At 67.3% G+C, this 56412-nt stretch carries 47 protein-coding genes and 1 pseudogene; 19 read left to right on the top strand and 29 right to left on the bottom strand.

Translation table 11 applies throughout. From position 1 onward, the window contains the following. Nucleotides 1–2119, bottom strand: a 2119-nt coding sequence (locus tag B5F85_RS09635; RefSeq protein WP_087316711.1) for a PBP1A family penicillin-binding protein, incomplete at its 3' end; no start/stop codon positions are given. 204 nt (nt 2120–2323) lie between these two features. On the opposite strand from B5F85_RS09635, the gene tyrS reads away from it, so the two are divergent. The 6 genes from tyrS (at nt 2324) to B5F85_RS09605 (ending at nt 12811) form a co-directional block, all read left to right on the top strand. After that, nucleotides 2324–3541: a tyrosine--tRNA ligase gene (gene tyrS, locus B5F85_RS09630; protein ID WP_087316709.1), complete on the top strand. Its 1218-nt coding sequence runs from the start codon at nt 2324–2326 to the stop codon at nt 3539–3541. A gap of 198 nt (nt 3542–3739) precedes the next feature. Continuing rightward, complete coding sequence (locus tag B5F85_RS09625; RefSeq protein ID WP_087316707.1) at nt 3740–6271, top strand: DUF3656 domain-containing protein; 2532 nt, start codon at nt 3740–3742, stop codon at nt 6269–6271. A 98-nt stretch (nt 6272–6369) separates the two neighbouring features. After that, a complete protein-coding gene (locus tag B5F85_RS09620) occupies nt 6370–6606 on the top strand; it encodes a NifU family protein (RefSeq protein ID WP_072372575.1) in 237 nt (78 codons plus the stop codon). A gap of 28 nt (nt 6607–6634) precedes the next feature. Further along, nucleotides 6635–7453, top strand: a complete 819-nt coding sequence (gene lgt / locus B5F85_RS09615; protein WP_204204748.1) for a prolipoprotein diacylglyceryl transferase — start codon at nt 6635–6637, stop codon at nt 7451–7453. Nucleotides 7454–7766: 313 nt separating this feature from the next. Next, nucleotides 7767–12185 (top strand): acyl-CoA dehydratase activase, encoded by a 4419-nt coding sequence (locus B5F85_RS09610; RefSeq protein WP_204204747.1) that lies wholly within the window; start codon nt 7767–7769, stop codon nt 12183–12185. Beyond that, nucleotides 12182–12811, top strand: coding sequence for a TetR/AcrR family transcriptional regulator (locus B5F85_RS09605; protein ID WP_087316705.1), 630 nt, complete (start codon nt 12182–12184; stop codon nt 12809–12811). The genes B5F85_RS09610 and B5F85_RS09605 overlap by 4 nt, the downstream gene beginning before the upstream one ends. Before the next feature lie 175 nt (nt 12812–12986). On the opposite strand, the gene B5F85_RS09600 is transcribed toward B5F85_RS09605, so the two are convergent. Beyond that, a complete protein-coding gene (locus B5F85_RS09600; RefSeq protein ID WP_087316703.1) occupies nt 12987–14204 on the bottom strand; it encodes a putative ABC transporter permease in 1218 nt (405 codons plus the stop codon). A 302-nt stretch (nt 14205–14506) separates the two neighbouring features. On the opposite strand from B5F85_RS09600, the gene B5F85_RS09595 reads away from it, so the two are divergent. The 8 genes from B5F85_RS09595 (at nt 14507) to B5F85_RS09560 (ending at nt 23227) form a co-directional block, all read left to right on the top strand. Next, nucleotides 14507–16246, top strand: a complete 1740-nt coding sequence (locus B5F85_RS09595; RefSeq protein ID WP_204204744.1) for an ABC transporter ATP-binding protein/permease — start codon at nt 14507–14509, stop codon at nt 16244–16246. Beyond that, entirely contained in the window at nt 16243–17883 is a 1641-nt protein-coding gene (gene cydC, locus B5F85_RS09590; protein WP_343203479.1) for a thiol reductant ABC exporter subunit CydC, read from the top strand. Before B5F85_RS09595 ends, cydC begins: the two co-directional genes overlap by 4 nt. Next, nucleotides 17883–18251: a nitrous oxide-stimulated promoter family protein gene (locus tag B5F85_RS09585; protein ID WP_087316699.1), complete on the top strand. Its 369-nt coding sequence runs from the start codon at nt 17883–17885 to the stop codon at nt 18249–18251. Before cydC ends, B5F85_RS09585 begins: the two co-directional genes overlap by 1 nt. After that, nucleotides 18248–18634 (top strand): YbaN family protein, encoded by a 387-nt coding sequence (locus B5F85_RS09580; RefSeq protein ID WP_087316697.1) that lies wholly within the window; start codon nt 18248–18250, stop codon nt 18632–18634. The genes B5F85_RS09585 and B5F85_RS09580 overlap by 4 nt, the downstream gene beginning before the upstream one ends. Before the next feature lie 40 nt (nt 18635–18674). Continuing rightward, nucleotides 18675–19043: a heavy-metal-associated domain-containing protein gene (locus B5F85_RS09575; protein WP_087316695.1), complete on the top strand. Its 369-nt coding sequence runs from the start codon at nt 18675–18677 to the stop codon at nt 19041–19043. A 145-nt stretch (nt 19044–19188) separates the two neighbouring features. Further along, entirely contained in the window at nt 19189–19752 is a 564-nt protein-coding gene (gene ahpC / locus B5F85_RS09570; protein ID WP_087216914.1) for an alkyl hydroperoxide reductase subunit C, read from the top strand. A gap of 78 nt (nt 19753–19830) precedes the next feature. After that, nucleotides 19831–21555, top strand: coding sequence for an FAD-dependent oxidoreductase (locus B5F85_RS09565; RefSeq protein WP_087316693.1), 1725 nt, complete (start codon nt 19831–19833; stop codon nt 21553–21555). Between the two features lie 223 nt (nt 21556–21778). Further along, complete coding sequence (locus tag B5F85_RS09560) at nt 21779–23227, top strand: ATP-binding protein (RefSeq protein WP_158094600.1); 1449 nt, start codon at nt 21779–21781, stop codon at nt 23225–23227. Nucleotides 23228–23405: 178 nt separating this feature from the next. Here the strand turns inward: B5F85_RS09560 and B5F85_RS09555 are convergent, their stop codons facing one another. Further along, on the bottom strand, nt 23406–24389 hold the full coding sequence (locus B5F85_RS09555) for a helix-turn-helix transcriptional regulator (protein ID WP_087316689.1): 984 nt from the start codon (nt 24387–24389) through the stop codon (nt 23406–23408). A 106-nt stretch (nt 24390–24495) separates the two neighbouring features. Here B5F85_RS09555 and B5F85_RS09550 point away from each other — a divergent pair, with 106 nt between their 5' ends. The 3 genes from B5F85_RS09550 to B5F85_RS09540 all read left to right on the top strand — a co-directional run bounded on the left by B5F85_RS09550 (nt 24496) and on the right by B5F85_RS09540 (nt 29041). Next, the gene (locus tag B5F85_RS09550; protein ID WP_087316687.1) at nt 24496–26349 is read left to right on the top strand and encodes an ABC transporter ATP-binding protein; all 1854 of its coding nucleotides are present in this window, start codon (nt 24496–24498) and stop codon (nt 26347–26349) included. Nucleotide 26350: 1 nt separating this feature from the next. Beyond that, complete coding sequence (locus B5F85_RS09545) at nt 26351–28132, top strand: ABC transporter ATP-binding protein (RefSeq protein WP_204204743.1); 1782 nt, start codon at nt 26351–26353, stop codon at nt 28130–28132. Between the two features lie 606 nt (nt 28133–28738). Beyond that, nucleotides 28739–29041 carry a hypothetical protein gene (locus B5F85_RS09540; RefSeq protein WP_072374343.1) on the top strand — a complete coding sequence of 101 codons (303 nt, stop codon included), beginning with the start codon at nt 28739–28741 and terminating at the stop codon, nt 29039–29041. Nucleotides 29042–29225: 184 nt separating this feature from the next. Here the strand turns inward: B5F85_RS09540 and B5F85_RS09535 are convergent, their stop codons facing one another. The 5 genes from B5F85_RS09535 to B5F85_RS09520 all read right to left on the bottom strand — a co-directional run bounded on the left by B5F85_RS09535 (nt 29226) and on the right by B5F85_RS09520 (nt 31564). Beyond that, nucleotides 29226–30170, bottom strand: coding sequence for an N-acetylmuramoyl-L-alanine amidase (locus tag B5F85_RS09535; RefSeq protein WP_204204740.1), 945 nt, complete (start codon nt 30168–30170; stop codon nt 29226–29228). Next, a complete protein-coding gene (locus B5F85_RS10725) occupies nt 30160–30300 on the bottom strand; it encodes a hypothetical protein (RefSeq protein ID WP_158094599.1) in 141 nt (46 codons plus the stop codon). Before B5F85_RS10725 ends, B5F85_RS09535 begins: the two co-directional genes overlap by 11 nt. Beyond that, a complete protein-coding gene (locus tag B5F85_RS09530) occupies nt 30293–30517 on the bottom strand; it encodes an alanine racemase (RefSeq protein WP_087316685.1) in 225 nt (74 codons plus the stop codon). The genes B5F85_RS10725 and B5F85_RS09530 overlap by 8 nt, the downstream gene beginning before the upstream one ends. Then, entirely contained in the window at nt 30517–30732 is a 216-nt protein-coding gene (locus B5F85_RS09525; RefSeq protein ID WP_087316683.1) for a hypothetical protein, read from the bottom strand. Before B5F85_RS09525 ends, B5F85_RS09530 begins: the two co-directional genes overlap by 1 nt. 208 nt (nt 30733–30940) lie before the next feature. Continuing rightward, nucleotides 30941–31564 carry a hypothetical protein gene (locus tag B5F85_RS09520; protein ID WP_087316681.1) on the bottom strand — a complete coding sequence of 208 codons (624 nt, stop codon included), beginning with the start codon at nt 31562–31564 and terminating at the stop codon, nt 30941–30943. Between the two features lie 149 nt (nt 31565–31713). Between B5F85_RS09520 and B5F85_RS09515 the strand changes: the two genes are divergently transcribed. After that, nucleotides 31714–32052: a hypothetical protein gene (locus B5F85_RS09515; RefSeq protein ID WP_087316679.1), complete on the top strand. Its 339-nt coding sequence runs from the start codon at nt 31714–31716 to the stop codon at nt 32050–32052. Between the two features lie 125 nt (nt 32053–32177). Here the strand turns inward: B5F85_RS09515 and B5F85_RS09510 are convergent, their stop codons facing one another. The 20 genes and pseudogenes from B5F85_RS09510 to B5F85_RS10720 all read right to left on the bottom strand — a co-directional run bounded on the left by B5F85_RS09510 (nt 32178) and on the right by B5F85_RS10720 (nt 55294). Then, nucleotides 32178–33563 (bottom strand): hypothetical protein, encoded by a 1386-nt coding sequence (locus tag B5F85_RS09510; protein WP_087316677.1) that lies wholly within the window; start codon nt 33561–33563, stop codon nt 32178–32180. After that, nucleotides 33563–35290, bottom strand: a complete 1728-nt coding sequence (locus B5F85_RS09505) for a collagen-like protein (protein ID WP_087316675.1) — start codon at nt 35288–35290, stop codon at nt 33563–33565. Before B5F85_RS09505 ends, B5F85_RS09510 begins: the two co-directional genes overlap by 1 nt. A gap of 1 nt (nt 35291) precedes the next feature. Beyond that, on the bottom strand, nt 35292–36464 hold the full coding sequence (locus B5F85_RS09500) for a phage tail spike protein (protein WP_239386856.1): 1173 nt from the start codon (nt 36462–36464) through the stop codon (nt 35292–35294). Further along, nucleotides 36464–37180, bottom strand: a complete 717-nt coding sequence (locus B5F85_RS09495) for a phage tail domain-containing protein (RefSeq protein ID WP_239386854.1) — start codon at nt 37178–37180, stop codon at nt 36464–36466. Before B5F85_RS09495 ends, B5F85_RS09500 begins: the two co-directional genes overlap by 1 nt. Next, a complete protein-coding gene (locus tag B5F85_RS10605) occupies nt 37177–37362 on the bottom strand; it encodes a hypothetical protein (protein WP_143786174.1) in 186 nt (61 codons plus the stop codon). Before B5F85_RS10605 ends, B5F85_RS09495 begins: the two co-directional genes overlap by 4 nt. Beyond that, nucleotides 37346–37804 carry a hypothetical protein gene (locus B5F85_RS09490; protein ID WP_087316671.1) on the bottom strand — a complete coding sequence of 153 codons (459 nt, stop codon included), beginning with the start codon at nt 37802–37804 and terminating at the stop codon, nt 37346–37348. The genes B5F85_RS10605 and B5F85_RS09490 overlap by 17 nt, the downstream gene beginning before the upstream one ends. Next, nucleotides 37804–38133 (bottom strand): putative minor capsid protein, encoded by a 330-nt coding sequence (locus B5F85_RS09485; protein ID WP_087316670.1) that lies wholly within the window; start codon nt 38131–38133, stop codon nt 37804–37806. Before B5F85_RS09485 ends, B5F85_RS09490 begins: the two co-directional genes overlap by 1 nt. After that, entirely contained in the window at nt 38130–38519 is a 390-nt protein-coding gene (locus B5F85_RS09480) for a hypothetical protein (RefSeq protein WP_239386852.1), read from the bottom strand. The genes B5F85_RS09485 and B5F85_RS09480 overlap by 4 nt, the downstream gene beginning before the upstream one ends. Beyond that, nucleotides 38516–39532 (bottom strand): hypothetical protein, encoded by a 1017-nt coding sequence (locus B5F85_RS09475; protein ID WP_087316668.1) that lies wholly within the window; start codon nt 39530–39532, stop codon nt 38516–38518. The genes B5F85_RS09480 and B5F85_RS09475 overlap by 4 nt, the downstream gene beginning before the upstream one ends. Before the next feature lie 3 nt (nt 39533–39535). After that, a complete protein-coding gene (locus tag B5F85_RS09470) occupies nt 39536–40063 on the bottom strand; it encodes a hypothetical protein (protein WP_087316666.1) in 528 nt (175 codons plus the stop codon). Between the two features lie 96 nt (nt 40064–40159). Further along, nucleotides 40160–40486: a hypothetical protein gene (locus B5F85_RS10600; protein ID WP_143786173.1), complete on the bottom strand. Its 327-nt coding sequence runs from the start codon at nt 40484–40486 to the stop codon at nt 40160–40162. Then, entirely contained in the window at nt 40470–42758 is a 2289-nt protein-coding gene (locus B5F85_RS09465) for an AAA family ATPase (RefSeq protein WP_087316664.1), read from the bottom strand. Before B5F85_RS09465 ends, B5F85_RS10600 begins: the two co-directional genes overlap by 17 nt. A gap of 130 nt (nt 42759–42888) precedes the next feature. Beyond that, complete coding sequence (locus B5F85_RS09460; protein ID WP_087316663.1) at nt 42889–45501, bottom strand: DEAD/DEAH box helicase family protein; 2613 nt, start codon at nt 45499–45501, stop codon at nt 42889–42891. Nucleotides 45502–45503: 2 nt separating this feature from the next. After that, nucleotides 45504–47261, bottom strand: a complete 1758-nt coding sequence (locus tag B5F85_RS09455; RefSeq protein WP_087316661.1) for a site-specific DNA-methyltransferase — start codon at nt 47259–47261, stop codon at nt 45504–45506. A 103-nt stretch (nt 47262–47364) separates the two neighbouring features. Beyond that, entirely contained in the window at nt 47365–49188 is a 1824-nt protein-coding gene (locus B5F85_RS09450) for a DUF262 domain-containing protein (RefSeq protein WP_087316659.1), read from the bottom strand. Between the two features lie 870 nt (nt 49189–50058). Beyond that, nucleotides 50059–51618 (bottom strand): hypothetical protein, encoded by a 1560-nt coding sequence (locus B5F85_RS09445; protein WP_087316657.1) that lies wholly within the window; start codon nt 51616–51618, stop codon nt 50059–50061. A 209-nt stretch (nt 51619–51827) separates the two neighbouring features. Next, entirely contained in the window at nt 51828–52697 is an 870-nt protein-coding gene (locus tag B5F85_RS09440; protein WP_087316655.1) for a GIY-YIG nuclease family protein, read from the bottom strand. 134 nt (nt 52698–52831) lie between these two features. Then, nucleotides 52832–54052, bottom strand: a pseudogene (locus B5F85_RS09435) (phage terminase large subunit). Nucleotides 54053–54101: 49 nt separating this feature from the next. Next, nucleotides 54102–54530 (bottom strand): hypothetical protein, encoded by a 429-nt coding sequence (locus tag B5F85_RS09430; RefSeq protein ID WP_087316653.1) that lies wholly within the window; start codon nt 54528–54530, stop codon nt 54102–54104. A 68-nt stretch (nt 54531–54598) separates the two neighbouring features. Then, nucleotides 54599–55294, bottom strand: coding sequence for a metalloregulator ArsR/SmtB family transcription factor (locus B5F85_RS10720; protein ID WP_158094598.1), 696 nt, complete (start codon nt 55292–55294; stop codon nt 54599–54601). 115 nt (nt 55295–55409) lie between these two features. On the opposite strand from B5F85_RS10720, the gene B5F85_RS09420 reads away from it, so the two are divergent. Beyond that, nucleotides 55410–55970 (top strand): DUF5714 domain-containing protein, encoded by a 561-nt coding sequence (locus B5F85_RS09420; RefSeq protein ID WP_143786172.1) that lies wholly within the window; start codon nt 55410–55412, stop codon nt 55968–55970. On the opposite strand, the gene B5F85_RS09415 is transcribed toward B5F85_RS09420, so the two are convergent. Continuing rightward, nucleotides 55967–56412, bottom strand: a 446-nt coding sequence (locus B5F85_RS09415; RefSeq protein ID WP_343203478.1) for a hypothetical protein, incomplete at its 5' end; no start/stop codon positions are given. The genes B5F85_RS09420 and B5F85_RS09415 overlap by 4 nt on opposite strands.

The following is a 56412-nucleotide window of genomic DNA, read 5'->3' as shown; positions in this document are numbered from 1 at the left end:
GGTCGGGGGTCGGGGTGGGCTCCGGATCGGGCGTGGGAGTGGGCTCGACGGGCGTCTCGGGCTCGACGGGCACCGTGGGCTCGTCGACCGTCGAGTCGTCAGTCTCGTCGGTCGTGCCGTAGTCGTAGTCGACGTCAGAGTCGTCGGTGTAGTTCTGCGAGGAGGTGCCCACGAAGGTCCAGGAGCTGTTGGGCTTGTAGGTGGCGGTGTGGTCCGAGGAGGGGAAGTCCTTCCACTCGACGCCCTCGAGGACGGTGTTCATGTACTCGGTCCAGATGGGCTGGGAGGTCTCGTAGGTCTCCGCGTAGCGGCCGTAGATGAGGACGGGGTCGCTGCCCTGGCGGTATCCCATCCAGACGACGGTCGTGAGCTGCGGGGTGAAGCCGCAGAACCAGAGGTCGGAGGCATCGTCGGCGGTGCCGGTCTTGCCGGCGGCGGGCTGGTTGGCGTTGAAGTAGGCGTTCACGTAGCTCGTGGTGTAGCCGGCGTCGAAGACGCCCTCGAGCACCTCGGTGATGTCCTCGGCGACGGCCGAGTCGATGACCTGCTCGCCGCTGTCCTGGTGCTCATAGACGACGTTGCCGTTGCGGTCCTCGATCTTGGTGATGGCGACGGGGTTTCTGTGGATGCCGCCGGAGGCGATCGTGGAGTAGCCCTCGCACATCTCGAGCGGCGTGACCTCGGTGGCGCCGAGCGAGGAGGCGAGGACCGGCTTGACGGGGGTGTCGATGCCCACGAGCTTGGCGGTCTCCTGGAGCTTCTCGATGCCGATGGCCTCGATGACCTGGCCGTAGGCGGTGTTGGAGGAAAGCTCGGTCGCGCGGGCGAGCGTGATGTAGCCGTAGTTGTTGTTGCCGTAGTTCTTGAGGTCAGGCCAGGCGGCGGTGATCCTCATCGGCGAGCTGCAGTTAAGCATGACGGTGGGGCTCATGCCGTCGAGCATGGCCGCGAGCAGGGTGAAGGTCTTGAAGCTCGAGCCCGCCTGGCGCTGGGCGAGCGCGAGGTTGTAGGAGGACTGCCCGGCCTCGGCGTCGTTGCCGTAGTTCTGGCCGCCGACCATGGCGACGATGTAGCCGTTGGAGTTGTCGATGGAGACGAGCGCGGCGCCGATGCCCTGGGAGTCGAGCTTGTCGACCTGGCTGGCGCAGGCCTGCTCGGCGACCTTCTGCTTCTCGGGGTCGAGGGTGGTGTAGACCTTGAGGCCGCCCTGCAGGATGGTCTCGGACGAGAAGTCCTGGAGCAGGAGCTGGCGCACGTAGTCGGTGAAGTAGGGGTAGTCGCCCACGGAGTCGCTCAGCTCGCCGGGGTTGAGGACGATCTCCTCGGCGCAGGTGGCGTCGTACTCCTCCTGCGAGATGTGGCCGGCCTCGAGCATGCGCAGCAGCACGAGGTTGCGGCGCTCCTTGCAGGCCTCCGGGTTGACGAAGGGGTCGTACATCGAGGGCGCGTTGGGAAGTCCCACCAGGACCGCGGCCTCGTTCAGCGTGAGCTCGCTCGCGTGCTTGTTGAAGTAGGTGATGCTCGCGGCCTCGATGCCGTAGGCGCCGTTGCCGTAGTAGATGGTGTTGAGGTACATGTTGAGGATCTGGTCCTTCGTGTACTCCTTCTCCATCTGGATCGAGATGTAGGCCTCGCGGACCTTGCGCTTGAGGGACTGCTCGAACTGCTCGTCGGAGAGGACGGTGTTGCGCACGAGCTGCTGGGTGATCGTGGAGCCGCCGCCGGCGTCGCCGCTGCCCGTGAGCTGGCCCACGACGGCGCGCATGATGCCCTGCGGGTCGACGCCGTTGTGGTCGTAGAAGCGCTTGTCCTCGGTGTCCACCACGCCCTTCTTGACGTAGTCGGAGACCTCGTCGAGCGTGACCGATCGACGGTTCTGCAGGTAGTAGGATGCGATCTCGTTGCCGTCCGCGTCATAGACGCGCGTGGGCTCCGCGACGAGATAGGCGTCGGCGGAGGTGTAGTCGGGAAGGTCCTGTAGCCACGACCCCACGAGCGCTCCCAGTGAGAGCGCGAGCGTGACGCAGAGAAGAGCTATGAAACCGAACACGCCCGCGATGCCAAAGCCGACGAAGTGCGTCTTCGAGTGCGTGCGTGCCCTGCGGGTTCTGATCCCCATCGGGGTCCTCCTGTTCGTGGGGCGTCCGTCCACAGACGGATTCATTATAGAGGTGACGCGGGAGGGCTGCCCCGCCGGCGGTCGCAACGTGTTGAGTCCGTGGACGCGGCGCGTGACGGACGCCCCGGAGAAACTTGCCAAGTTGCGGTATGCTAAACAGTTACGTGGCGGCACGGGCCGCCTGGATTCGAACGGAGGAGAGACGTGCTGCCGGTTGACGAGCAACTCAAGGTGATCACTTCCGGCACGATGCAGATCGTGCCGCTGGACGAGCTCAAGAAGAAGCTCGAGAAGGGCGTGCCCCTCAACATCAAGCTGGGTGTGGACCCCACCTCGCCGGACCTGCACCTCGGCCACGCCGTCCCGCTGCGCAAGATGCGCCAGTTCCAGGACCTCGGCCACAACGTGACGCTGATCATCGGCAACGGCACCGCCCTGATCGGCGACCCGTCCGGCCGTGACTCCACCCGCCCGCCCCTCACCGAGGAGCAGGTCGAGGCCAACGCCAAGACCTACGTCGAGCAGGCCATGAAGGTCCTCGACCCCGAGAAGACCACCATCGTCCACAACGGCGACTGGCTGAAGGGCCTCAACCTCGCGGAGATGCTCAAGCTGATGAGCCAGTTCAACGTGGCCCGCATCCTCGAGCGCGAGGACTTCCACAACCGCTACACCGAGGGCAAGTCCATCGCCCTGCACGAGTTCATCTACCCGGTGCTTCAGGCCTACGACTCCGTCGTGATCAAGGCCGACCTCGAGATGGGCGGCAACGACCAGATCTTCAACCTGCTCGCGGGCCGCGACCTCATGCGCGCCATGGGCATGGAGCCGCAGGTGGCCCTCACGATGCCGCTTCTGGTGGGCACCGACGGCCACAAGAAGATGTCCAAGAGCTACGGCAACTACGTGGGCCTGACCGACGAGCCGGCGGACATGTACGGCAAGGTCATGTCCATCACCGACGAGCTCGTCCCGCTCTACTGGCGCCTGTGCTCCACGGCCGACATGGACAAGCTCGACGCGATCGACGCCGCCTTCGCGGACGGCTCGGCCGACCCGTACGCGCTCAAGCGCGAGCTCGCCGCCAACATCGTTGACCTCTACCACGGCGCGGGCGCGGGTGCCGCGGCGAGCGACGCCTTCGACGCGCAGTTCAAGCGCGCCGAGGCCCCCGAGGACATGCCCGAGTTCCCGCTCTCCGTGGCCGAGCCCAACGACGAGGGCAAGGTCTACCTGGGCAAGCTGCTCGTGGAGGTGGGCATCGCCAAGTCCGCCGGCGAGGCGCGCCGCCTCGTGGACGGCGGCGGCGTCAAGATCAACGGCGAGGCCGTGGCGCCCAAGTGCTACAACGTTGACCCCGCGCTCTTCTCGGCGGGGACCACGGTCCAGTCCGGCAAGAAGCGCTGGGCGCGCCTGGTGTAGCGACAGGAGTCATCTAGGACGCGGGCGGTGCGCCTTCTTTGGCACCGCCCGCGAAGTGTGTAGAGGGGATGCGCAACAATAACGGGCACGAAGCACCTCAGATGATCGCGTTTTCCCAGTTGATCGGTCGTCGCCAATGCGATCAGGCGGTCTTCGTGCCCATTATTTTTGGAGCTTGCCGAGAGAGGCGTCAGAACTATGTCAGGAAGAGCCACGTTTCTTGAGACTCACGGCGTGCCGGAGCTGCTGGCGCCGGCTGGCGGCCCCGAGCCCTTCAACGCGGCGCTCGCGGCGGGAGCTGACGCCATCTACTGCGGCCTGGGCAATGACTTCAACGCTCGTCGCGGGGCAAAGAACTTCGACGACGAGTCCTTCTCGGCCGCGTGTCGTCGGGCGCACCTTGCCGGCGCCCGCGTGTACGTGACCGTGAACGTGGCGATCTCGACCGAGGAGATGCCGCGCGTTCTGGAGCTCGTGCGGCGCGCGTGGCTTCTGGGCGCGGACGCCTTCATCATCCAGGACTGGGGCCTCATGGCCCAGATCCGCCGCACCTGGCCCCAGATCGAGACGCACGTCTCCACGCAGGCCAACGTCCAGGACGCCCGCGGCGTGGCGTGGTGCCGCGACGTCTGGGGCGTCGACCGCGTGACCCTCTCGCGCGAGCTCTCGCTGGCGGAGATCTCGCGCATCGCGGAGGAGGGCGTGGAGCTGGAGTGCTTTGGCCATGGCGCCCTCTGCTTCTGCTATTCGGGCGTGTGCCTGATGAGCTCGCTTGCGGGCGGTCGCTCGGCCAACCGCGGGCTCTGCGCCCAGCCGTGTCGGCTGCCGTATGACCTCGTGGACGAGAAGGGGCGCGTGCTCGAGATTCCCGGCGTTCCCACGCAGGGGCTTCCCGAGAAGAACCGCGGGGTGGGCGGCACGCGCCTGCTCTGCCCCAAGGACTACTGCACCGTCGACCACCTCGCCGAGATGCGCGACGCGGGCGTGGGCTCGCTCAAGGTCGAGGGCCGCATGAAGGCCCCGGACTACGTGTTCTCCGTGGTGGGTGCGTACCGCGACGCGCTCGACGCGCTGGCGGCGGGCGAGCAGGACGAGGTGGCAGCGACGGCGCGCCATCGCCGGCTCAGGCGCGCCTTCAACCGGGACTTCACGGAGAGCTACCTCTGGGGCCACTCCGACAACGACATGATGAGCTACGAGCGCTCCAACAACCGCGGCGAGGTCGTGGGCGAGGTCGTTGGCTCGCGCCAGCTCGAGGACGCCGTCGTGCGCCGCGGCGGCGGCAACGGCGGACGCGAGCGCATGCGCCGCCACACGCGCGCCGACGTCGACGTGCGGCTCACGGCGCCGGTAGGCGCGGGAGACCTGCTGGAGATTCGCCCGGTCGACGACCCCACGCAGTTCCTCACCGCCAACGCCGTCGCCGACGCCCCGGCGGGCGCCGTCATCACGTGCCGCGCCGCCCGGCCGATGCCCGACGGCTCGGTCGTGCGCGTGATTCGCTCCCAGCGCGCTCTCGACGACGCGGCCCGCGTGGCCGACAAGGACGTGGTGCGCCGCCGCCCGGTGCGCGTCCGCGTGGTCGCGCGCCTGGGGGTCCCGTTCAAGGTGGAGCTCGAGTGCGTCGATGGGGCCGCTGCGGCGCGCGCCGAGGGCTTTGTCGTGGAGCCGGCGCAGACCCGCGCCGTGTGCGTCGAGGACCTCGTGGAGCACGTGGGTCGCATGGGCCAGAGCCCCTTTGAGCCCGTGGGCTGGGAAGTCGAGCTCGACCCGGGCTGCGGCATGGGCTTCTCGGCCGTGCACAAGGTCCGCGCGGAGGCCTGCCGCCTGCTGGAAGAGGCCCTGCTCGCCCCCTATGCCGAGCGCGCTCTGTTAATTGGGGACAGTCCCCAATTTACAGATGCGCCCGCCGTCGGCGGTACGTCGGCGGAGCCCGAGGTCTGCGCGCTCGTGACGTGCCCGGAGTGTGCGGAGGCCGCACTCGCGGCCGGCGCGACGCGCGTCTACGCGCCGGCCGACGAGCTTGCCGAGCGTCCCGATGCGTGGCCCGAGGGCACCGTCCCCTGGCTCGACGAGATCTGCCGTGAGGGCGACCACGCTCGTCTGGACCCGTGGGTCCGTGCTGAGGAGCCCGTCGCCGTGGGCAACGTCTCCGAGCTCGCGCTCGCCGCCGCGTGCGGGGCGCTCCCCGAGGTGCGCTCCTGCATCCCGGTCCACAACGTCAGCGCGCTCGCCGCACTCGAGGACGCGGGCGCCGCTGGCGTCTGGCTCTCGCCCGAGCTCACGCTCGACGAGGTCTGCGCGCTCGCACGCGCGGCCCGCGTGCCCGTGGGTCTCTCGGTCTTTGGACGTGAGCGCGTGATGACGAGCGAGCACTGCGTCCTGCAGGCGCTCGACCAGTGCGTCCACGATTGCCGCCGCTGCGCGCTGCGTCGCCGCCGGCTCTCGCTGCGCAACATCGACGGCAGGGAGCTCCCCGTCCGCACCGACGTCAACGGGCGCTCGAGGATCTTCTCGGCAAGCCCGCTCGATGCGACTCCGCAGGCGACGGAGCTCATCGCGGCCGGCGTGTCGCGCCTTCTGGTGGACGGCCAGCTCATGGACTCCGCCGAGGTGAGCGCCGTCGTCGCGCGCGTGGCCCGCGCGGTCGAGGCCGTCCGCGACGGTCGTCGTCCCGCATCCCGAGCGAGCGGCGCCACTTCCGGGCATCTTTTTGCCGGCATTGGGTAACATGTTCCACGGACCACAAGTTGACAATGTCGTCAGGTTATTTTGTCAACCTGCCAACCCTACGCCCCGCAGCCGCGGGGCCTGCGAAAGGACTCATCATGGCCGTTGATCGCGCACTTCTCGACGCCACCCTCGACGTCATCCGTCAGAGCCTCCAGGCGGACGGCGGTGACGTCGCCCTCATCGACTGCACCGACGACGGCGTGGTCACCCTCGAGATGCAGGGCGCCTGCGCCGGCTGCCCGCTCTCGAGTCTCGACATGTCCGAGGGCATCGAGCGCATCCTCATGGAGCACGTCCCCGGCGTGACGCGCGTCCAGCCCGCCGCCTTCTAGCGGGCGAGAAGAACGGGCGGAGAAGAACGTGTTTCTCGATGACCTTTACCACATGCTCGACCCGGTGGCATTCACGCTGGGTCCGCTCACCGTGCGCTGGTACGCCCTCGCCTACCTCGCCGGCTTCATCTGCGCGGGCGTGGTGATGTGGCGCACGCAGAGGCGCTGGAAGCTCGGCCTCACGGCCGATGACATCTTCTCGATCGTGATCGGCGTGGTCTTTGGCATCATCATCGGCGCGCGCCTGTTCTACGTGCTCTTCTACGGGGCGGGCTACTACCTCGAGAACCCGCTCGAGATCTTCATGCTCAGCCACGGCGGCATGAGCTTCCACGGCGGCCTCGTGGGCGCCGTTATCGGCGGCAGCCTGGTGTGCCGGCACTACGGCATCTCCATTCCCACGATCTGCGACCTCGGCGTCATCGGCGCGCCGCTCGGCCTCTTCTTTGGCCGCTGCGCCAACTTCGTGAACGGCGAGCTTTGGGGCAAGGAGACCACGCTTCCCTGGGGTGTCATGTTTGAGACCGGCGGAGGCGTGTACCGTCACCCCTCCCAGCTCTACGAGGCCGTCCTCGAGGGACTCGTGATCTTCGCGGTGCTGTACGTGATGTCGCGCCGTGTGCCGCCGCGCCCGCAGGGCACCTTCATGGGCATGTTCCTCGCGCTCTACGGCGTGTTCCGCTTCCTCGTTGAGTTTGTCCGCGTGCCGGACGCGCAGCTCGGCTACCTCTTTGGCCCCATCACGATGGGCCAGCTGCTGAGCCTTCCGCTCGTTCTTCTCGGTGTCGCGATCTTGGTCGTGGCGCACCGTCTGGTGCGCCCGCAGGTGGGCTACGTCGAGCGGTAGCCGCAGAAGAGAGGTCTCCCGTCGCGGGGCGTGCCTGTGGGCGCGCCCCGCTTTGTGTGCCGTCGAGAGGCGCCGCCCCGGCGCGTGGTTCTTGTCCTCTTGCGGGGACAAGAACCACGCCCTGAGACCAAGAAACCCTGGTCACCCCGCGGTTTTTATCCTCCGCGGAGCACAATAACCCACTCCCACAAGGGGCGTCATCCCGCCGCTCCGGTCCAGACCGACCGTCCTGTGATCTTTTTAGACACGCTGTCTAAAAATCGCTCAAAGCTGGTACAGTCCCTACGGGAAACCGTGAGGCAGGGAGGCGCCCGTGGGCGAGAAGAACCAGCAACTCAGGGTCGGCATCGATGTGGGGTCCACCACGGTCAAGGCCGTGGCGCTCGACCCCACGGGCACCGCGGTCTTCTCGCGCTACGTGCGCCACGGCGCGCGTCAGGCCGCCACGGCCGCAACCGTCCTCGAGGAGCTGCGCGCCGCCTTCCCGGACGCTGCGTTCCGCGCGGCGCTCACGGGCTCCGGCGCGTCCACGCTGGCAGATGCCCTGGGCCTGCCCTACGTCCAGGAGGTCGTGGCCAACTCCATCGCCGTGCGCATCCTCTACCCGGACGCGCGCACGGCCATCGAGCTGGGCGGCCAGGACGCCAAGATCGTCTTCTTCGAACGCGACCCGCGCACGGGCGAGCTCACGGTCTCCAACATGCGCATGAACGGCTCGTGCGCGGGTGGCACGGGCGCCTTCCTCGACGAGATCGCCACGCTGCTCAAGGTTGCCCCCGAGGACTACGACGCCCTCGCCGCCGCCGGCACCACGGTCTACGACATCTCCGGCCGCTGCGGCGTCTACGCCAAGACGGACATCCAGCCCCTCGTCAACCAGGGCGTTCCCAAGGCCGACCTCGCGCTCTCGGCCCTGCACGCCATCGCCAAGCAGACGATCGGCGGCCTGGCGCAGGGCCTCGACATCGTGGCTCCGGTCGTCTTTGAGGGCGGGCCGCTCACCTTTGACCCCACGCTCGTGCGCGTGTTCGCCGAGCGCCTCGGCCTCTCCGCGGACGAGAAGATCGTTCCCGAGCACGCCGAGACCTTCATGGCCCTCGGCACGGCGCTCGCGGTGGACGCGCTCTTCTCGGACCGCCCGACCGCGCTCGACGTCGCCGCCGCGGCAGCGACCCTGCGCGAGCTCGACGCGCGCCCGCCCGTGCCGGAGGAGCCCGCGACCCCGCCGTTCTTCTCGACGCCAAAGGAGCGCGCGGACTTTGAGGCCCGCCACGCCGCGCCGCCGGAGCCCGCGCCCGCCGCGCCGGGCGAGGACGGCGCCCTCAGAGTCTACCTGGGCATCGACTCCGGATCCACCACCACCAAGTTTGCCCTCATAGACGAGCACGGCGCGCTCGTGGACTCCTTCTACGCCTCCAACGAGGGCGCCCCGCTCGACGTGGCCGCCGCGGCCCTGCGCGCGCTCGACGCCCGCCACCGCGCGGCGGGCCACACGCTCAAGGTCCTGGGCGTGGGCACCACCGGCTACGGGGAGCTCATGTTTGCCAAGGCCTTCGGGGCGGACTACCACGTGGTCGAGACCGTCGCGCACGCCCGCGCAGTCCGCGACGTGGTACCCGACGCCACCTTCGTGCTCGACATCGGCGGGCAGGACATGAAGGCCATTTGGCTCGACCACGGCGTCATCACGGACGTGGTGGTCAACGAGGCATGCTCCTCGGGCTGCGGCTCGTTCCTGGAGACCTTTGCTCGCACGCTCGGCATCCCCGTGGAAAAGATCGCCGAGGCCGCCTTCCGCTCGGACGCGCCGGCGCGCCTGGGCAGCCGCTGCACCGTCTTCATGACGAGCTCCATCGTGACCGAGCAGCGCAACGGCAAGACCCCGGACGACATCATGGCCGGGCTCTGCCGCTCGATCATCGAGAACGTGTTCACCAAGGTCGTGCGCGTTCCCAGCATGGACGCGCTGGGCGAGAAGATCGTGGTGCAGGGCGGCACGTTCCTAAACGACGCCGTGCTGCGCGCCTTCGAGCAGCGCGTGGGCCGGCCCGTGACGCGCTCCCCGCACGCCGGCCTCATGGGCGCGATCGGCGTGGCGCAGCTCGTGCGCGAGCGCGCCGCCGAGGGGCTGCGCGCGACGGGCCACGTGCCGCGCACGTCGTTCGTGGGCTTTGACGCGCTCGCGGGCTTCTCGTACACGACCGAGGCCGGCCTCGCTTGCCCCTTCTGCCAGAACCACTGCAGCCGCACGCGCATCACGTTCTCGAGCGGCGCCTCCTGGGTGACGGGCAACCGCTGCCCGCGCGGCGAGGTCGTGGGCGACCCGCGCGACGCCGAGGTCCGCGCCCGCGAGCGCAAGGTCCGCGAGCGCACCGCCCGTGTGCCCAGCCTCTTCGCCGAGCGCGAGCGCCTGCTCTTTCGCGACTACCCCGTCGAGCCCGTGCGCGACCTCGGCGACGACGCGCCCACGATCGGCCTGCCGCGCGTGCTCGCGCTCTGGGAGTGGGCGCCCTTCTGGACCACGCTGTTGCGCGCCCTGGGCTACCGCGTGCGCCTCTCGCGCCGCAGCACGCGCGCGATCTTCGAGCGGGGCCTTCCGGCGGTGACCTCGGACACCGTGTGCTTCCCGGCCAAGCTCGTCCACGGCCACCTGCGCGACCTCGCGGACGCACAGGTGGACCGCATCCTCATGCCGTCCGTGACCACCGTCCCCTCGGACAACGCCGCACCCACGAGCCAGTCCATGTGCGCCGTGGTCAAGGGCTACCCGCTCGTGGTGAGAAACTCCGACAACCCGGAGCGGCGCTGGGGCATCCCCTTTGACGCCCCGCTCTTCCACTGGTACAGCGAGAAGGACCGCGAGTCCCAGCTCGTGGCGTGGCTGCACGACTGGGCGGGCGCCACGCGCGTCCAGGCCCGCGCCGCGGTGCGCCAGGCCCGCGCCGCGCAGGAGAGCTTCCGCGCGGAGCTCGAGCGCCGCGGTCGCGAGGTCCTCGAGGGGGTCGAGAAGGACGGCGGGTACGCGGTGGTTCTCGCCGCGCGACCCTACCAGACCGACGAGCTCGTGAACCACGGCCTGCCGGGGATGCTCGTCCAGGCAGGCGTGCCCGTGCTCACGGCCGACAGCGTACCGGGCGTGCGCGAGGTGGACCTCTCCGCCAGCCGCATCGACGTGGTCAACAACTTCCACGAGCGCATGCTCGGCTCGGCCGTCATCGCCGCGCGCGACCCGCGTCTCGAGTACGTGCAGCTCGTGAGCTTTGGCTGCGGCCACGACGCCTACCTCTCCGACGAGATCGTGCGCCTCATGCACGAGATCGGTGACAAGGCGCCGCTCGTCCTCAAGCTCGACGAGTCCGACGCCACGGGGCCCCTCGGCATCCGCGTGCGCTCCTTCGTGGAGACGGTGCGCGAGCGCCGGGCCCGGGAGCGCGCGGCCGCCGCGCCGCCCGCGCCCCGGCCCCTGGAGGACCCGTACCCCGTCAAGTTCGAGCGCGGGGACGAGAAGGTCTACGAGGTGATCGTCCCCAACACGAGCCACGCCTTCTCGCGGCTCATGGCTGCGGCGGTGAGCCGCCAGGGGCTGCGGGCGGTGCCGCTCGAGCTGGGGCGCGAGCGCGCCATCGAGCTCGGCAAGCGCTACGTCCACAACGACATCTGCTTCCCGGCGCAGATCGTGATCGGTGAGGTGCTCGCCGAGCTCGAGCGCGGCGGGCACGACCCGGACCGCACGGCCGTCATGATGGCCAAGTACGTGGGCGACTGCCGCCTCACGCACTACGGCGCGCTGCTGAGGAAGGCCCTCGACGACGCCGGCTACCCGCAGGTGCCCATCCTCACCAACGACGGCGCGGACTCGCACGACCTGCACCCGGGCTTTCGCCTGGGCGTGGGCCCCTCGATCGACATCGCGTGCGGCCTGCCCATGATCGACGTCCTCGAGGCGCTGCTGCGCAAGGTCCGCCCGTACGAGCTGCGGGAGGGCTCCGCCGACGCGGCCTTCGAGCAGGCGATGGACCTGCTCATGGACGCCATCGCCGCCCGCGGCGCGCGCGGGACGGAGGGCGCCTTCCGACGCGGCCTGGAGCTTCTCTCGGCGGTGCCGCACGACCGCTCGACGCCGCGGCCGCACGTGCTCATCGTGGGCGAGTACCTGCTCAACTTCCACCCCGGCGCCAACCACGAGATCGAGCGCTACCTCGAGCGCAACGGCTTCGAGGTCGTGGAGGCGCGCATGACCGACGTCATCCGCAAGAGCTACTCCTACAAGCACGCGCAGGCCGCCGAGTACCACGCGAGCATCCCCGCGCCCGAGCGCGCCTGGAACGCCCTCGTGGACCGGGTCTTCTCGGCCACGCTCGCCCTGACCGACAAGATCGCGCGCGACTTCCCGCTCTACGAGCGCCCGGCGAGCATGGCCGAGCTGGCGCGCCGGAGCGACCCGATCATCCACCACACCTTCGATGCGGGCGAGGGCATCCTCATCCCGGCGGAGATCCTGGAGCAGGCGGCGCGCGGCGTGCGCAACTTCGTGATCCTGCAGCCGTTTGGGTGCCTCCCCAACCACGTGGTGGGCCGCGGCATCATCAAGCGCGTGAAGGAGCTCTACCCCGACGCGCAGGTCCTGCCGCTCGACTACGATCCCGACGTGAGCCAGGCCAACATCGAGAACCGCCTGCAGATGCTCGTGATGGACGCACGGCCCGACGTGGCGCCGGAGGGGGAGCGATGAGCGAGTCACGGGAGGCCTCGCGCGCGGCCGGGCGCATGCGGGCGCGCCTGGCGGACGCCCTGTGGGGCTGCCTCGAGACGCGCCGCCTCACCGAGGTCTCGGTGGGCGACGTCATCGAGGCGGCCGGCGTGAGCCGGGGCTCGTTCTACTACCACTTTGCCGACCTCGACCACCTGGTGGCGTGGGCGCTCTCCCAGGAGCTGCTCAACTCCGACCGCGCGGGTCACTCGTTTCTGGTGCTCGCCGCGCAGCAGGAGCGCCCCGAGGAGACGCCCGCGGTCTCGCGCAGCCTCGCGCGCGTGGGCCTGCTGCTCGACCGCGGCGGGATGAGCTCGGTCTTTGAGGTGACGCTCGACGCGATGCTGCGCCTGTGGCGCGACGCCCTCTGCGCGGAGGGCGAGGAGCTGCCCGACGAGGTGGTGGCGCAGCTCGAGTACGCGGTGGGCGGCACGGTGGGGATGCTCTCGCGCGCCCGCTCCTCGACCGAGGCCAAGCGCCGGATGTCGATGGCCTTCGTCCACGAGCGGCACCTCTGGCTCGTGGCGCGCGTCGCCGAGGTGCTGGGCGTGAGCCCGCGCGAGCTGGCGGCGCGCCTGGAGCGCGTCCGGCGCGCGGCGACGGCGTGACGCGCGTAGGTCCGGACCCGCTTGCCCTTCTCGCCGCCCCTGAGGGTTCTCCGCGAAAATCCGGCAGTTTGGTACGTTAACACGGGTTCCAAACTGCTGATTTTTCGCGGAGAACCAGAGTGGGCGAACGAGGAGAACCCGCCGTGCCGGGCGAGAAGAACGCGCCGCCCCAACCCTACGCGCGGGCGGAGTCCTCGGGCGTGATCGTCATGGACTGGAAGCGGTGCGCCATGTAGGCGTCGTCGTAGTGCTCTGCGTAGAACTCCTCGACCGGCGATGACGGCGCGAGGCCACTCTCACGTTGGTACCAGCACTCGAGGGACTGCAGCGTCATGACGCCGTTCACGAGCATGAGCGCCGCGCACACGGCGGTCACGGAGTAGCGCGCCTGCCAGGGGATGAGGTTGATGAGCTTGAGCAGCCACGGCAGGCAGACCTTGATCCAGACAAAGCCCAGCGCGCCCCACATGCACATGAAGAGCGTGGACGTGCGGCCGCCAAAGAGCGCGGCGATGGGGTCGGGGAACAGGCCAAAGATCGTGGAGCCCGAGTAGTCCCAGGCCACGGCGCCAAAGCCCACCTGCATGAACCAGGAGACCGCCGCCTCGAAGAGGCCGCCGATCACCGCGGAGACCAAGAAGATGACCACCGGGTTCGCTCGGTAGAAGCGGTTGAGCGCCACCGTCATGAGGACGGCGCCAAAGCCGTAGATCGGCGAGAAGGGCCCGTAGAGCATGCCGGCGCGGTCCTGGTAGACGCCGGGGTCCACCACGACCATGTGGTAGACGGTCTCGATGATCAGCCCCAGCACGCAGCAGACCACAAAGACCCAGAACAGGTTGAAGAAGTCGAGCTCGATGAAGCCGCGGTCGCCCTTGGCGCGCCCGAGCGTGCCGGCCTCGGCGGCCTCCTCCGTCTCCATGTCGCGCAGCTTGCGCTGGAGCTGGCGCTCCGTGACGAGCGTGGGGTCGATGGTCGCGGAGATCACGACGAGGATGAGCAGGCGCACGCCGCTGTAGATGAGGTTGTCGCCAAAGCCGTTGAGCATGATCTCGAGGATGAGGTTGACGACGCCCACGCCCACGAGGCCGTAGGCGATCTGAGCGACGTGTCGACGGCGGTTTCGCAGCATGAGCACGCCAAACGCGACGTAGCCGGCCGCGCCCACGAACATGGTCACGATCTGCAGGACCGTGAGCGTCATCGTGAGCGTGACGTCGTGGCGCTCGCGGAAGAGCTCGGCTCCGTACTGGACGAGCGGGACCGTGATGAGGGCGATCAGCGCGATGACGGCTGCCGCCGTGACGAGGCAGTAGATGCCGTAGAGCTTGAGCAGCGGCGAGATCTTGCGGCTCTCGGCGGGGACGGCCGCGTGCGCGGGGGCTTTGCTCATGAGGGTTCCTTCGGAGGCGATGACATTGGCAACATCGTACCCCGAACTACGGACAGCAAACCCGAGGAGGCCAGAGGTGCGGCATCTGGACGCTTTGACGAGAAGAACCGTCCATCTGCCGCATGATAACCAAAGAGGCGCGGCGTCCGGACGGTTTGTCGAGAAGAGCCGTCCGCAAGCCGCGCGTCCTTCTCGCCCACGGAAAGGGATGCGGAAAAGTTATGCCCGGCTAACACCATCGCTCAAATAGTTTACTATGGCTAACAGAACGATCCGTCGGACGTGAGGGGCGACGACACGTGATGATTGACAGGCGGCTCATCGGCGCGGTGCCGGGGAGCATGAGATACGTGGGCGCGAGCGTGGCGCTGCAATGGGCCTCGCTCGTGGCCAACATGGCGATGATCCTCGTGGTGTGCCGGACGCTCGCCGGGCTCTGGGCGGGCGTCGCGGGCGAGAAGGACCTCGTTCTTCTCGCCGTGAGCGTCGCGGCCGCCGCGGCGGTGCGCGGGGTCTGCGCCGTGGCCGCTGCGCGCATGGGATGCCTCGCCAGCTGCGCGGTCAAGCGCACGTTGCGCCACCAGATCTACGAGAAGCTCCTGCGCCTGGGGCCGAGCTACCGTGCGGACGTGCGCACCTCCGAGGTCGTGCAGGTGACCGTGGAGGGCGCAGACCAGCTGGAGACCTACTTTGCCGCCTACCTCCCGCAGCTCTTCTACGCACTTCTCGCCCCGCTCACGCTCTTCGTGGCCCTGGCCTTTGTGAGCGTGCCGGCGGCGGTGGTGCTGCTCGTGTGCGTGCCGCTCATCCCGGTGGCCATCGCCGCGGTGCAGACTTGGGCAAAGAGGCTGCTCGGCCGCTACTGGGGGCAGTACACCGAGCTCGGTGACACCTTCCTCGAGAACCTGCAGGGCCTCACCACCCTCAAGGTCTACCAGGCCGACGAGTTCAAGCAGGCCGAGATGAACGAGCAGGCCGAGAAGTTCCGCCGCATCACCATGCGCGTGCTCACGATGCAGCTCAACTCCATCACGATCATGGACCTCGTCGCCTACGGAGGAGCGGCCGCGGGCGTGGCGGTGGCGCTCACGCAGATGGCCGCGGGGGCCGTGGGCCTGGGCGGGTGCCTGGCCATCATCCTGCTGGCGGCGGACTACTTCATTCCCATGCGCCAGCTGGGGTCGTTTTTCCACGTGGCCATGAACGGCATGGCTGCGAGCGAGAAGATTTTCCGGCTGCTGGACCTGCCGGAGCCGCCGGCGGGCGGCGCCGCGTTCCCTGAGCGTTGCGACGTGCAAGCCCGCGGCCTGCGCTTCTCGTACGAGGAGGGCCGTGAGGTGCTGGGCGGCGTCGACCTCGACGTGCCAGCCGGCGGCTTCGTCGCCGTGGTGGGCGAGTCCGGCTGCGGCAAGTCGACGCTCGCGGCGCTCCTGCTGGGGCGCCTGCGCGGGTACGCGGGATCGCTTGCGGTGGGCGGCGTTGAGGTCGGCGCGCTCGACGCGGCCGACCTGCTCGCCAACGTGACGTACGTGGGTCACGAGAGCTACCTCTTCAAGGGGACGGTGCGAGAGAACCTGCTGGTCGCGGCGCCGGCGGCGAGCGACGATGCGCTCTGGTCCGCGCTCGAGGCCACGCGCCTGGCGAGCTTCCTTCGCGGCGAGGACGGGCTGGACACGATGCTCGCGGAGCGTGGCTCCAACCTCTCCGGAGGTCAGCGCCAGCGCCTGGCCATCGCCCGCGCCCTCTTGCACGAGACGCCGGTCTACGTCTTTGACGAGGCCACCTCCAACGTAGACGCGGAGAGCGAGGACGCCATCATGGACGCCGTTCGCGGGCTTGCCGGCCGCGCGACGGTGATCCTCATCTCGCACCGCCTGGCGAATGTGGTGGGGGCGGACAAGATCTTCGTGCTCGACGGCGGGCGCGTGGTGGAGCACGGGCGCCATGACGACCTCGTTGCCGCGGGCGGCCGCTACGCCACGCTCTGGCGCGCCCAGCGCGAGCTTGAGGAATACGGTGCGGCGAAGAGGATGGTCGCATGAGGGTGATGCTTCGGCTCGTGGGGCTGGTGCGCCCGCTCATGGGATTCATGGTGCTGGCAATCCTCATGGGGCTTCTCGGTCACGTCTGCGCGGCGGCGATCACGGTGCTCGGCGGCTACGGCGTGCTCGCGGTGCTTGCGGACGGCGCGGCTGCCTCGCTCGCCGGCCTCGTCGCTGCGATGGCGGTCTGCGCCGTGGCGCGTGGGCTTCTCCGCTACGGCGAGCAGGCGTGCAACCACTTCATCGCGTTCAAGCTGCTCGCGCTCGTCCGTGACCGCGTGTTCCGGGCATTGCGGCGCCTTGCCCCGGCCAAGCTCGAGGGGCGAGACCGCGGCGACCTCATCTCGCTCATCACCTCGGACATCGAGCTTCTCGAGGTCTTCTACGCGCACACCATCTCACCGGCGGCGATTGCGCTCCTCTTCTGCGCGGGTGCCTGCGCCTTCATCGGGAGCTTCCACCCGCTGCTCGGCGCTGTGGCCGCGGCGTCGTATCTCGCCGTGGGCGTGGCGTGCCCGCTCGTTGCGGCGCGCCTCGCTGGTGACGCCGGTGCGCACTTCCGCGCCGGTGCGGGCGAGCTCTCGAGCTTCGTGCTGGAGAGCCTGCGCGGCCTGGACGAGATTCTGCAGTACGGCGCAGGTGCGGAGCGCCTTGCTCAGATGGACGAGCGGTCCCGCGCGCTTGCCGCGGACGAGGAGCGCATGAAGCGCTCCACCGGTCGCGCGACGGCGCTCACGGGCACCGTCATTCTCGCCTGCGACCTGGTCATGCTGCTCGTGGCGGCGGCGCTTCACCGTGCCGGTGCCGTGGGCTTTGACGGGGTGCTCATCCCGGTGCTCGCGCTCATGAGCTCGTTCGGCCCGGTGGTGGCGCTCGCGAACCTGGGCTCCACGCTGCAGCCCACCCTCGCGGCGGGGGAGCGCGTGCTCGCCATCCTGGATGAGGAGCCGGTAACGCCTGAGGTCACGGGCGAGAAGCACGTGGACTTCGACGGCGCCGCGGCAAGCCACGTGAGCTTCTCCTACGGGAACGAGCGGGTGCTCGCGGACGTCTCGCTCGAGGCCCCTGCCGGCAGAATCGTGGGCATCACCGGGCGCTCCGGCTCTGGCAAGTCCACCCTGCTGCGCCTGTTCATGCGGTTCTGGGACGCGGACGAGGGAAGCGTCTCCGTCTCCGGGCGCGACGTGCGCCGCGTGGACACGGCCAACCTGCGCGAGCTGGAGTCCCTCGTCACGCAGGAGACCCACCTCTTCCACGACAGCATCCGCAACAACCTGCGCATCGCGCGGCTCGACGCGACGGACAAAGAGATCGAGGCCGCCTGCCGCAAGGCCTCGGTGCATGACTTTGTGATGAGCCTGCCTGCCGGCTACGACACGCCCGTCGGCGAGCTCGGCGACACCCTCTCCGGCGGCGAGCGCCAGCGCCTGGGCCTCGCGCGCGCCTTTTTGCACGACGCTCCGTTCATGCTGCTCGACGAGCCCACGAGCAACCTCGACAGCCTGAACGAGGCCGTCATCTTGCGCTCCATCGCCGAGGAGCGCGGCGAGCGCACGGTCCTTCTCGTCTCCCACCGGCCGTCCACGATGCGCATCGCCGACACCGTGGTCAGCGTTGAGGACGGGAGGGTCAGCTGATGGCGCGCACGTCCGACACCGCGCGCGTGGCGGCCAAGCGCGAGCGCGAGAAGCACATGGTCTCCGAGATGATCGCGATCTACTGCCGCAAGCGCCACCGCACGCGCGCGGGCGAGCTCTGCCCGGAGTGCGCCGAGCTCGCGGAGTACGCGCGGCAGCGCAGCGACCGCTGCCCCTTCATGGAGACCAAGACCTTCTGCTCAAACTGCCGCGTGCACTGCTACAAGCCAGAGATGCGCGAGAAGATCCGCGAGGTCATGCGCTTCTCGGGCCCGCGCATGATCTTCCATCACCCCGTGGCGGCCGTCCGCCACGTCATCGAGACCAGGGCCGAGATGAGACGACTCGACAAGGAGAAGAACGCATGAAGGTGAAGAAGGTGCTGCTGGTAGCGCTTGGCTGCGTTGGGCTCGCGCTGGGGGCTGTGGGCGCGGTGGTTCCGCTGCTGCCGGCGTTTCCGTTTTTGATGCTTGCGGCGTTCTGCTTTGCCAAGAGCTCTGAGCGTCTGCACGCCTGGTTCACGGCCACCAAGCTCTACAAGAAGAACCTCGAGAGCTACGTGACCGGCCAGGGCATGGACTGGGCCACCAAGATCCGCGTGATGGTCACGGTGACCGTGCTCATGTCCATCGGCTTTGTCATGATGCACCAGGTGCGCGTTGGCCAGATCGTGCTGGCGTGCGTGTGGGCGTTCCACATCCTGTACTTCTGCTTTGTCGTGAAGACCCGTCGCGTGCCTGCGGAGGCGTGAGCGGCGGGCGAGAAGAACGCGGGCTCGCAAGGAGGTTGCCATGATCAACGTCATTATCGTCCTGGCCGTGGTGGCGGTCGTCCTTCTCGCTGTGCAGCGCTACCTGCGGACGCTCCGCCGGGGCGGCTGTGGCTGCGGGTGCTCGGGCGGGGACGCCGGGTCCCACGTCGCGCGCCCGACGGTTGCCGACACCAACGAGGCGCACTACCCCTACTCGGCCGACCTCACCGTCGAGGGGATGCACTGCGAGCACTGCCTCGCCGCCGTGGAGACCGCGCTCGACGGCATCGGCGGCGTGTGGGCGCGCGCGACCCTGCCCGACCGCGTGCGCGTGCTCTCCAAGGATCCGATCGATCCCGTCGCGCTCGCTGCTGCCGTGGAGTCGGCCGGCTATCGCGTAGCGCGGTGAGCTGGGCGTCGCTCCTCTGATTGTGTAGAGGTCGTGTAGTATCCGACAAAAGTAAGATAAGGCAAACTCTGGCGGTAGAAATGAGGCCTGTTGGGTATCACTTGAGCAAGCCCCAACGGGTAGCCACCAATCAAAGGAGCCAAGCATGTCCCTCATCAACAAGGAGATCGCCGACTTCACCGTCCAGGCCTATCAGGACGGGGACTTCCACACCGTCACCAAGGCGGACACCCTCGGGCACTGGAGCCTGTTCTTCTTCTATCCCGCCGACTTCACCTTCGTCTGCCCCACCGAGCTCGAGGAGCTGGCAGAGAACTACGACGCCTTCAAGGCCGAGGGCTGCGAGGTCTACTCCGTGAGCTGCGACACCCACTTCGTGCACAAGGCGTGGCACGACGAGTCCGAGCGCGTGGGCAAGGTTGCCTACCCCATGCTGGCGGACCCGGCGCACGTCCTCGCGCGCGACTTCGAGGTCCTGATCGAGGACGACGGCCTCGCCGAGCGCGGCGCCTTCATCGTGGACCCCGAGGGCCGCATCCAGGTCTACGAGGTCACGGCCGGCGGCATCGGCCGCAACGCCAAGGAGCTGCTGCGCCTGGTCCAGGCCGCCAAGTTCGTGGCCGAGCACGGCGACCAGGTCTGCCCCGCCAAGTGGCAGCCGGGCGCCGAGACGCTGAGGCCTAGCCTCGACCTGGTGGGTCAGCTGTAGGCGCGCTGTGCGCGAGAAGACTCGGACAGGGCCGCGACCGGGCATCCGGCCGCGGCCCTCGTACATAGGGAGCAAAGAATGAGCGAGAAGAACGCAAGCGAGAAGAACGCAAGCGAGAAGAACGCAAGCGAGAAAAACGCGGCGGCCCGACCCGACCCCAAGAGCCTCTACGACGCCGTCATCATCGGCGGCGGCCCAGCTGGCCTCACCGCGGCCCTTTACCTCGCGCGGGCGCGCTACCGCGTGCTCGTGGTCGAGCGCGAGACGTTCGGCGGGCAGATCACCATCACGAGCGAGGTGGTGAACTACCCCGGCGTCCTCTCCGCGAGCGGCGCCGAGCTCACCGAGACCATGCGGCGGCAGGCCGAGTCGTTCGGCGCGGAGTTCCTGCTCGCCGAGGTGACGGGGCTCGACCTGGCGGGCGACGTCAAGCGCGTGAGCACCTCGCGCGGGGAGCTCTCCTGCCTCGCGGTCCTTCTCGCCACCGGGGCGAGCCCGCGCCGCCTGGGCTTTGCCGGCGAGGAGGATTTCCGCGGGCGTGGCGTGGCCTACTGCGCCACCTGCGACGGCGAGTTCTTCACGGGAAAGCGGGTCTTCGTTGTGGGCGGCGGCTTCGCCGCGGCTGAGGAGAGCGTCTTTCTCACCAAGTACGCGAGCCACGTGACCGTGCTCGTGCGAGGGGACGACTTCACCTGCGCGCCCGCCGCGGCCGAGCCCGCGAAGAGCCACCCCAAGATCGACGTGCTCTACAACACCGAGCTCGTGGAGGCGGGCGGCGACGAGGTGGGGCTCCGGCACCTGCGCTACCGCAACACGCGCACCGGCGAGGAGACCACGTATGAGGCTCCGGCGGGAGAGACCTTTGGCATCTTCGTCTTTGTGGGCTACGCGCCGGCGACGGAGCTCGTGCGTGGAATCGTCGAGCTCGACGAGCACGGGTACGTCCTCACCGACGAGCGCCAGATGACCTCGGCTGACGGCCTCTTTGCTGCGGGCGACGTCTGCGTGAAGACGCTGCGCCAGGTGGCGACGGCCGTGGGGCAGGCCGCCCAGACCGCGACGGACATGGAGCGCTACCTCAAGGCCGCACAGGAGCGCACGGGCCTCGTGCCCCAGTCGCCGGTCTCGCGCCCGCACGTCCCCGAGGCAGCGCAGGGCAAGCGCCCGGCCGCCCAGGATGACGGGTCGCTCCTCACGCCGGAGATGAGGGCGCAGCTCGACACGGTCTTCTCGCGCATGGAGCGCCCGCTCGTCCTGCGGCTGCACCTCGACGATGGTCCGGTCTCGACCGAGCTTCGAGCATACATGGAGGAGCTGGCCGCGCTTACGGACAGGCTCTCCGTGGAGGTCGCGCCTTCGGGCGAGCTGTCCGCCGGGGAGCTGCCCTGCGTGCGCGTGTGCCGCGAGGACGGCGCGTGGACGGGCCTTGCCTTCCACGGCGTGCCGGGCGGCCACGAGTTCACGAGCTTCGTGCTCGGGCTCTACAACGCGGCAGGCCCCGGGCAGCCCATCGCGGACGCGGACCGCGCCGCGGCGGAGGGAATCACCGAGGACCTGCAGATCACGCTGCTCGTCTCGCTCTCGTGCACGATGTGCCCGGACACCGTGGTGGCCGCGCAGCGCATCGCCGCGCTCAGCCCGCGCGTGACGGCGGAGGCCTACGACGTGGCGCACTTCGGCGCGCTGCGCGACCGCTATCGCGCCATGAGCGTGCCGTGCGTGGTCATCCGCCATGCGGACGGTCGCGAGCGCGTGACCTTTGGCAAGAAGGGCGTGGCGCAGCTGCTGGAGGAGATCGTATAAGGGACAGGCACTTTTGCACACATACCCTGCCTACGGGCATCCTGCGCTCTCGTTGTTACGGTTCGAGGACCGTAACAACGAGACCCGTCCCACTGACAAGGGCACCTGTCCTCCGCCGTTACGGCCCCATGGCTGCAATGACGGAGCCAAGCCATGTGGCACAGACTGTATATTCACAAGTAGTATACTTATGAATATACTAATTGTACTAGGGAGGGGCATCATGAAGTTCGTTGGGCGAGCGCGCGAGCTTGAAGAGCTCGAGCGGCTCTATCAACAGGGGTCGTTCCAAATGGTAGTCCTCTACGGTCGCCGCCGTGTGGGCAAGACAACGCTTGCGGCTGCCTTCGCCCAGGGCAAGCCGACGCTTTCTTTCACGGCGAAGATTCAAAGCGATGCGCTGAACCTGCGTGACTTCTCGCGGAAAATCTACGAGTGGGCGAGCTTTCCCGTGAGTACGGGAGCATTTCCCTCATGGGAGGAAGCCCTTGCCTTTGTTGCCCGACAGGCGGGCGACACCCATCTCATCTTTGTGTTTGACGAGTTCCCCTTTGCCGCATCAAAGAACGAAGGGCTCATATCGGCATTGCAGGTTGTCATCGACCATTTGTTTTCGAAGACGAACATCTTCCTCATTCTCACGGGGAGCAACCAGGGGTTTATGGAAGAGCGTGTGATGGGGGAGGCGTCCGATTCCAGAGGCGGCATGGGTGCAAAGAACCCCTTGTTCGGGCGGCGCACAGCACAAATCCATCTCGCCCCGTTCGATTATGCTGATGCGGCACGCATGCTCCCCAATTCGTCCCTCGAGGACCTGGTGAGATACTATGCGTGCGTTGGGGGCACACCGCACTACCTCGCAGGGATTGACGAGGGGCTGACATTCGAGGAGAACATCGCTAACCTTTTCTTCTCAAAAGAGGGGCTTCTTTACGAAGAGCCTCTCATGCTGCTGCGCCAAGAGCTCCGAGAGCCCGCTCTGTACAGCTCGATTCTGGACGCCGTGGCGTGCGGCGCGAATCGTCCTCAGGCGATTGCCGACCGCATTGGAGAGAATCGCACGGCGGTGGGCAAGTATCTCGGAACGCTTTCTCAGCTGCACCTGGTGAAGAAGGTTGTTCCGTTTGGGGAGAATCCCAAAACGTCGCGCAAGGGAATCTATGCTCTTCACGAGCCCAGCTTTGCGTTTTGGTATCGCTTTGTCGCTCCATATGCCGACGCCATCGAGCTTGACGCGGGCGCGCCGATTTCTCGGGAGGTCCTTGGCGGAGAGGAGCTCAACGCGTACGTTGGGTTATGGTTCGAGGAGATGTGCCTGCAATGGGTTGTGTCACAGGCGAGGGAGGAACATCTTCCGTTTGTTCCGCTCCGGTTTGGACGGTGGTGGGGGGCCAACCCAACAACGAAGCAACAGGAGGATATCGATGTTGTTGCTGACAGTCGCATCCGCTCGTCGCTTCTGATCGGGGAGTGCAAGTGGAGGAATTCCTTCAACGAAAGTGATGAGGTGGCAAAGCTGCGTCGACGTGCAGCGCTGCTTGGCAGTTACCGAGATACGTGGCTTGCGCTGTTCACCAAGCATGACATCGCGCCCGCAACGCGGAAGAAGCTCGAGACAGAAGGTAACTGGCTCCTAGTGGATACTGAGCGCCTGTATGCTCAGGTTCGGTAGGAAGAAACCATTGAAGTGCATGCTAGACAGGTATGCTGCGCAGAGGCGAACAGAGTTTTTTTTATCAAACGGGACATCCTTGATCTGAAGGCAAAGCCCGCTTCGAGCTCGAAAAGCGGCGTCGTGAGCTTACTGACCATCGCCGGTGCTTTATTGGTCGTGAGTGCGCGAGCATGCGTCATTCCGCAGCAACATCCAGAAACCGCGTGCTTACGGTCTCTTTGAACAGCTGTGGGCTCATCCCATACGCCCTTGAGAACGCTGCTGAGAAGCTCGTGGGGGAGCGGTAGCCGACCTTCCTCGCCGTCTCGGCAACCGCCTTCCCGGATGCGAGCAGCACCCTCGCCTCGCGCATGCGCCGTGCGGTAAGGTAGGCACTCCACGTGCTCCCGGTCGTATGTTGGAACAGCCGCTTGAACTTCGTGAGCCCCATGCCGGCGGCGGACGCGGCCTCCTCCTGGCTCGCGCCCTCGCGCCACCGTGTGTTCGCGAGCTCGACGGCGGCGAGTACGCCAACCCGGTCGTCACGGCTCTCCGGCAGGGAGGCGGCCACGGTTCCGACGAGTGAGCCGAGCAGCACCTTTGCCGCGCCCTCGTAGACGAGCGCCGCTCCTGGCACCGTCGGGTCGACGCCAGAGATTTCGTCAAGGGCGGAGAGGACCCCGGGCGCCCAGCCCACGTCATGGCGCATCTCCGCGAGGAGCGACGAGGCCTCGCCGATGGAGTTCCATTCTAGTTCCGCGAACGCGCCTCGGAGCGCCCCCTCGAAGTACTCGACCTCCGCGTAGGCGAAGTGAGAGCCGGCCGGCACGGGCGTCGTGACCCAGCCTTCGCGCGTCTCGATGTAGGCGATCGCCACGGGATCCGCCGCGCCGGCGCGCCCCTCGCTCGCTGCCGGGCCGCGCACGGTGAGGTAGCGTCGCGTGTCGATGCCGAAGAGCGTGTCTACGAGGATGGTGAAGTCGCAGGTGACCACCGTGAGACCGTCGCCCGCCCACGCGCGGTACCAGCCCTCGGCGCGCACGCCGTCGCCCACGAAGAGCTCGCCGGCGCCCCGGTCGTCGCCCGCGGGCAGGAGCCCCATGTGCTCGAGCTCCTCCGCCTGGAAGAGCTTGGGCTCTTCGCTTGGTCGCCCGTCTCTCGGTCCGGTCGTTTCCCCCATGCTCGCACGCCCTTCCTTCCCGCTGCTGCACAATCACAGTAAGTCTAGTCTAACTTGCCGCGCCCGCATCGGGCTATCCGCGCGGTCGCGGCGGAAAGGGGGCCTCATGGCCAAGCGAAAGGGGGGCGCGGGCAAGGGGGAGTCCTGGGCCGCCCGCGTCATCGGCTTCACCGGCGGCGGGAGGTGGCTCATCTACCTCTCGATGGCGCTCTCGGCGCTCTCGTCAGCGTGCTCGTTCGTGCCGTTCGTCGCGGTCTACCTCGTGGTGGCGGACGTCGTCGCGGTCTACCCCGACTTCGCCGCGCTCGACGCGGCGCGCATGGCGGGCCTCGGCTGGATGGCCCTCGGGGGCGTGGCGGGCAACATCGGCCTCTACCTCGCGGCGCTTCTCTGCGCGCACTCGGCGGCCTTCGACGCTGAGTACAACCTCAAGCTCCAGATCGTCGAGCACCTGGGGCGCATCCCGCTGGGACGGCTCGAGGCGCTCGGCACGGGGCGCGTCGGCAAGGTCATGGACGAGAGCGTAGGCGCCATCGAGGGGTTTCTCGCCCACTCGCTCCCCGACATGGCGGCGGCCTTCACGGCGCCGGTGGCGATCGTGGTGCTGCTCTTCGTCTTCGACTGGCGCTTCGGGCTCGCGGCGGTGGCGTGCGTGGTCGCGGCGTTCGGCGTCGAGGCGGCGGGCTTCTCCAACAAGGCCATCACGGACAAGATGCGGCGCCACCTGGTCAACCAGGAGCGCATGACGAACGCCACCGTGGAGTACGTGCGCGGCATGCCCGTCGTGAAGGCGTTCGGCCAGACGGCGGAGTCGTTCGGCCGCCTCTCCGCGGCGGTGCGCGCCTACACCGACCTCGCGCTCGACGTGGCGCTCTTCTGGCAGAGCCTCATGCCGGCCTTCACGGCCATCATCAACAACGCCTACCTGTTCGTCCTGCCGGTGGGGATCGCCCTCGGCGCGGGGCTCACGGGCGGCGCGTTCCGCCCGTTCGCGCTCGACTTCATCTTCTACCTCCTGTTCGTGCCGTCCATCGCGGGCGCGCTCAACAAGATGATGTACATCTCCGAGGACAGCATGATCATCTCCTCCCACCTCTCGCGCATCGACGAGGTGCTCGGCATCCCGGCGCTTCCCGCGCCGGGACCCGGGGCCGCCCGCGTGCCGGAGCGCTTCGACGTTGAGCTGGACGGCGTGTCGTTCTCGTACGGGGCGGAGGGCGAGAAGGGCGCCCCGCTCGCCCTCGACGGCGTGAGCCTCACCGTGCCGGAGGGCACCACCTGCGCCCTGGTTGGACCGTCGGGCGCCGGCAAGTCTACCGTGGCGAGCCTCGTTGCCCGCTTCTGGGACGTCTCGTCGGGTGCGGTGCGCATCGGCGGCATCGACGTGCGCGACATCGACCCAGACGTTCTTATGGGATGCGTGAGCCTCGTCTTCCAGGACGTGCACCTCTTCCGGGCGAGCATGCTCGAGAACATCCGTATGGCCCGTCCAGACGCCACGCGCGAGGAGGTCGTCGAGGCGGCGCGCGCCGCGCAGGCCGACGCCTTCATCCGCGCGCTGCCGCAGGGATACGACACCGTCTACGGCAGCGAGGGCGTGCACCTCTCCGGCGGCGAGGCGCAGCGCGTCTCCATCGCCCGCGCCATCCTCGCCGACCGGCCCATCGTGGTGCTCGACGAGGCCACGGCGTTCTCGGACCCGGAAAACGAGCACCTCATCCAGAAGGCGTTCGAGCGCCTCATGGCGGGCAGGACCGTGATCATGATCGCGCACCGGCTCTCGACCGTGGCGGGTGCGGACCAGATCGTCGTCATCGACGGTGGCCGCGTGGCTGAGCGGGGCCGGCACGAGGACCTGCTCGCCGCGCGCGGCACCTACGCGCGCATGTGGGAGCGTTACGCGCAGGCCCTCTCGTGGGGCATCGGGTCGGAAGCGCCGAACGGAAGGGAGGTGGCTTAAGATGGCTACCCCGAACAGAATCCCGCGCCTCCAGCGCGCGCTTGCCCTCACGGACCAGGGCTACCGCGGCCTCAAGCGCGCCATTGCGGCGTGCACCCTCACCAACCTCGCCCTCATGGTGCCCTTCGCCATCACGGTCATGGCGTTCGGCGTGGTGCTCATGCGGCTTACGGGCGAGGAGGTGGACTGGCGGGCCCTCTGGGGCCTCTTCGCGGCGGGCGTCGCGGGCCTCGCCGTCGTGTTCCTCTGCGCGCGCAACGACTACCGGCGCACGTACGTGACGGCGTACCGCGAGACCGAGGCCACGCGCATGGGCCTCGCCGAGCACCTGCGGCGGCTCCCCATGTCCTTCTTCAACCAGCGCGACCTCTCCGAGCTCACCGAGAACCTCATGGGGGACGTCTCCAGCCGCGAGTCGCTCATGTCGAGCACCATCCCGCAGCTCGTCGCCAGCTGCGTCTCCACGGCGGTCGTGTGCGTCATGCTCGCCTTCTTCGAGTGGCGCCTCGCCCTCTGCGTGTTCTCGACGCTGCCGGCGGCGCTCCTCATAGTGCTCGCCGCGCGCGGCCACGAGCGGCGCCTCTTCGAGCGGCAGACCGGCGCGCGCCTCGAGGCGTCCGCCCGCCTCATGGACTACGTCGGGGGCATCCGGGACATCCGAGCGTGCCGGCAGGTGGGCGCGCAGTCCGCGCCCATGCGCGCCGCGCTCCAGACCCTGCGCGACATCGCGATGCGGGTGGAGCTCTCCGTGGACGTGTGCGTCTCGGCGGCCACGACGGTGCTCCAGGCGGGCGTGGGCCTCACGGTCTTCGTGGGCACGGCGCTGCTCGCGGCGGGCGAGGTCGACTTCCTGACCCTCCTCATGTTCCTGCTCATCGCCTCTCGCGTGTACGGTCCCATCACCTCGATCCTCTCGCAGCTGCCGAACCTCCTTCAGCTCTCGGGGCGCACGGCGCGGCTGCGCGCCCTCGCCGACGAGCCGGTCGCGGCGGGCTCGGGCGACGCCGCCGGCCTGGGCGAGAGGGGCGTCGAGCTTGCCGACGTGCGCTTCTCGTACGCCGCCGCCGGCGACGAGGTCCTGCGCGGCGTCTCCCTCCGCATGGAGCCGGGCACCGTCACGGCGCTCGTGGGCCCCTCCGGCTCGGGCAAGTCGACCGTGGCCAAGCTCGTCGCGCGGTTCTTCTCGCCCGCGTCCGGCTCGGTCTCGGCGGGCGGCGTCGACCTCGCGACGCTCGACGAGGAGTCGTGGCTCGGCAACGTCTCGGTGGTCTTCCAGGACGTGACGCTCTTTGATGACACGGTCATGGAGAACATCCGCATGGGGCGCGCCGGAGCCACCGACGAGGAGGTGCGCGCCGCCGCCCGGGCCGCCCACTGCGAGGAGTTCGTGGGGCGGCTGCCGGAGGGCTGGGGCACGCGCCTCGGCGAGAACGGCGCGCGCCTCTCCGGCGGCGAGCGCCAACGGCTCTCCATCGCCCGGGCCCTGCTCAAGGACGCGCCGATCGTGCTTCTGGACGAGGCGACGAGCTCGCTCGACCCCGAGAACGAGACGCTCGTGCAGGACGCCGTGAGCCGCCTGTGCGCCGGCAAGACGGTGCTCGTGATCGCGCATCGCCTCCGCACCGTTGCAGGCGCGGACCAGATCGTGGTGCTCGACGGCGGCCGCGTGGCGGAGCGGGGCACCCACGCCGAGCTCATGGCCGCGGGCGGCCTCTACGCCCGTCTCGTCCGCATCCAGGCCGAGAGCCTCGGCTGGAGTGTCGGCGGCAGGGGAGGACGCTAAGGCCGGCGGGCCGAACGGCGGGCGGGGCCGCCCAGACGAACAGTCCCACGGGAGGATCCTCCCGCCGCCAGCCTCCCTCGGGCCAAGCGATGAACTGCCTTGAGCGGAATCAGACATCGTCTGCCCGGCCTACCAAAATGGCAGCGCCCCTCGGGGACAATGAACTGCCTCCCATTTCTCGTTGTCCAAGAAATGGGAGGCAGTTCATTCCTTGTGGTGTCGGCTTTTTTGCATATTTCTGCCTGGAAGCCCCCGACCGATAGAACGGCGTTGAGTTCAATTTGAGTTCAACTCGGAGATGCGAAATGCGGTTCATTTCGGTTAATTGGAAGACGACGGTACACCACGTAGACGAACGGTGATGAGAGTGCACGATTTGATTACTGAGTGGGAGTGATTTTCCCCTCAAAGCGGTTCGCAACGGTCTATGTCAGAAACCAACATTTCCGCAGGTAAGAAAGGGTTTTTCTCCGAAGGAGGAAAACCCTTTCTCTCACTTCAAAACGCTCCGTTCGGGATGATTCTTCCACGAATTCTTCCATGGAAGAGGGCTCTGGGAAGGCAGGGACAAGGCTAAAACCAATCAATACGGAAATGGAGGAGCCCATGCTGAGCGAGAGGGAACTTAAGGAAATGATGGAACTCGAGGACTACGCGCACTTCCGCGCGGAGCTCGTCGAGATCTCACCGCAGAGCTTCGACATCTACGAGCTCAAGGAGATCCTCGGCGACATGATCAGAAGCAAAGTTGCCATGGAGGACAACATGAGGGATAGCTTCGCGGAACTCAGCGAGGTCGAGCAGACGCAGCTCCTCGACATGCTCGGGGAGAGCGGCTACAAGGACCGCGACTGGTGGTACCGGATGCTCATGGACGGCCCCAGGCACCGGACGTTCCCGACCATCTAGGCGCCGGCGCCCCCGCATCCAAGCAACGGGATGCGGGGGCGTCCTTGTGTAGGCCTTCGTGAAGCGACGGAACGCTACGGATCGAGCCTGCCCGCGAGCCAGAGCAGCGGCACGAGTGGCAGCGCGCCCAGGCACAGCAGAACGGCGAGCGCCGTGGCCACGCCCCAGGCAGCGTCCTCGCGCGTCACGACAGGATCTCGTTCACGCGCGCCTGCACGGCGTCGTAGAGACTCCCCAGGCGGCGCTTGCGCTCGGCCCCGTTGCCGTAGTCGCCGCGGATCACCGCCCGCGCCAGCGCGTCGACGTCCGCGCTACCTGACGACCCGCCGGAGCCCCCGGCGCCCAGCATCTCGTTCACGCGAGACTGGACCTCCGCGTAGCGGTCGCCCAGCGCTGCCTTGCGGGCCGCCCCGTTGCCGAACTCGCCGGCGATCACCCTGCGGGCGAGGTCGTCCACGTCGTCGGCCGCCGGCGCCTGAGACGCGTCCCCGCCGGAGCCGCCCGCCAGGATGCGGTTCACCTCCGCCTGCACCTCCGAGTAGCGGCTCCCCAGGGCCGCGCGCCGCGCGTCCCCGTTGCCGAACTCGCCCGCGATGACGCGCCGCGCGAGCTCCGCCACCGTCCCGCTGGGCGCGGCCGGGGTCGTGCCGCCAGAAACAACGCCGCCCGTGATGCGCGCCTTCAGCGCCGCCCACTTGGACGCCGCCACGTAGGGCGCGGGGCAGAGCTTCCCCGTCACGTCGTAGTGGCGGATGACCCCGGAGGCGCCGATGCCGTACTTGGCCATGAGCCTCCTCACGAGCCAGCCCAGCTTCTCGACCTCGGTCGCGCTGAAGTCCTCGCCGGCCGAGACGACCTCGATGCCGATCGCGCGGCAGTTCATCTGCCAGTCGCCGGCGTGCCAGGCGGTGTCGCCCTCGGCCACGCTCTGGTAGATCTCCGGCGTGATGTCGTCGACGAAGTAGTGCGCAGACGCGCCCTGCCCCTCGTTCCGCGCGAAGTACGTCGCGTTGTTCCGCGCGGAGGCGAGCGTCGCCGTGAAGTGCACCACGATGCGGTCGACCGCGCGCGAGCGCCCGCGCGTCATGTGGTCGCTCCCGCACTGCTTGAAGAGGATGCTATACGCCATCGGGCACCTCCTCGAAGCCGCCGTCCTCGCCCTCGTCGGGCTCCCAGCCGTCCGGCGCGGCCGCCTCGACGCCCTCGCCGTGCAGCGCCTCCCAGCGCTCCTCCTCGCTCGCGAACTCGCGCTCACTCATCGGAACCACCGCCCGACGGCAGCGCCGCGCCGAGCTCCGCCATGACGGGCGTGAGCACTGCCATCACGAGCGCCACCACGATCGGGCGCCACTCCGGCGCCAGAACCGCGCAGCCCACCAGCATGTCCACGTTGGCCACGACCACGCCGAGCACGCCCTGCACGATGGTCCTTGCCAGGCGCCACGACCACTCGTTGGATGTCAGGAATGTCTCCATCATTGCCCCTTCCGCAGATTCTCGATCTCCGCCTTCACGACGGCGACGTCCTGCTCCAGGGCGTAAGTGCGCTCGACCATGCGGTTGTGCTTCTCGACCTGCCGCGTCAGGTTGTCGATCTTGACCTCCATGACCGCGCGGCTGCGCGAGTTGGACACGAGCACCCCGGCGAGGGTCAGCACCCCCGTCACGAGCGCCGCGATAACCGACTCCATGCGCGCCTCCTCCCTGGACGGGAGCGCCCCGCCCTTCTGGGAGAAGTGTCGACCGTGGTCACAAACGGTCATGTTTAGCTGCTGATATGTTGAGAAGCGTCGCCTTCCGTCACTTCACAAAAGAGTTCACAGTAGGGACTCGGGGTAACAAAAAAGCGCGGCGTCGGAGATGTGACGCCGCGCTTGGGTTGGGGCACCTGTTGGGAGCCTAGTTCTCGCCGGGGTAATCGACCTTCACGATGCCCCTCTCTTCGAGGTATTCCAGCATGGCCTCGTAGACATCCCTTTCGTCACGCCACTCCATCGCTTCGGCGTAGTCGACGGTGTCGCCTCGGTAGCAAGAGGGGAACCACTGCTTCAGAACCCTAGTGACGGCGAGGTCCAGCTGGTCTGCCATCTTGTCGCGATCGGGTCGACTTTTCTCAAGGAAGTCTTCCTTGGTCACACCGTGCATGAGCAGCGTGTTGAGCAGCTGTCGATAGGACCCGAGCTTCTGCTGCTCGGCAAGGATATAGGGAAAGTGATCAGGATTCAGGTAGTTCTCGAGCCAGTAGTCCCTAACGCCCTCGTAGTCCATGACGGGAAGCTCAAGGGTCCAGCAGTACTTGCCGGCAAGGAAGTCGGGATGGACGTCTATTGCGCGGGCAATGAGGTCGAGAAGCTGGGGAGTGATTTTGTTCTCAGAGACGGCGCGCCGAATCGTCCTGATATCTTTGCCAATTCCGCCCCGTTCGACGGATCTACCGAGCGAATAGATAGTGAAACCACGCCGCTTAATTACGCTCTTCATCCATTTCCCCTGAATGGGAATCTTCATCTCAGTCTTAGGCATTTGGCCTCCTTCTCATATAGGGCATTTTTCGGAAAAGATAGTTCCTATCCCTTTCTTACAGAACGTCATAGAATCCAACACAGCAGCTGCCGAATGTCCAGTTAGAATATAGGGCATAGTCGCCCTATATGCAAAAGAAAGGTAACGCAATGTGGTATCTGAAGGAAGAGAAGGAGCAGGAGGAGCTCGAAACGCCTAACAACGTATACGAGCTCGCCCAAACCATCATGGCTAAGATCGTGGATGCGGAGGCGGCCGCGTCGAAGCGCTCCATGGAGATCATCAGCCTGCAGGCCGACGAGAACGAGGCACGGCTTGCAAGGCCGGAGTTGACACAGGACGAGCGAAAGATGCTAATGGAGGAGAGCGGGGAGATTAGGAACGCGGCGATTGGACAGGCAAATAGGACGATGCAGAAAAGTTGGCAGTTCTTTGCCCTGGCGCTCGTGTTGGTGACAGCAAAGGTTGTAGTAACGCAAGTAAGGTAGAGGGAGCTGTGACGCCCCGCCCCTCGCGCCGCCCGCATGGCGGGTTCGTCCCGAGCCCCTGCGGCGGCGCGTCCACCCCTCCGGCACATGCGGCGCAGGCGCCGCACGCGCCGGAGGGGTGCCTGTCAAGAGCTCTTCGCGGTGAGGTACCCCGCGCCGCCCACGCCGTCGATCCTCATGTACTGGTAGCCCGCGCGCGAGCTCGCGTAGGTCGTTCCCGCGCCGCCCACGAGGGACGTGCACTGGTAGAACGTCTGGAAGCCCGACACCCCGGAGATCGGCAGCGCCCAGTCGGCGTCCGCCCAGATCGTCACGAGCGACCCGCACCCTCCGAAGGTGTAGGCGAGGTCCTCGAGCGAGGACGGGTCGAGCCCGGAGAGGTCGATCTCGGTGAGCCCCGTGCAGCTGTTGAAGGTGTGCTGCATCTCGCGCACGCCGCGGAGGTTCCCCATGCCCTCCACCACGGTGACGGCCTGATGCCCGTAGAACCAGTAGTTCGTGTTCACGTGGTCGTAGGTCGCCATGTCGGGGGCTATCCCCACCGCCTCCACGTCGTGGCGGCGGTCGTACCATGGCTGGTAGCCGACTGAGTTGTACCGCGCGTTGGCGCACAGGCGCCCCGACGACACGAGCTCCCGCCCCGCCTCGGGCTCGGTCGCCGCAGTCAGCACGAGCTCCCCGTCGCCGTACAGGTAGCAGCGGAACCACGCGCGCTCGTCCTCCGACCCGTCCGGGTGGGTCAGGACGCCGGTCGACTCGAAGTGCAGGTTCAGGTGGTCGTCCGACTGCTCCGGGACGTAGCCCCTCTCCCCGACGAGGCGTCGGCACCCGCTGAACATGAGGGTCCCGCTCTCGACGGACCCGTAGAAGCTGTTCGCCCATATCGTCTCCAGCGAGGCGCAGCTCACGAACATCTGGTTCATGTTGGTCGGCGTGACGAGGTGGCCGAACCCCTCGACCTCCACGAGGTTCTCGCAGCCGTGGAAGAGGTAGGCGGCGCTGGCGAGGGCGCTCGACTCCATGTCCTCGTCGATGACCGCCCGCGTGACGGAGAGCTTGTCGTCGTCCCACGGCCGCGCCCCGGCGGACGCGTACCCGGCCGGGTCGACCTCCCACGCCTTGAGGATGACCGCGCCGGGCACCGACGAGGACCGCCCGTCGCGGTAGTTGAACTCGAGCGTCCCGTCCGAGAGCAGCAGCGCGCGGATCTTGACGCCGGTGTCCCAGGAGAGCGCCAGAATCGCCGGCGCCATCTCGCTCGGCTTGTACGTCTCGGCAAGCCCGTTTTGCGCGCGGATCGCGTCGGCTATCGCGTCGAACACGGAGTCGGAGATCACGCCCGTGCCCGTCGCCGCCACCGCCTGGAACGGCGTCTCCGCCTGGGTCCCGTCGAGCGCGAGCACCGCAGCCGCCATCTCCGAGGGCAGGTAGGTGCCCGTACCGCCGTTCTGCACCCGTATCGCGTTGGCGATGTCGGTGAAGACGGACTTCTGGATCGTCCCCACGGCCATCAGAATTCCACCCCACTCAGGTCGTCAAGGTCGGCGATCGCCTGGTCGACGTACTGCTTCGTCGCGTAGGCCGAGAGGTCGGGCGTCGTGCCCGGCGCGCCGTCGGAGCCGTCCTGGCCGGGCGCGCCCTGCGGCCCCTGCTCGCCGGTCTCTCCCTTGAGGCCGGAGAAGGCGAAGGCGAACGTGCGCGCCCCGGGAGTGCCGCCGAGCGTCACGGTCACGGACGGCGTGCCCGTGGAGGCGTCCACCGTGGCGGTCGCGCCCAAGATCTCGGCGTCGGCCCCGTCCTGGCCATCCGCCCCCGGTGCACCGTCCTGGCCGTCGGCGCCGGGTGCGCCGTCGACCCCGTCCTCGCCGCGCAGCCCCTCGAGCTGCTCGGCGGTGAAGTCCTCGAACGTGAACGCGTCGCCCTTTGGGCCGCGCAGGTCGGCGGAGCTCGTTCCGCTTGCGCTCGTCACGGTGAGCACCGACCCGGCCCACGAGTGCGTGCAGCTCACGCCGTCGGCGCCATTCGCCCCTGGGGCACCGTCGCTGCCGTCGGTTCCGGGAGGCCCCTGGACGCCCTGAGGCCCCTGCAGCGCCGCCAACTGCTCCTCGGTGAAGTCCGCATAGGTGAACGCCTCGCCGGGCTCGCCCTGTGGGCCTGGGGACCCCTGCACGCCCTGGGGACCGCGCAGCGCCTCCAGCTGCTCGGGTGTGAAATCCCCGTAGGTGAACGGGTCGCCCTTGTCACCCTTCTCTCCGCGCAGGGATTCGATCTCCTCCTCGGTGAGGTCGTCGAGCGTCATCTTGTCGCCCTTGGGGCCGCGCAGGGCCTCCAGTTGCTCCGCGGTGAAGTCGGAGTACTCGAAGGGGTCGCCCTTGTCGCCCTTCTCCCCGTTGTCGCCCTTGTCTCCCTTGGGGCCGTGCGTGAGGGTCGCCGTGGTGGTGCCCGTGGCGTCCGTGATGGTCACCACCGCGCCCGTCTCGGTCTGCTCCACCTTGGCCGTGGGGCTCACGCCGTCGGTGCCGTCCTGTCCGTCGGCACCGGGAGCCCCGTCCTCGCCGTCGGCGCCCGGTAGGCCGTCCGCGCCGTCGAAGTCGCCGCGCTCGGCCGCCTCCAGCAGCTCGTCCTTCGCCTGCGTCGCGGCAGCGGCGGCCGCGTTGGCGGCGGCGACCGCGCCGGAGGCGCCCTGGGCAGCCTCGACCGCCTGGCCCGCCGTGGCCACCGCTCCTTGGGCCGTCGTCACGGCCTCCTGCGCCTTGGAAACCGCCTCGGAGATGAGGGCGTCGGCGTTCTCGTACTTCTGGATGGCCTCGAGGAACATCGAGTATCCGTCGGAGCCCCCGCCCTCGCCGCCGGCGAGCGCGGGCCCCACTAGCACCGTGAAGGAGAGCGAGGAGAGCGCCCGCTCGTCCCAGGAGACCATGACCTGCGCGTCGACGGTGCCCTCGGCGCGCGCCATCGCGGCGGGCCAGTACACGCGGAACTTTCCGGCCTCGGCGTCGACCTCCTCGAGGGGCTCGCAGCCGCGCACGCGCAGCTCGCGGTGGCGCCACAGCAGGTAGAGCGACGCCCCCGTGAGGTCCACCGCCTCGCCGCCGCGCGTCACCGAGAGCGCGATCCCGCGCCCCTCCGCGTCCGCGGGCGAGGCGACGAACGGCCCCGCGAAGGGCGCGTCGCACTCGTCCCAGACGACCTCGCGCAGCCCGTCGCCGTCCAGCGGGAACGTGCTCGTCTCAGCCATGTCAGAACTCCCTCTCGCCCAGGTCCTCGTAGGACGCCACCGTGTCTGACGCCGTCGCCGCCGTCTCCTCGACCGCCGTCACGCGCGCGGCCACGTCTGCCGACGCCGCCCACGTCGTGCGCTCGACCGCGCCCAGCGTGAGACGCACGACGGGCCTGCCCTCGCCGAGCTCGCGCACGCGTCGCACGCAGCGGGCGCGCAGGTGCCACTCGGGCGAGCGCGACGAGTCGACCACTGCCACGTCGTCGCCCGGCCGCACGCCCGCGCCGCCGTCCACGGCGGCGACGTCCACCTCGTAGGAGACGCGCGGCTCGCACGCCGCCGCGAGCGCCGCCTCGGTCAGCGCCTTGAGCTCCGTCGCGTCCTCGCAGTCCGGGAACACCACGTGCCCGAAACGGTGCGCCCTCCCGCACGCGCCGTCGGGGCGACCCCACACCAGGCGCGCGTCGTCGTCGCCCACCCAGTTCACGTCGTTGTTCACAGAACCGAAGGTCAACCGCCTCGTGAACCCGCCTGTCGCCACGCCCTGCTCGTCGTAGATCGGCAGGCCCTTCCCGTAGCCGTAGAGCGCCGTGAACACCTCGTCCTCGAGCACCGTGCGCGTGCACGCCGCGAGCGTCTTGCCGTAGCTGAAGCGCGCCCCGCGCCACTCGCCGCGCCGCGCGGGCAGGTTGACCGTCCGCGAGGCCACGCGCCCGTTGGCCACGGCGATCACCGCCTCGGCCTCGCCGCCCCACACCTCCTCGACGCGCCTGAGCGCCGCGAGCGCGTTCACGTGGTAGAGCAGGCACCCCCGCTCCGTCGCGCCAACACCAACGTCGCCGACCGTCCAGCGCGTGTGAGCGAGAACCGCCGCCAGCGCCTCGGAGGCCGTCTTGGCAACCAGCTGCTCCTCCTCGACGAAGTCGCCCAGGAGCTCGCAGAGCGAGGACTCCGCGTAGACGTGCGCCGGCGCGCCCAGCGGCTCGTCGGTGCGCACCACCACGTGCTCGCGCCACACGCCGTCCGTCGGGTCGCGCCACAGCAGCCGCTCGCCCTTCTCGGGGGCGAGCGCGCAGTCGAACTCGATCGTGTCCTCGCCGCCGACCTCCTCGACGTGCGTCACCGCGCCCACGGCTGGCAGGATCCCCAGCCGCCCGTCGAAGCGGTCGAAGAGGTAGAGCGTCGGCACCATCAGAGCCACCTCTCCGTCCACGCCACCGTGTGAGCGGAACAGCCCGTGAACGTCAGCGTGTGCTCCCCGGGAACAAGCGAGAAGAACGTGCTCTCCACGGCCACGTCGGCGGAGGCGTCCTCTCCCTCCACCGTCACGGCCTCGCGCCGGAAGTCGAGAAGGACCTCGTCCCCGGCGGCGAACTCGCGCTCTACGAGCACGTAGCGCCCCAGACCGTCGGCCACCCTCACCGAGGGGCCCGCGAGCGCCGTCAGCGTCACGACCGGCCACGTCGCCCACGTGCCGCCGACCGTCAGCGTGCCCGCCGCGCTCGACCTCCCCTCCCCGTAGGCCACCGGGTCGAAGCACGTGAACGCCAGCTCGCAGCTGCCGTCCTCGAAGAGCGAGTCCCAGTCGGAGGCGTCCGTCACCACGGCGTCGCGCCACGAGAGCCCCGGCTCCCCGGGCAGCTCGAGCTCGGCGCCCGAGGGCGCCACGAGCCACCCGTACAGCACGTGACGGATCTCCGAGCGCTCGTCCGCACCGAGAGAAATGCCCGCGTCGAGGAAGAGCCGCACGCGCAGGACGCGCGGCGGCAGCTCGCAGCCCAAGAGCGCCGCGCCCGGCCGCCCCGGCACCATGAGCGCCCTCGGCGAGAGCGCGTGCCCCGCCGGCTCCACCAGCTCGGCCGTCACGTACGGTGAGAGGTCGTGCCCGTTGTACACGATGGAGCTCACAGCCGCCCCCGAGCCCGCCCGTAGGCGGTGGCGCGCCGCTGCTGCTCGCGCCCCATGCGGTCGGTCTCCGCTGAGCCCGCCCGCTGCTCGCGCGCGCCCTGCGCCGCCCGCTGCAGCGGGTTGCTCTTGCGCACCACGTCGCGGTCGTCCACACCGCGACCGGCCCTAACCCTGTCCGCCAAAGTCGATCACCACCGTCAGAATCAGCGTGAAACCCCAGAGCCAGCGCCCGGAGCCGTCGCGGCCCCTCGGCGCCGAGCCCCCGGAGTCCGCGGCCGCCACCCTGCACCGCCAGCCCTCGCCGAAGCCCGTCCAGGAGCCCCGGCGCAGGTCGCGCTCCACCGCGCGGCAGGTCGCCTCCGCGTCGCGCGCGGCCTCGCAGCACACCAGCACGTCCACGGGCACCCGCCCGCGCTCCGTGCCGTCCGCGAGCCGCGCCTCGCGCTCGAGCGCGCCTTGTGTCAGCACGATCGGCTCGCAGCAGAGGCGCGCCGGGGGCGGCGAGCAGAACGCGTTGCCGTAGCCGAGCGCTCGGAGCAGCGCGACCGCCGCGCCGGCGACCCCGCCGCCCTCGGCGTCCCAGTCGTCCGGCACGTGGGCGCCGAGGTCCTCGGAGCATGCCATCAGCCCACCTCCAGCTCCCAGTGGTGCACCTGGCCGCGCACCACGCAGCACCGGCGACAAGAGCGAACGAGCATCGACGGCCCCGCGCCGATCAGCACGCGCGCCCCGGCCGGCACCTCGAGGGCGCCCTCGCTGTTCACCGCGTCCACGAACACGGTCCCGTGCCCCGCGTCGGCCGAGCGGTGCGCGTCGGAGACGACCCCCTCCGCGCGCTCGAACCTCACGTGGCGCACGAGGCGGCTCTCGCCGCGCCCGCCGCCCTCCGCGGGCAGGAACACCAGCATGTCGTCGGGCAGGAGCCTCTTGGGTATCGGCCTCAGGTACCTCATCGGCGCACCCCCGAGAAGCAGAGGCCCGTCCCCGCGAGCTCCGCGAGCGCGGCCTCCCGCGCCACCACCGAGCCGGTCGTGCCCTCGTCGCGGTAGTTGGTCACCGAGAAGGACCCGATGGAGAAGCCTCCCACGCGCCCCTCGCCGTACTCGGCGAAGGCGTCGGCCGCCGCGCAGACGGCGCGCCGCCAGGCTTCGGCCTGATCGTCGTCCCACTCCTCGCGCGCGTCGCGCGCCCCCGTGAGCGCGCCCACGCACCGCACCGCCGCCGGCAGCGCCTCCGCGAGCGCCTCGGCGGAAAGCGCCCCGCCGTACCCGTCGAGGTAGAAGTCGTAGGAGACGGGCGCGGGGCCGCGGCCCGCCGCGCCCGTCAGCCCCTCGCTCACGCCAGCGGCGCGCAGGAGACGTGCACGCCGTCCAGCTTGTTGTCCAGCAGCTCCACGATGCCGTACTTGCGGTACTTCATCATGTAGCTGTCCAGGTTCTCCAGCTCGTCGGGCGAGAAGACCCTCGAGGCCACGTGCTTGTCGAACTTGATCACCGCCGAGCGCTCCACGACCATGAAGTTGATCGGAGCGCCCGCGCCCACGAGCTCGTAGTAGCTCGAGAGGCTGCCCGAGGCCGGGCTCGAGACGGGCGTGTACTGCTCGCCGCTCTTCGTGTAGTAGGTCTTGCCCGAGACCACGGAGGTGTCCTCGGTGAGCTGGTAGGTCCCCTCGGCGCGGGAGTACCCGAACTGGTCCTCCTCGCCGGAGTTCAGCGCGATCGCCGTGTAGAAGCGCGTCTGCGGCACCTCCACGACGCGGCTGAAGCGCTCGAGCACGCGGTTGGAGCGCGCCGGGTTCGCCAGGCTGAAGTCGTCCAGCACGCCCTTCAAGGTCGGCGTGATGAAGAGGATGCGGCTCCCGGTGGTCACCTCCGCCTCGTCCATCGCGTTCGTCGCGGCGCGGAGCGAAGCCAGCACGTCCTCGGCCTCCGCGTCGGCGAAGTCCTCGACGGCGGGCGTCACGCCCTCGTGCCCCGCGATCTCGGAGAACGTGAAGGCGTCGGCCTCCGGCGCCACCTGCGTGCGCTGGAGCTCGGAGCCCGCCGCCACGAAGCAGTCGAGGACCCCGGCCTCCTCCACGTCCATGACGTCGGCCAGCAGCCTGATGCCGCGGTCGTAGTTGAACGTCTTGGTCTCGAACTCGTAGGTGATCGAGCCGGTCTTGTAGCCCACGTTGCGCGTGTAGTCGCCGAGCCCCGTCACCTCGATCTTCGGGACCATGATCTCCTTGGCGTTGCGCCCCGCGCGCGCCATGCGGCGCGGCGAGTTCAGGCACGTCGAGCACGCGGCCCTCTTGTAGACCTCGTCCAGGACGGCCGTGTAGTTCCTGGTGTAGGCGATGCTGTTGGCCATCGGTTACTCCTCGTCTCCCTCGATGCCGGCGATCCTCCGCCAGCGCTTGACCGTCGCGCCCTCGTCCGACGCCGCGCCCGCGCTCGGCAGCCCCGTCGCCCCCGTCTGCGCGGTCGCGGCAACGCTCGAGCCGAACAGCCACGGCTCGGCCGCCTTGAGCTTCTCGACGTCGTTGTCGTAGTCACCGAGCAGCGCGCGGGCGGCCTTCACGTTGCGCGCCCCCGCGAGCTGGAGCTCGAATCCGACCCGCTCCTCGTCGCCGCGCCGGCGCAGCTCGTCCATCTCGGCACGCAGCTTCTCCGCGCCCTCGGCGGTCTTCGCGGCATCGGCGATCTCGCCCTCCAGCTCCGCGATACGTTCGTCGCGCTCGGCGAGCGCCGCCTCGTAGTCCGCGCGGGCCTGGGCAGCGCCGTCGTCGGCCCTGGGGGTCGCGGCGGCACCATCGCTGCCGCTCACCTGCGCCGGCGCGCCCTGCGGCTCCTGCGCCGCGCCCTGCTCCTCGAGCCTCGTCTCGTCCTGCAAGCCATCCATCTGCCCGTCCTTCCAGTAAGGCGGGCAAAGAAAAAAGCCCGCACCCAAACGATGGGTACAGGCTATGGGCGTGTCACAAGAAAGCTGAGTAAGCTGTTAGAAGGGAATATCTTCATCTGCCATGTAATTGCTCTCGCAAGAGGCGTTCGAATCGCCATTTACAGGAACCTCTTCTGTGGCAATGGCGTTGATGCCCTCGATTATCTCCTTTACGAGCCCTTCAAGCGGGTCGAATGAACCTTTAGGAACAGGCCCTCTAGCGCCATCTTCAAGTTTGTACACATCACCTGCATGGTAATCGAGCGCGTTGAAAAAACTGAGCGCACTGATTGCCTCACCTCTGCTGAAGGTGTCGGCGACGCTGCCATCCACAATTAAATCGACACCGGCTTCTGTTCCGTTGAGCTTAATTGAGCGCATCATAAGCTGCCAGCCTCCTTTGAATCGCTTCTTTGCCTCCATCGAGGATGGAGGCAACTTCGCTGAGCACTGAACCGTCATCTTCAGATTCGAGACAGCCGGACACGACCCGTTCGCTTCCTTCCTTGTCCCTTCTTAGAACAATTACGTTGTCAGCGTCGAGATTGACAACGAGCAGTGGACTGTGTGTGACGATGATGATTTGAGAACGCCTACGAAGATCTCCCAGATATTCTATGAGCTCGTCGCCGATGCGCTGATTTGAGATGTTGTCTTCCGGCTGGTCGGCGATAAACACGTCAGCTTTTGAAGGGCCATAGCTCAAATACTTGTAGTAGGTAAGGGCGCGCTCTCCCAGCGTATTGCCCGTTGCTTTGTTCTCGCCGTCGAAAATCGTGTCAGCAGTGATACACTGCGCCTTTATAAACTTATTAGTCAGGTTATCGAAATCAGATTCCCAAGAATCCGGCTTTCCGCCAGGGATTGCGCTTGCGGCTTCTTCGCGCGTACGAATCTCAAGCAACTTGTCGATTGACCGATACTGAGTGTTGAAGCACTGGAGAAAGTCGTCAGCATAATCATCCAAGTCGGAGTACGCTGTCTTCCTAACGAAGGAGAATCCGTTTTTCTGATTTCTAGTAGCACCGGAGCCTGTCGGAACGCTTGAACTTGGCAGCGTTGGAGAATCTTGAAGTTCGGCACGGGCAAGGCCGAGCACTGTTTCCACAAATGTCGCTTTATCTTTCCGATAGGCAGCGCTCTTTCTGTCTTGATCGTCACTCTTGGACTCGACATCAAGCTCGTATTTTTTGAATGCTCTGAGAATAATGCTCTTCACACCATTCGTCATCATGCGCTCATCGCTTTTACCGGCAACTGACGCCCGAACCTCTTCGATGAGGGCGTGGGCCTTCTTGAGCTTTTCGACCTCTTCTTCCGTGTACTCTTTACGAGCGATCTCCTCGCTCAGAAGAGAGTTGATGGTCCGGAGCCTATCCGCCCGTGGCGACCATTGGTTGCCTTCGTTTGCAAAATCCTCTGTATACGTAACGGTGAACCTGAAGGTTTCTTCCTCTTGAACAGGGAGAAACGAGGTTTCCCGCGCTTTATTCCGAAGGCTATTTCTGGATATGCTTTCAGCGATGAGGCTCTTAATTCCTCCAGCATAGGAACGCACCGAGCTCTCAAAGCTGGTATTGCTAGGCTCCTCAAAAAGAGCGGAGTCAAAGATGGTGCCTTTTCCGTAGCTTTCCTGAAGTTGCCCCTGCTGAACATAGACAGGGGAAACGGGTTTACGCGCGCAGGAAAAGCCATACTCCTTGTCGATGCCCTTTACGTGAGCTTTTCTACCCTGCTTGTCACAGAGGAGGTCAAGCAGGGATGACTTGCCAGATCCGTTTTCTCCAATAAGCACATTCAGACCGGGGCTCAGCGGAATCCTCTTTCCGCAAAGCTCGAATTCGTGGCAGTAGGCGCTTTTCCATTCGTAGTCCCGCCGCCCAATCCTCGTTTCGGGAGAGGTCAACGCCATGAGGAGTCCGCAGAATGTGGGGAGGGCACGGATTTCGGCATAATAAGCATCTGGAATAGCCTGATTGCGATCATGTCTTGGATAGCAATCCCACTCGTGGCAGTCGCTGCCAACAACCATGCGTGCTGGGAGCTGCAGATCTGCAAGCTCGCCTCGGAGGATGCCTTGCACTTTCCGGTTGTTGTATTCAAGCGCATCGAAGAAGCCATATTGGTAAAACCCGATCGCATCATCGCTCGCCGCTCCTGCCGAGCGTTTGCGCTGGTTGCCCCCGAAACCAGAATGCTGATGCACGATGAGAATTGCACTAAGCCCTATATGCCTGAGTAGAGATTCGAATCCATCTAAAGAGTAGAAGCCGGACTCGGTCTCAATCAATCCGTTTTTCTCGATAGTCTCCTGAATCATCCGGCGGTCGCAAGCATCTTTCGAGTTGAAGATCGTGATGATATGGGCGGCAGGTTTTCCTTCTTGCAGCTCGACATCGAACTCGACGCCAGACAGCAGCTGTATGCCTAAGTTTCGTTCGTAGATACGACTGTAAAAAGTCTCGTATAACGCCGCATCAAACCTGTTGTGGTCAGTAACGGAAAACATGTCGATGGGATTCTCTCCCTTAGCAAGCTTGTCAAGCAGCACATCGACATGCTCGGCGTCGCATTCACTCAAGTCAACGCCTTTATCCTTGTACTGACTGGCTTTCGAATGGATATGGAGATCAATCCGAATCAGGCTATTGAGCATCTAATTGCTCTCCTTGCATCCTATTGGTTCGACAATGCCCCCTCTAGGGAGTAATGGTTTCGATTTTATCGATCTCAGGGTACAGCGGATGCGTTCCCATTGAGTGTATTCCAGAGACATTGCCGCTCTATCACCCCAAAATCTCGCTGCCGAACTCCGCCAGCGTGAACGCATTGTCGGCGTCCGGCGCCTCGCGCTCGAACACCATGAAGTACCGGAATCCGATGCCGGCCATGTCGGCCCACCTCGTTCCCAGGCTCAGTTTGCGCCTGGCGTCGTCGCCCAGGTGCTCGCCCTTCGTCTCGATGACCATGAGGACGCCGTCGTCGCGCAAAGCGAGGAAGTCCGGGTAGTGGTTGACGAACCCGTTGATGCTGAACTCCCCGGGCTTGCGCTCCACCACGCGGTGCCACCACCTCACGCGCCGGTTGTTCGCGAGCAGGTCCACCATCTTTCGCTCCAGCCCGTCGACGCGCCCATCCTCCGCCTCGTAGAGCGCCCCGTCGTAGCTGGTCATCGGGGTCGCCTGCACGAACGACTCGGGGAACCGGTACGCCGGCTCGAGCCGCACGTCACCCCGCGAGAGGAGCTTTCCGAAGCGGTCCTCACAGAAGTCGTCGGCGAGCCCGCGCACGGCGTCCGCGACGGCGCGCGCGACGCCGCCCACGCTGTGGAGGCACGCGTCCACGACGGGCGAGTCCATGTCGTCCACCACGCGGGCGATGTAGCCCGTGAGCTGGGCACTCCCGAAGGTGTTCTTGAACTGAGAAGACATCGCCTGGAGGACGAGCGCCTTCAGGCTCTCGCGCTTGCCCTCGTCGGACATGTTGGCGAAGAGCATCGCCATGTTCTTCCTGACGTCGTCCTCGAGCCAGCGGATGCGGTACTCGTCCGAATCGGAGGCGAGATCCACCTCGCGCGCCTCGGAGAACGTGCCGGGGTCGATCTTCACCTCGCCGATGCCATATTTGGACAGCTTGAAGTCGGCGAGCAGGTCCTCGCGGTCGAGCGGTTTCCACGTCTCGTCGTCGGTGAACAGGCCACCGTCCACGCGGATTATGAACTGCGGAATGGTCAGTTCCCTCGCCGAGTCGGCGACCGCCTCGCGCATATGGTACACGTTGGTTCCCCCTCCCAGGCCGCCGAGCAGGGTCCCGGCGCCATCCGAGCCGGCCTCCTCCTCGAAGCGCTCCTCGACGTGCTCGGAGGTGCCGATGATGTCGTCCACGGACGCGGAGCCGGTACCGGCGGCAGAGCCGTCGGGCACGGTCAGGTCGAGCCCGTCGAGGTCGAGGTCGTCCCCCTCGCCGCCCTCGGGGCCGCCTGCCGGCTCGTCCGGGAAGTCGATCTGGTCCTGCCGCTCGGGCGCCGCGGGCGCCGTCCCGGCGGTCTCCACGTCCTCGCGCGAGAAGCCCACGCCGTTGAGGCCGTCGACCACCTGCGTGAGGGTCGCGTCGAAGTCCGCGGACGCCGTGAGCACGTAGGCGATGTTGAGGCTGCGCGCCCCCGCGCGAGCCGCGTGGGGCTGCCTCAGCACGCGGCCGACGATCTGCTCCACGCTCACCTGCGAGCTCTTGTTGGCGACTGTGGCGAGCACGTAGGCGAACGGGCAGTCCCAGCCCTCGGCGAGCGCCTCCACGGTGATGATGAAGCGTATCGGGCACTCGCGGCTCATGAGGTCGGCCCCGCCGATCTCGTCCACGTCGCCCGTCCGCACGGCTATCTGCTCCTCGGGGATGCCGCCCTCGACGAGCTTCTCCTTGAGCCTCTGGTAGGTCTCTGCGCCCTCGGCCCCGCGCCTCTCCGCCTGGAAGAGCACGATGGGGCGGATGTAGCGCCCGGTCCTCTTCTCGTCCTGCTCGGCTATCGCCTCGAGCCTGCGCTGGAGCGTGACGGCATCGGCGATGGTCGTCCGCTTGTCCGGGCGGCGATACACCACCACAGGGAGCTTCACCATCTCCTCGCGCTTGAGCTGGCGCGCGGTCGCCTGCGCGATTACGTTCGCGCCCCTGGCCGGCGTCGCCGTGAGCTCCAGCACGAAGCGCGGGTTCAGGTTCCGCAGCATGTCGAGCGAGAGCTTCGAGCGCGCGTGGTGGCTCTCGTCCACGATCACGATCGGGTTCGTGCCCGCGAGCGCGGTGATGAGCGCCGTGTCGTCCGCGCCCTCAACGTCCACGGCGGTGCCGGCGTCACGCTGGTGGGCGGTGAGCCCGGCGAGCGCCGAGTTCTCAGCGTAGGCGCGCCGCCCGTCCTTGTTCTTGAAGGAGTCGTAGGAGAGCACGAAGAGCGTGAGCTGCTCGCCGACGGTCGACGCGGTGAACGAGCGGCCGCGAAGGCCGTCCTCCTTGTCGAGCACCTCCACGCGCCCGCCGAAGTCGCGGTCGAGCGCCGTGCGCAGGAAGTGCTCCGGGTTGCGGAAGTTCCGGAGCGTCTGCGACAGGATCTCGCGCCTCGGCACGAGCCACACCACAACGTTGGCGGCCGAGGGCAGCGCCTCGGTCAGCACGCGCACGGCGCTCGCGCCGATGAAGGTCTTGCCGCCGCCCGTGGGCACCTTGACGCACACCTTCGGCGCGCCGCCGAGGTCGTCGCGGTAGCACTCGACCCCGCCCTGCCCGGGCATGAGGCCAACGGCTTTCATGAAGTCAGCATAGGCCGTCGACGCGTCCCTGGTCATCGCGTACGTCCTCGCGAAGCGGCCGACCTCCCTGAGGACGTCCCTCTGGTACTGCTTCAGCTCCATGGCTAGATCCTCGCTATCTGGTCGGGCACGCGCTTGAAGACGACGCCCATCTCGTCCAGGCGCTCGGGCGCGATGGCGCACCGGTCGGCGAAGATCACGGTCGGCGACCCCTTGCGCGGCAGACCCCGCAGGAGGTCGTAGGTGAGCGTCGTCTCCTCCCCGGGCTCCCAGGTGAGGTAGTAGACCGCCTGGGCGTGCTCGCCGAGGAGGTAGGGGTGCTCGTCCGTGAGGTCCTCGTAGGGCGCGCGGGTCTCGGTCGCCCAGACGTAACGGGTGAGGTCGGCGTGCGTGACGGCGGGGTCGATCGCGCCGTCCTCGCGGAACAGCGCGGGGCCGAGCTCGTAGTACGAGAAGCCGGAGTCGATGCCCCCGACGGCGCCGTTCCCCTCGCCGTAGCCCGATATGACGCGACGAACACGCTCGGCGGTAACGGTGTCGGCGTAGTCATCCAGTTCGGCAAGGATGAAGCGTCGAGAGCCGCCGTCCTCTCTGTTGAGCTTTATGACCGCGTGTGCCGTGGTACCGGACCCTGCGAAGGAGTCGAGCACGAGGGCGTCGTCACCACAGGCGAGCTGGATGCATCGTTCTATCAGCTCGGGAGGCTTCGGGGTATCGAAAGGTGCCGATCCCTCAAAGATTCTCGCAAGAAGTCGTTTCGCCCCATCCGTGGTTCCGACTTCTCCCGCAGGCCAAAAATTAGTCGCGACCCTTCCTGAGCTCTCTTCCAGGTACTTCTTGGTGCGCATGCCGCCTTTGCCCTTGGAGGTAAAGAAGAACGTCGGCCAGGGTTGCTCACCGCGTGCGCCTCGGTCATAGCGCGCTTTCGCCCTCTCCAGCGCCTCCGTCGAATCATCCACGAGCGCGATTCCACAGAGCGAATCATCTACTTCCGCGCCAGCGCACACCTCACGTCGCTTGTCCGCATCGTTAAGGTTTCTCAGCTCGTATGGAGCCCACTTGTTCATCTCCGCGAGCATGCGATCTTGACCAAGACTCCAGCAACGTCCCACTGGCGGATACATCCACCCACCAGTTATCGGGTGCTGTATGGCATACACCATACCTTGATGTGTCGAAGCTCCCGGCGCTGAGCATGTGACGGAAGTCCACGGGCGGGAGTCTCCATCCGGGCTTGAATAGCCGCTGTTCATGCCCTCCGTGCGCTTCAGTCTGTTGGGAACCCAATCCGAAGTCTTTGAATACAGGAGCAGATGCTCCGTCTCAGCTGGCACGCCTTTAGAGTCATTGCGCTTAGTGAGCGTGCGCTGCCAAGATACGTCCGCAACGAAGCATGACGGGCTGAAGATCTCGTCGCAGATGAGCTTCAGATTGAACAGCTCGTTGTCATCTATGCTGATGAAGATCGCTCCCGTCGGCGCGAGCAGCTTGCGCAGCAGCTGGAGCCTCGGGTACATCATGCACAGCCACTTGTCGTGGCGGCTGAAGTCCTCGCCCTCCTTGCCCACGACCTGCCCGAGCCACTTCCTGATCCTGGGGTCGTTGACGTTGTCGTTGTAGACCCAGCCCTCGTTGCCGGTGTTGTACGGCGGGTCGATGTAGACGCAGTCGACCCTGCCCTCGTACTCGGGCAGCAGGGCCTTCAGCGCCTCGAGGTTGTCGCCGTGGATGACCATGTTCCCGCAGTCCGAGCCGTGGCTGTCCAGCACGCCCTTCTCGGGCACGCGCTCGAGCACGCGATACGGGACGTCGCGGTGGTGGTTGACCACCTTCTCCTTACCCATCCAGTTGAGAGTCGGCATGTATTGTCCGCCTATCTTCTATCGGCGCGCTCAACTTGGTGCGCCTGGTTGTAATTTGCTGCAAAGTGCTCGAAAGCGTCAGATATGGCGTCGAATCCAAACGTCAGCACAAGACGCTCCCGAACGCTGCAACCGTCTCATCTGACGCCCTGTCGGGCACCTCCTTGCCCATGGCCTGCTCGATGACGTCGAGGAGCCTCTTCGCGCGATCCAGAAAGAACGTATCGAAATCATCCACGGCAAGAGCGTCGTAGTCCACGAGGTGGGACTCCACGCGCCTGCGGAGCTCGTCACCGTCGACCTGCTCGTCCTTCATGATTTTCGGGAGGTACTTCGAGGGCGCAACGCCTCCGATCTCCCGGTTCGTGCGCGCGATGAGCGGGGTCTTGTTCACGATGGAGTTCCACTTCGTCCGTTCGAGCCCCGTCCTCTCGCAGTACGCGCGCGGGAAGATGTGGTGGATGTCCGGCGGGGTCTCCATCGACTTCACCATGGTCATCGGAGCGCCGTCGACGAAGTCGAGGCAGTTCTCACGGAACACGAGGGCCATGACCCCCTTGTAGGCAGCGCTGTTTCTGGTCTGGAGGCCCAGCAGGCGCGTGGACTGGAAGTAGGCGGCGTTCACGGTGCGCATCGCGGAATCCTCGCCCTCGATTGCCGCCGCCAGGTCCTCGATGTCGTTGGCGTATCGCGTCTCGTTGGCGCCGCCGTACATCTCCCCGAAGATCCCGCACCACAGCCACCGCCGGAGGACTGCCTTTACGGGCTGCCTCTCGAACGTCTTGCGCCCGATATAGGCGCAGGTAGCTGCGAGCGGGATGAGCTGCGTGGTGTACGGGAGGTCTCGCATGCGGAAGACGCACTCGCCGATGAGCAAATCGCGCGCCATGTCGAACCCGTCCAACAGCGCGTCCAGGTTGGCGACATAGTCCTCGTAGCGCAGCGCCAGAACGTCCTTCTTCTTGCAGCTCGTACTGCCCTTGGTGCCGGCGCGCTTTGCGAGATACGTCGTGTAGAGCGTCATGGAGGTCAAAAACGTCGTCTCGTCGACGCCCTGCATGAGATCCGTTCTGATGTCCTTGCCCTCGGCGCAGATGCGCGGGCGCACGACCTCGTTCCAGTTGCCGCGCAGGTCGAAGTCGTAAGTGGCGAAGGCCGCCGTCACGAGCTCGAACACGGTGAGAGAGACGCCCCCCGTGTTCACGTTCTCGAAGACCTTGCAGACCGCCTCGCGGGGCGTCGTCTTGTCCAAGGTGATGACCGGAATCTTGTAGTCCTCCATCGTCCTGAGGACATCCTCCTTGAAGTGCTTCCAGAGGGCGTACTCTTCGGACTTGAGACCATAATGCTCGATGAACTCCGTGAACCAGTCGTCTCGCCCCTGGGAGTCGAACACGAGGTTAGCGGGAAACATGAGCTCCTCGATCTCGCGCTGACGGCTCGTAAGGTCGAGGACGATCTTGCGGCCGATGTCCTCGGTGACGACGCGCTTATCCGATATGGAGACAATCGCATCCTCGCGGTCTTCCTCTGGATCGAGGCATTTGCGCATATCGAGGTAGTAGAAGCGGCTGAGCTTCTGGCCGCGCTCGTTCGAGGTGCTGACGGGGTCTTTCCCAAAAAGCGAGCAGTACAGCGAGGTGAGTCGCTGCTGGCCGTCGAGGACGAGGTAGTCGGGCTCGCGGGAAATGCCATGTGTTCCCTCGAAGGCACGGTATTTCAGCCTCACCTCGCCGCCTCCGCACTCGAGCCTCATGAGCGCGCCCATCGGATACCCCTGCGTCAAGCTCGCGATGATGTTCCTGATGCGCCCGTCATCCCACGTCCAGCTGCGCTGGAACTCCGGGAGCTGATGCGTCCCCTTGCCAACCCCTTCGAGGAGCTCGCCGAGCGAAGTGTCATATGATTTGGGCGCCGCTATAGCCATATAGGCTCCTTCGAAGTAAATGAGAGTGATACCAGTACATTGCAATTGCCTGTAAACCCTTATTTTACAATGCGTAGCCTATATTGAGAACACGACGAGAAGAGCGGTGCAGCTACGAGGTGCCACACCCCACCACCACCCGCTGCCCGTCGAGGGTCGTCCGCAGCCCACCTGCCTCCGCTCCGTTGCGCGCACGGCTCGGAAACCGCCCCGCCCTGCGCGGAGAGCGCCACTCACGGCCATGCCCGCCGCTCCGGCTGTGTATTGCTCCGCGGCTCGGGCCAGCCAGCTCCGCCTACGTGTTGCTCCCGGCTCAGGTCAGCCGGCTGCGCCGTCTGGCCTTCGCGGCGGTCGCACACTCCGGCTACGCTGTCTGTCCCTCGCGGCGCTGCGCATACACAGCCTACGCTCTGGGCATGGCCTGATGGGAGTTTGACGTGCGCAGGTCGGGTCGGTTCCTCGCGGCGGCGCGCACTCCGCCACGGCAGATGGGCTGCTGCCCTCTCGCCCTCGTTCGCGGGTGGTGGTGGGGTGTGGATGCCCTTGCGGCCCTCACGAGGAGCGGCGAGCGCGACTCCGCGGCGACGTCGCCCCCCGGGCTTCCGCACGGCCGCCACGCGCTCGCGAGCGGCGCTCCGGATCCCCGAGGGAACCGGAGCTCGCGACAGCCCCGAAGCCGCCTGCGGCGGCATCGGGGCCTTCCTGACCCGAGACGACCCCGTCCGCCCAGTCCGGGGAGCCGGGGCGCGTGCACCGGGTCGCAGCCGCCGCCCGCGCCGGCGCCGCAGCTCTCACCCCAAGGGTCGGGGCGCGGCCGCTCCCACGCCCGCGTGCGTCGGAGCGTCAGCGCCCCTCACCTTGGACACCCTCTCATCGCGCCGGCACGGCCGTCGTCTGCTCCTCGCGGCGGCGCACGCGCCCCGGCACCCCTGCCTGGGCTGCGTCAACGTGCCCCGACCCGCCGTCGCTCGCACCGGATTCGGCAACAGCCCCTCTGCGCCTCGCCGTCGCCTCGTCCTCGCCGTACCACTTGGCGCGGTACTCCCAGCCCTCCATGAGACCGGCGGCCACCTCGTCCATGTCCTGGCGCTTCTCGGCCGTCGTGTCCGTGATGATGCTGTCGTCGAACGTCACGCGCACGAGCCCCTCGTCGGGCAGCTCCGCGCCCAGGCGGCGCTCGGCAGCGAGCAGCGCGCGGCAGATGCCCGAGATCGCGCCCTCGAGCGCGCGCTCGTGTCTCCTGATGTTGCGCATCAGCGCCGAGTTGTCCGCCGACACCTCCGTGGCCGTCTTCACGTACCCCACGTTCTCGAGGTCGAAGTAGTTGATGCCGAACCCGCAGAGGTCGCCGAGCGTCTGCAGCGCGACCCTGAACGCCCGCGCCTGCGCCTCCGTGCGCAGGGTCGGCGCGAACTCGTGGATCGTGTCCTCCGTGCTCATGACCTTCCTGAACACCGTGCAGTCCTGCCGCCCGAAGGGGATGGAGACGCGCCCGCCCTTCCCGTCGCGCTCCGTGTCGAACATCACGTCCGAGAGGAACACGCGCATCTTCCCGTTGTCGATCTCGCTCATCATGGCGTCGTAGCAGAGGTCGACCGCCTGGATCGCGTCCACCGCGTCCGCGAACACCGACTGCCCGTAGGGCGACATGTCCACGCGCGTGTTGTCGACGGCGGGCCTCACGATGGCGAACGTCGGCCACGGCGAGCCCGTGTCGTACGCCGGGCACACGCCCTCCGGCTCGACGCGGTTGCCGTCCCGGTCGAAGCACGCCGTGACGATCCGATACGTGCCCTCGCTTTCATCGTCAGTCAGGCGAGAAGGACCCGCCGCCGAAGCCCCTCCGGATGATTCGCTTGGCGAGAAGAACGCGTCGGCAGCACCCTTCAGGTGCAGCTGCACCTGGTCGATGGCACGTCCCCTCCAGAACGCCCGCGTCACGAACGCGCACTCGGTGACGCCCTCCTCGTCCCACGTGAGCGGCACCACCATCCGCGCGTCGTAGCGCCTCGCGCGCACCTCTCGAGACCCCGCATCGACCCACAAAGCCCACGCGCCCGTCCCCAGGCCGAACGCGCGCACCACGCACTCCTGCGCCGAGGCGAGAAAGCCCGTGCGCGCCATCCACGCCGCGAGCCAGTCCGTGCACGCCTGCTCGGAGCACGCCACCTGCGTCTTGTCATTGAGGAGAAGAGACCCCCACTCCCGGCACACCCGCATCGCCGGGTGGATCGAGCGCCTATGCACCTCGTACACGCGCCCCACGCCGTCCGTGTCCCTATAGTCGTAGAAGTCCCCGAGCGCCCGCATCCACCGGTCCCACGCCCGGATGTGCGGCTCCATCGCCTCCAGCGGCAGCGAGAACCCCAGCCCCCTCAGCCACGCCCTCACATGCTCCGGCACCCAGTACTCGTCATCCAGCCCCTGCACAGCTCACCTCCCGCCTCGTCCGAACACGCCCATTGAACCCGCCCGTCACAAAGGGCAAAAAGAAAAGAACGCCAGGCGAGAAGAACCCCCGGGATTCAGTAGCCAACTGAATTGAGCCATAGGCGAGAAGAACGTGTGGCACCCACTTCCGGCTGCCGCACACCCCATGCGTCCAGGCACTATTTCAATTTGTCGAGAAGAACGCCCGTCTAGTTATCGTTGTATCCGTGGGCACGCGTGTCGAGGCAGTCCTTCCACCACTGCTCCCGTTCCAGCACCTTTTGCGGGTCGTAGCTCATGCCGAAGTACTCGAGCAGCGTGAACTCGAAGTTCTCGCGGAAGTAGTCCTCGCCCTCGCGATCATAGAGCTCACGCAGCTTCTTGTTGCCTCCGTGCTTGGAGTCCAGATAATTGCCCCAGCGCGCCGCCACGCCGCCCTCGCCGGTGGCGGAGCCTATGTAGAGCTTTCCGGTCCTGGTGTCAGTGAGGCAGTAGACCCCCGTCACGCTCTCCAGGGCGTCGTAGTACGAGGGCATGATCTCGCGCCTGAATATCCGGTCGAGCTTGGCGTAGGGCAGGTGCACGCGGTCGTAACCGCTAAACGTGTCGCCGCTGTAGAGCGCAGGCAGGATCTCCTTCACCGTCGCCTCGTTAAGGTACGAGTCGAGGTTAAACACATAAAGGGAGAACTTGTTACCTCGGTGGAGGTTGATGATGAGCCGGCCGAACAGCGGCGCGTATTGGTCAAGAATCCTCACCGTTGCATACCCGTTCTCCGCGCCCCGCTCCGGCATTTCGATTATCTCGGCGGCGGACACGAACAGCCACTCATCCTGGCGATAGAGCCGCATGAAGCTGAACACCCAATCACCCACATGGAAGTTCCTTCGGTTCTTCCCGTACCAAGCCCAGTACGAGCAGCGCTTCGCGCGCCCCGCAGCCCGCTCACTCTCTGGGCGTTCGAGCCACCGGTCGATGAAGGCCTCGTGCGTACCGCCGTCAAACAGATTCAGCTCAATCTTGCTGCCCTTAATTTGCTCCTCGGTGAGGTTGAGGATGCTGTTCAGAGGGATGTTCATGGCACACCTGCCCACATAGCTGCAATTGACTATTTCATTTTAGGCGAGAAGAACGCGCGGCGACCATTTCCGGCTATCGCACGTCCATACATACATGCACCATCATTTAGCTGCCGAGAAGAACGCCCGCGCCGCTACCCCCTCAGCACGTCGTCCATCATCGCGTAGCGCACCGCGTCGATCGAGTGGTCGTTGCCATCGGGAATGTCGTCCAGCCACGTCCCGTCGCGGTCGCGGTCGTACTCCTTGAGTCTGAACTCCTCGTAAGCCAGGGGCGCCCGCTCCGGGTCGATCACGATCTCGCGGAGCCCCGCCAGCCACTCGTAGGAGAGCCTGCGCATGTTGCTCTTCCTCGCAGGGCGCACCCGCAGCCCCGCCTCGCGCCGCCACACGGCCATGCTCTGCTTGCCGTCCGGCGTGTCGTCGCACCAGATCAGCTCGTCGTGGAGGTAGGCGTCCTCACCCGGAGCGTCCGCGTAGGTGAGCGCGCCCGCCACCAGCGCCGCCGTCTCGGTAGGCGTCTTGCGGTTCGCCGACAGCTCGCCGAAGATCGTGAGCCGCCGCTCGCCGGGCTCCCACCCGCAGCGCACGAACCGCCACGGGTCCGGGAACCAGCCCCAGTCCACGCCGCACCGCGTGCGCGAGAAGCCCCGGCACGCCGCGTCGGACAGGCGCACGCTCACGACGTTGTTGAAGACCGAGCCGCCCGTCCCCGTGACCTCTCCCAGGTACTCGCTCCTCCACGCCCGTTCGTCGACGCTGCGCAGGTACTCCGCCTCCTCGATGAAGGGGGCGCCCAGCCACTCGGGGTGGCTCTCGATGACGTCGAGGTAGCTCGAACGCCGCACCAGCGTGTCCGCGCGCCGCTCCCGCTCCAGCCCCTCGCGGTTCACCCAGCTCCACAGGGTCCGCGGCGGGTTGTAGCTGTAGAAGATCCAGAAGTCGTCCCCGCCGCACCGCAACGAGTTCAGGATGCTCCGCACCGCGTCTATCCCGTCGAACTGGTCGAGCTCCTCGAACCAGACCACCGCCGCGTAGCCGCGCGCGAACTTCACGCCCTTGAGCTTCAGCGGGTCATCGGCACCGCGGAACACGATGCGCTGCCCGGTCGGCAGGTAGGTGAGCTCCATCGGCGAGATGCGCGCCCGGAACCAGGCGTCGAGCCCCAGCGCCGCGATCGCCTACGTCAACTGCGAGAACACGGAGTCGCGCAGCGTGTTCGAGAGCCTGCGCACCACCACCGCGTTCGCCTCGGGGTTCAGCAGGAGGAGAAGGACGATGCACACGCTGATGAAGCTCGACTTCGTGGATCCGCGCCCGCCGTGGAGCCAGTAGCGAGTGTGCCCGTGCGCCATCACGTCGCCCAGCACGTCGTGGAAGCGCGGGATGACGAGCGCCGACGCGTCAACCATCGGTGCGCTCCTCGCCGAGCCCGTCCAGCGGCAGCCTCTCCTGCACCGGCTGGGCCACCACGCCGAGCACGATCCTGGGCGCCGCGTCCGCCTTGGCGTCGTCGCCCTTGCGCTCGGCCTTGCCGAACTCGTCGGGGTACTTGCGCTCGAGCAGCCATGCCGCCGCCGTCCAGTACTGGTTGCGCGCGAGCGCCGCCGAGCGGATCGTCGTGAGCAGCGTCCGCTTGAACGCCGACTCCTCCTTTTTTAGTCCCTCGCTTAACGCGCGCTGCAGCTTCGTCTTCGGCTCCCCGATCCAGCGGTAGAACGTGGACTCGTGGATCCCCAGCGCGCAGATGATGTCGCCGTTGGAGAGCCCGTCCGCCTTGAGGCGGATCGCCTCGTCGACCATCTCCTGCGTCAGCTTCGCCCGCCTCGCCATGCAATCACCCCCGTGAAACGTCGATAGACTTTCTCACGGTGGATTCTCGCCACGCGTCACAAGAAGGGTCAGCGGGCGAGCTCTTTCAGCGCGTCCCCGAGCGCGGAGATGCGCTTGCGGTCGAGGGTGTAGCGCAGCCAGCGACCGTCTTTTCGGGCGCTGACCAAGCCGCACTCGGTGAGGAGCTTCATGTGGTGCGAGAGGGTCGGCTGCCCGATGCCGAGGCCCTCGAGGAGCTCGCAGGCGCAGGTCTCTCCGCCCTCGGCGAGGGAGGCGACCACAGCGAGCCGCCGCTCGTCGGCGAGCGCCCGAAGGACGTCGGCGCGCACGGGCGCGGTCACGCCGGGAATCTCGCCGCGCTCCATGCGGCATGCCAGGTCGCGCACCCTCGCCTCGATGACGCGGGCGGTCTCCCGGAACGCCTCGGGGCCGCGGCCGGCGGGGTCCTCGAGCCCCCAGTCCTCGCGGTGCGCGCACGGGAACACGGGGCACCGGACCCCGCACCCCATAGTCACCACGATGTCCGCCTCTCCCAGCTCGTCGAGCGTCTTGGGGCGCAGGCCCGTTCCGTCTATGCCGTAGAGCTCCGAGAGCGCCCGCAGCGCACCGGGATCGACCTCGGGCGCGGGGTCGGTGCCCGCGGAACAGGGGTCAAGCACGTCGCCCGCGATTTGGCGTGCTATTGCTTCCGCCATCTGGCTCCGGCACGCGTTGTGCGTGCAGACGAAGGCGACGCGCGGCCGCCCGATGCTCCGTGCTCCCATGTGGCCCTCCCTGTTCTGAAAGCGTGACTCACGCAATTATTCTACTATATATCGACGTTCTTCGATGTATAATATTTCGACACCCATCAATGTGTTTACAGAAAGGGGAGCTATCATGGCTACGAGCAACGACGTCCCTTCCTGGGCTTCCGTCATCTGCGAGAACAGCACCTCGACCAGCCCTGCGGACATCCTGGAGGACCTCATGACAGCGCCCGAGTGCGCGGCGTTCGGCCCCGTCCACCACTTCCTCGTGGGGGCCGCCCTGCTGGCGTCCGTGCGCAACGCCACGGGTTCGGGCGACCTGAGGGGGCAGCTCCAGGAGCTCTCCGAGCGCTCTGGCGCGGTTCCCGGCGGCGCGTGCGCGCGCTGGGGCGTGTGCGGTGCTGCCGCATCGTGCGGCATGGCGCTCTCGATCCTGCTTGGCAATGCCCCTCTCAAGGCCGAGGGCTGGAGCGAGACGCAGAAGATGGTCGCCGACCTGCTGGGGCAGATTGCCCAGGCCGGCTCCCCGCGCTGCTGCAAGCGCGACTCTCGCGTGGCCGTGCGGGGCGCGGTCCGCTGGTTCAACGAGGTGCTGGGCGTTGACCTTCGGCAGCCGACCTCAGAGCCGGTCTGCGCCGTCTCGTCGGACAACGTCGCGTGCATCGGCGCGCGCTGCCCGTACCACGGTTAAGAGTGAGAGCGGCGGAGCGAATCACCCCGCTCCCGCTTCCCCGCAAGCCCGTACTTCCTGCACAGCCGCGAGTTCCGCTGCCGCATCCTGTCCCGCTCCCGCCGCACGTCGTCGATGTCCGCCGCCTCCTCGGCGGCGATCCGCTCGCGCTCCAGCTGCTCGTTGAAGGCGCGCTCCTGCGCCAGGTGATACTCCTCGGTGCACCGCCGGCACATGCCGGTCTGCCGGTTGATCTTCACGCCCACCGCGCCGCAGGAGGGGCACACCGTCTGCACCGCCAGCGAGCAGTGGATACGGCTCGCGCGCATCTCCACCGCCCGAACGGAGTGGCGCACGCCGCACCTCCGCTCGATCTCGGCGGCGGCGTACTCCGCCCCGCGGAAGCTCACCTCGCGCAGGACGTCGTCCTGCTCCTCGGTCCACCAGCTCACCGCGCGCACCT

The sequence above is a fragment of the Olsenella sp. An293 genome, from assembly GCF_002159495.1.
Taxonomy (GTDB): Bacteria; Actinomycetota; Coriobacteriia; order Coriobacteriales; family Atopobiaceae; genus Thermophilibacter.
The sequence above is the reverse complement of the archived record's forward strand: the minus strand, read 5'-3'. Positions and strand labels throughout refer to the sequence as shown.

Coding starts and splice junctions, on each gene's coding strand:
- B5F85_RS09565 (WP_087316693.1), top strand. CDS start 19,831: ATGAGCGAGAAGAACGCAAGCGAGAAGAACGCAAGCGAGAAGAACGCA.
- B5F85_RS10725 (WP_158094599.1), bottom strand. CDS start 30,300: ATGAGTGAGCGCGAGTTCGCGAGCGAGGAGGAGCGCTGGGAGGCGCTG.
- B5F85_RS09530 (WP_087316685.1), bottom strand. CDS start 30,517: ATGGAGACATTCCTGACATCCAACGAGTGGTCGTGGCGCCTGGCAAGG.
- B5F85_RS09535 (WP_204204740.1), bottom strand. CDS start 30,170: ATGGCGTATAGCATCCTCTTCAAGCAGTGCGGGAGCGACCACATGACG.
- B5F85_RS09595 (WP_204204744.1), top strand. CDS start 14,507: ATGATTGACAGGCGGCTCATCGGCGCGGTGCCGGGGAGCATGAGATAC.
- B5F85_RS09575 (WP_087316695.1), top strand. CDS start 18,675: ATGATCAACGTCATTATCGTCCTGGCCGTGGTGGCGGTCGTCCTTCTC.
- B5F85_RS09585 (WP_087316699.1), top strand. CDS start 17,883: ATGGCGCGCACGTCCGACACCGCGCGCGTGGCGGCCAAGCGCGAGCGC.
- cydC (WP_343203479.1), top strand. CDS start 16,243: ATGAGGGTGATGCTTCGGCTCGTGGGGCTGGTGCGCCCGCTCATGGGA.
- B5F85_RS09605 (WP_087316705.1), top strand. CDS start 12,182: ATGAGCGAGTCACGGGAGGCCTCGCGCGCGGCCGGGCGCATGCGGGCG.
- B5F85_RS09455 (WP_087316661.1), bottom strand. CDS start 47,261: ATGCCGACTCTCAACTGGATGGGTAAGGAGAAGGTGGTCAACCACCAC.
- B5F85_RS09540 (WP_072374343.1), top strand. CDS start 28,739: ATGCTGAGCGAGAGGGAACTTAAGGAAATGATGGAACTCGAGGACTAC.
- B5F85_RS09490 (WP_087316671.1), bottom strand. CDS start 37,804: ATGGCATGCTCCGAGGACCTCGGCGCCCACGTGCCGGACGACTGGGAC.
- B5F85_RS09600 (WP_087316703.1), bottom strand. CDS start 14,204: ATGAGCAAAGCCCCCGCGCACGCGGCCGTCCCCGCCGAGAGCCGCAAG.
- B5F85_RS09485 (WP_087316670.1), bottom strand. CDS start 38,133: ATGAGGTACCTGAGGCCGATACCCAAGAGGCTCCTGCCCGACGACATG.
- B5F85_RS09420 (WP_143786172.1), top strand. CDS start 55,410: ATGGCTACGAGCAACGACGTCCCTTCCTGGGCTTCCGTCATCTGCGAG.
- B5F85_RS09460 (WP_087316663.1), bottom strand. CDS start 45,501: ATGGAGCTGAAGCAGTACCAGAGGGACGTCCTCAGGGAGGTCGGCCGC.
- B5F85_RS09520 (WP_087316681.1), bottom strand. CDS start 31,564: ATGCCTAAGACTGAGATGAAGATTCCCATTCAGGGGAAATGGATGAAG.
- B5F85_RS09505 (WP_087316675.1), bottom strand. CDS start 35,290: ATGGCTGAGACGAGCACGTTCCCGCTGGACGGCGACGGGCTGCGCGAG.
- B5F85_RS09475 (WP_087316668.1), bottom strand. CDS start 39,532: ATGGCCAACAGCATCGCCTACACCAGGAACTACACGGCCGTCCTGGAC.
- B5F85_RS09430 (WP_087316653.1), bottom strand. CDS start 54,530: ATGGCGAGGCGGGCGAAGCTGACGCAGGAGATGGTCGACGAGGCGATC.
- B5F85_RS09550 (WP_087316687.1), top strand. CDS start 24,496: ATGGCCAAGCGAAAGGGGGGCGCGGGCAAGGGGGAGTCCTGGGCCGCC.
- B5F85_RS09465 (WP_087316664.1), bottom strand. CDS start 42,758: ATGCTCAATAGCCTGATTCGGATTGATCTCCATATCCATTCGAAAGCC.
- B5F85_RS09545 (WP_204204743.1), top strand. CDS start 26,351: ATGGCTACCCCGAACAGAATCCCGCGCCTCCAGCGCGCGCTTGCCCTC.
- B5F85_RS09560 (WP_158094600.1), top strand. CDS start 21,779: ATGAAGTTCGTTGGGCGAGCGCGCGAGCTTGAAGAGCTCGAGCGGCTC.
- B5F85_RS10720 (WP_158094598.1), bottom strand. CDS start 55,294: ATGGGAGCACGGAGCATCGGGCGGCCGCGCGTCGCCTTCGTCTGCACG.
- B5F85_RS09515 (WP_087316679.1), top strand. CDS start 31,714: ATGTGGTATCTGAAGGAAGAGAAGGAGCAGGAGGAGCTCGAAACGCCT.
- B5F85_RS09580 (WP_087316697.1), top strand. CDS start 18,248: ATGAAGGTGAAGAAGGTGCTGCTGGTAGCGCTTGGCTGCGTTGGGCTC.
- B5F85_RS09510 (WP_087316677.1), bottom strand. CDS start 33,563: ATGGCCGTGGGGACGATCCAGAAGTCCGTCTTCACCGACATCGCCAAC.
- ahpC (WP_087216914.1), top strand. CDS start 19,189: ATGTCCCTCATCAACAAGGAGATCGCCGACTTCACCGTCCAGGCCTAT.
- B5F85_RS09450 (WP_087316659.1), bottom strand. CDS start 49,188: ATGGCTATAGCGGCGCCCAAATCATATGACACTTCGCTCGGCGAGCTC.
- B5F85_RS09625 (WP_087316707.1), top strand. CDS start 3,740: ATGTCAGGAAGAGCCACGTTTCTTGAGACTCACGGCGTGCCGGAGCTG.
- B5F85_RS09525 (WP_087316683.1), bottom strand. CDS start 30,732: ATGGAGTCGGTTATCGCGGCGCTCGTGACGGGGGTGCTGACCCTCGCC.
- B5F85_RS09555 (WP_087316689.1), bottom strand. CDS start 24,389: ATGGGGGAAACGACCGGACCGAGAGACGGGCGACCAAGCGAAGAGCCC.
- B5F85_RS09440 (WP_087316655.1), bottom strand. CDS start 52,697: ATGAACATCCCTCTGAACAGCATCCTCAACCTCACCGAGGAGCAAATT.
- B5F85_RS09620 (WP_072372575.1), top strand. CDS start 6,370: ATGGCCGTTGATCGCGCACTTCTCGACGCCACCCTCGACGTCATCCGT.
- B5F85_RS09470 (WP_087316666.1), bottom strand. CDS start 40,063: ATGGATGGCTTGCAGGACGAGACGAGGCTCGAGGAGCAGGGCGCGGCG.
- B5F85_RS10600 (WP_143786173.1), bottom strand. CDS start 40,486: ATGATGCGCTCAATTAAGCTCAACGGAACAGAAGCCGGTGTCGATTTA.
- B5F85_RS09500 (WP_239386856.1), bottom strand. CDS start 36,464: ATGGTGCCGACGCTCTACCTCTTCGACCGCTTCGACGGGCGGCTGGGG.